This is a genomic window from Lentzea sp. NPDC051213, assembly GCF_044455585.1.
Taxonomy (GTDB): Bacteria; Actinomycetota; Actinomycetes; order Mycobacteriales; family Pseudonocardiaceae; genus Lentzea.
The window spans coordinates 1-55,733 of record NZ_JBITEX010000003.1; the positions used below are offsets into that span (position 1 = coordinate 1).

58 protein-coding genes are annotated in these 55,733 nt (G+C 68.1%); 15 read left to right on the plus strand and 43 right to left on the minus strand.

Features of this window, described 5'->3' with window-relative positions; genetic code table 11:
* Positions 1 to 120: 120 nt before the first annotated feature.
* Positions 121 to 525, minus strand: a complete 405-nt coding sequence (locus ACIA8G_RS13410) for a VOC family protein (protein ID WP_396418711.1) — start codon at positions 523 to 525, stop codon at positions 121 to 123.
* 51 nt (positions 526 to 576) lie between these two features.
* Entirely contained in the window at positions 577 to 1,764 is a 1,188-nt protein-coding gene (locus ACIA8G_RS13415) for an MFS transporter (protein WP_396418712.1), read from the minus strand.
* A gap of 105 nt (positions 1,765 to 1,869) precedes the next feature.
* Between ACIA8G_RS13415 and ACIA8G_RS13420 the strand changes: the two genes are divergently transcribed.
* From ACIA8G_RS13420 to ACIA8G_RS13435, 4 genes are all read left to right on the plus strand, one after another.
* Positions 1,870 to 2,541, plus strand: a complete 672-nt coding sequence (locus ACIA8G_RS13420; protein ID WP_396418713.1) for a FadR/GntR family transcriptional regulator — start codon at positions 1,870 to 1,872, stop codon at positions 2,539 to 2,541.
* A 45-nt stretch (positions 2,542 to 2,586) separates the two neighbouring features.
* The gene (locus ACIA8G_RS13425; protein ID WP_396418714.1) at positions 2,587 to 3,690 is read left to right on the plus strand and encodes an epoxide hydrolase family protein; all 1,104 of its coding nucleotides are present in this window, start codon (positions 2,587 to 2,589) and stop codon (positions 3,688 to 3,690) included.
* A complete protein-coding gene (locus tag ACIA8G_RS13430; protein WP_396418715.1) occupies positions 3,687 to 4,778 on the plus strand; it encodes a winged helix DNA-binding domain-containing protein in 1,092 nt (363 codons plus the stop codon). The genes ACIA8G_RS13425 and ACIA8G_RS13430 overlap by 4 nt, the downstream gene beginning before the upstream one ends.
* A gap of 72 nt (positions 4,779 to 4,850) precedes the next feature.
* Positions 4,851 to 8,681: a hypothetical protein gene (locus tag ACIA8G_RS13435; RefSeq protein WP_396418716.1), complete on the plus strand. Its 3,831-nt coding sequence runs from the start codon at positions 4,851 to 4,853 to the stop codon at positions 8,679 to 8,681.
* Here ACIA8G_RS13435 and ACIA8G_RS13440 read toward each other — a convergent pair whose 3' ends face one another.
* Positions 8,682 to 9,575 carry a LysR family transcriptional regulator gene (locus ACIA8G_RS13440; protein ID WP_396418717.1) on the minus strand — a complete coding sequence of 298 codons (894 nt, stop codon included), beginning with the start codon at positions 9,573 to 9,575 and terminating at the stop codon, positions 8,682 to 8,684.
* Between the two features lie 73 nt (positions 9,576 to 9,648).
* Here ACIA8G_RS13440 and ACIA8G_RS13445 point away from each other — a divergent pair, with 73 nt between their 5' ends.
* A complete protein-coding gene (locus tag ACIA8G_RS13445) occupies positions 9,649 to 10,542 on the plus strand; it encodes an EamA family transporter (RefSeq protein ID WP_396418718.1) in 894 nt (297 codons plus the stop codon).
* Here the strand turns inward: ACIA8G_RS13445 and ACIA8G_RS13450 are convergent.
* Positions 10,466 to 11,965 carry a cobyric acid synthase gene (locus ACIA8G_RS13450; protein WP_396419649.1) on the minus strand — a complete coding sequence of 500 codons (1,500 nt, stop codon included), beginning with the start codon at positions 11,963 to 11,965 and terminating at the stop codon, positions 10,466 to 10,468. The genes ACIA8G_RS13445 and ACIA8G_RS13450 overlap by 77 nt on opposite strands.
* Positions 11,966 to 11,993: 28 nt before the next feature.
* Here ACIA8G_RS13450 and ACIA8G_RS13455 point away from each other — a divergent pair, with 28 nt between their 5' ends.
* Entirely contained in the window at positions 11,994 to 12,674 is a 681-nt protein-coding gene (locus ACIA8G_RS13455; RefSeq protein WP_396418719.1) for a hypothetical protein, read from the plus strand.
* Here the strand turns inward: ACIA8G_RS13455 and map are convergent.
* The 10 genes from map to ACIA8G_RS13505 all read right to left on the minus strand — a co-directional run bounded on the left by map (position 12,661) and on the right by ACIA8G_RS13505 (position 22,707).
* Positions 12,661 to 13,518 (minus strand): type I methionyl aminopeptidase, encoded by an 858-nt coding sequence (map, locus tag ACIA8G_RS13460; RefSeq protein WP_396418720.1) that lies wholly within the window; start codon positions 13,516 to 13,518, stop codon positions 12,661 to 12,663. The two genes, ACIA8G_RS13455 and map, sit on opposite strands and share 14 nt — an antisense overlap.
* Positions 13,519 to 13,528: 10 nt before the next feature.
* A complete protein-coding gene (locus ACIA8G_RS13465) occupies positions 13,529 to 13,651 on the minus strand; it encodes a hypothetical protein (protein WP_396418721.1) in 123 nt (40 codons plus the stop codon).
* Positions 13,651 to 15,441: a penicillin-binding transpeptidase domain-containing protein gene (locus ACIA8G_RS13470; protein ID WP_396418722.1), complete on the minus strand. Its 1,791-nt coding sequence runs from the start codon at positions 15,439 to 15,441 to the stop codon at positions 13,651 to 13,653. The genes ACIA8G_RS13465 and ACIA8G_RS13470 overlap by 1 nt, the downstream gene beginning before the upstream one ends.
* Before the next feature lie 18 nt (positions 15,442 to 15,459).
* Positions 15,460 to 16,311 (minus strand): GNAT family N-acetyltransferase, encoded by an 852-nt coding sequence (locus tag ACIA8G_RS13475; protein ID WP_396418723.1) that lies wholly within the window; start codon positions 16,309 to 16,311, stop codon positions 15,460 to 15,462.
* Between the two features lie 151 nt (positions 16,312 to 16,462).
* On the minus strand, positions 16,463 to 17,593 hold the full coding sequence (gene ispG / locus ACIA8G_RS13480) for a flavodoxin-dependent (E)-4-hydroxy-3-methylbut-2-enyl-diphosphate synthase (RefSeq protein WP_036016096.1): 1,131 nt from the start codon (positions 17,591 to 17,593) through the stop codon (positions 16,463 to 16,465).
* Positions 17,594 to 17,642: 49 nt separating this feature from the next.
* Positions 17,643 to 18,851, minus strand: coding sequence for a M50 family metallopeptidase (locus ACIA8G_RS13485; RefSeq protein WP_396418725.1), 1,209 nt, complete (start codon positions 18,849 to 18,851; stop codon positions 17,643 to 17,645).
* Between the two features lie 6 nt (positions 18,852 to 18,857).
* On the minus strand, positions 18,858 to 19,991 hold the full coding sequence (dxr, locus tag ACIA8G_RS13490; protein WP_396418726.1) for a 1-deoxy-D-xylulose-5-phosphate reductoisomerase: 1,134 nt from the start codon (positions 19,989 to 19,991) through the stop codon (positions 18,858 to 18,860).
* Positions 19,992 to 20,269: 278 nt separating this feature from the next.
* On the minus strand, positions 20,270 to 20,920 hold the full coding sequence (locus ACIA8G_RS13495; protein ID WP_396418727.1) for a response regulator: 651 nt from the start codon (positions 20,918 to 20,920) through the stop codon (positions 20,270 to 20,272).
* Complete coding sequence (locus tag ACIA8G_RS13500; protein ID WP_396418728.1) at positions 20,917 to 22,527, minus strand: histidine kinase; 1,611 nt, start codon at positions 22,525 to 22,527, stop codon at positions 20,917 to 20,919. Before ACIA8G_RS13500 ends, ACIA8G_RS13495 begins: the two co-directional genes overlap by 4 nt.
* 9 nt (positions 22,528 to 22,536) lie before the next feature.
* Complete coding sequence (locus tag ACIA8G_RS13505; protein ID WP_396418729.1) at positions 22,537 to 22,707, minus strand: hypothetical protein; 171 nt, start codon at positions 22,705 to 22,707, stop codon at positions 22,537 to 22,539.
* A gap of 10 nt (positions 22,708 to 22,717) precedes the next feature.
* Here ACIA8G_RS13505 and ACIA8G_RS13510 point away from each other — a divergent pair, with 10 nt between their 5' ends.
* The gene (locus tag ACIA8G_RS13510) at positions 22,718 to 23,185 is read left to right on the plus strand and encodes a hypothetical protein (RefSeq protein WP_396418730.1); all 468 of its coding nucleotides are present in this window, start codon (positions 22,718 to 22,720) and stop codon (positions 23,183 to 23,185) included.
* A 62-nt stretch (positions 23,186 to 23,247) separates the two neighbouring features.
* Here ACIA8G_RS13510 and ACIA8G_RS13515 read toward each other — a convergent pair whose 3' ends face one another.
* The 3 genes from ACIA8G_RS13515 to ACIA8G_RS13525 all read right to left on the minus strand — a co-directional run bounded on the left by ACIA8G_RS13515 (position 23,248) and on the right by ACIA8G_RS13525 (position 25,870).
* Entirely contained in the window at positions 23,248 to 24,036 is a 789-nt protein-coding gene (locus ACIA8G_RS13515) for an ArsR/SmtB family transcription factor (protein WP_396419651.1), read from the minus strand.
* A gap of 191 nt (positions 24,037 to 24,227) precedes the next feature.
* A complete protein-coding gene (locus ACIA8G_RS13520; protein WP_396418731.1) occupies positions 24,228 to 25,034 on the minus strand; it encodes an ABC transporter permease in 807 nt (268 codons plus the stop codon).
* Positions 25,031 to 25,870: an ABC transporter permease gene (locus ACIA8G_RS13525; RefSeq protein WP_396418732.1), complete on the minus strand. Its 840-nt coding sequence runs from the start codon at positions 25,868 to 25,870 to the stop codon at positions 25,031 to 25,033. Before ACIA8G_RS13525 ends, ACIA8G_RS13520 begins: the two co-directional genes overlap by 4 nt.
* Positions 25,871 to 25,985: 115 nt before the next feature.
* On the opposite strand from ACIA8G_RS13525, the gene ACIA8G_RS13530 reads away from it, so the two are divergent.
* Positions 25,986 to 27,101, plus strand: coding sequence for a cytochrome P450 (locus ACIA8G_RS13530; RefSeq protein WP_396418733.1), 1,116 nt, complete (start codon positions 25,986 to 25,988; stop codon positions 27,099 to 27,101).
* On the opposite strand, the gene ACIA8G_RS13535 is transcribed toward ACIA8G_RS13530, so the two are convergent.
* Both ACIA8G_RS13535 and ACIA8G_RS13540 read right to left on the minus strand, forming a co-directional pair.
* The gene (locus ACIA8G_RS13535; RefSeq protein ID WP_396418734.1) at positions 27,088 to 28,221 is read right to left on the minus strand and encodes a spermidine/putrescine ABC transporter substrate-binding protein; all 1,134 of its coding nucleotides are present in this window, start codon (positions 28,219 to 28,221) and stop codon (positions 27,088 to 27,090) included. The two genes, ACIA8G_RS13530 and ACIA8G_RS13535, sit on opposite strands and share 14 nt — an antisense overlap.
* On the minus strand, positions 28,214 to 29,353 hold the full coding sequence (locus tag ACIA8G_RS13540) for an ABC transporter ATP-binding protein (RefSeq protein WP_396418735.1): 1,140 nt from the start codon (positions 29,351 to 29,353) through the stop codon (positions 28,214 to 28,216). The genes ACIA8G_RS13535 and ACIA8G_RS13540 overlap by 8 nt, the downstream gene beginning before the upstream one ends.
* A 156-nt stretch (positions 29,354 to 29,509) precedes the next feature.
* Between ACIA8G_RS13540 and ACIA8G_RS13545 the strand changes: the two genes are divergently transcribed.
* Positions 29,510 to 29,767: a DUF2631 domain-containing protein gene (locus ACIA8G_RS13545; RefSeq protein ID WP_396418736.1), complete on the plus strand. Its 258-nt coding sequence runs from the start codon at positions 29,510 to 29,512 to the stop codon at positions 29,765 to 29,767.
* Here the strand turns inward: ACIA8G_RS13545 and ACIA8G_RS13550 are convergent.
* The gene (locus ACIA8G_RS13550) at positions 29,764 to 30,666 is read right to left on the minus strand and encodes an NADP-dependent oxidoreductase (protein ID WP_396418737.1); all 903 of its coding nucleotides are present in this window, start codon (positions 30,664 to 30,666) and stop codon (positions 29,764 to 29,766) included. The genes ACIA8G_RS13545 and ACIA8G_RS13550 overlap by 4 nt on opposite strands.
* A 102-nt stretch (positions 30,667 to 30,768) precedes the next feature.
* Here ACIA8G_RS13550 and ACIA8G_RS13555 point away from each other — a divergent pair, with 102 nt between their 5' ends.
* Complete coding sequence (locus tag ACIA8G_RS13555) at positions 30,769 to 31,131, plus strand: winged helix-turn-helix transcriptional regulator (RefSeq protein ID WP_396419652.1); 363 nt, start codon at positions 30,769 to 30,771, stop codon at positions 31,129 to 31,131.
* Here the strand turns inward: ACIA8G_RS13555 and ACIA8G_RS13560 are convergent.
* Both ACIA8G_RS13560 and ACIA8G_RS13565 read right to left on the minus strand, forming a co-directional pair.
* Positions 31,118 to 32,596: a serine/threonine-protein kinase gene (locus ACIA8G_RS13560; RefSeq protein ID WP_396418738.1), complete on the minus strand. Its 1,479-nt coding sequence runs from the start codon at positions 32,594 to 32,596 to the stop codon at positions 31,118 to 31,120. The genes ACIA8G_RS13555 and ACIA8G_RS13560 overlap by 14 nt on opposite strands.
* Positions 32,593 to 34,161: a serine/threonine-protein kinase gene (locus ACIA8G_RS13565; RefSeq protein ID WP_396418739.1), complete on the minus strand. Its 1,569-nt coding sequence runs from the start codon at positions 34,159 to 34,161 to the stop codon at positions 32,593 to 32,595. Before ACIA8G_RS13565 ends, ACIA8G_RS13560 begins: the two co-directional genes overlap by 4 nt.
* 136 nt (positions 34,162 to 34,297) lie before the next feature.
* Between ACIA8G_RS13565 and ACIA8G_RS13570 the strand changes: the two genes are divergently transcribed.
* Entirely contained in the window at positions 34,298 to 35,491 is a 1,194-nt protein-coding gene (locus ACIA8G_RS13570) for a ricin-type beta-trefoil lectin domain protein (protein WP_396418740.1), read from the plus strand.
* A 49-nt stretch (positions 35,492 to 35,540) separates the two neighbouring features.
* Here the strand turns inward: ACIA8G_RS13570 and ACIA8G_RS13575 are convergent, their stop codons facing one another.
* The 4 genes from ACIA8G_RS13575 to rlmN form a co-directional block, all read right to left on the minus strand.
* The gene (locus ACIA8G_RS13575; protein WP_396418741.1) at positions 35,541 to 35,882 is read right to left on the minus strand and encodes a hypothetical protein; all 342 of its coding nucleotides are present in this window, start codon (positions 35,880 to 35,882) and stop codon (positions 35,541 to 35,543) included.
* A gap of 261 nt (positions 35,883 to 36,143) precedes the next feature.
* Positions 36,144 to 36,575 (minus strand): type II toxin-antitoxin system VapC family toxin, encoded by a 432-nt coding sequence (locus ACIA8G_RS13580; RefSeq protein WP_396418742.1) that lies wholly within the window; start codon positions 36,573 to 36,575, stop codon positions 36,144 to 36,146.
* Positions 36,572 to 36,817, minus strand: coding sequence for a FitA-like ribbon-helix-helix domain-containing protein (locus tag ACIA8G_RS13585; protein WP_396418743.1), 246 nt, complete (start codon positions 36,815 to 36,817; stop codon positions 36,572 to 36,574). The genes ACIA8G_RS13580 and ACIA8G_RS13585 overlap by 4 nt, the downstream gene beginning before the upstream one ends.
* 63 nt (positions 36,818 to 36,880) lie before the next feature.
* Positions 36,881 to 37,987: a 23S rRNA (adenine(2503)-C(2))-methyltransferase RlmN gene (gene rlmN, locus ACIA8G_RS13590; protein ID WP_396418744.1), complete on the minus strand. Its 1,107-nt coding sequence runs from the start codon at positions 37,985 to 37,987 to the stop codon at positions 36,881 to 36,883.
* 194 nt (positions 37,988 to 38,181) lie between these two features.
* Here rlmN and ACIA8G_RS13595 point away from each other — a divergent pair, with 194 nt between their 5' ends.
* Positions 38,182 to 38,568, plus strand: coding sequence for a PadR family transcriptional regulator (locus ACIA8G_RS13595; RefSeq protein ID WP_396418745.1), 387 nt, complete (start codon positions 38,182 to 38,184; stop codon positions 38,566 to 38,568).
* 1 nt (position 38,569) lies between these two features.
* On the opposite strand, the gene ACIA8G_RS13600 is transcribed toward ACIA8G_RS13595, so the two are convergent.
* The 7 genes from ACIA8G_RS13600 to ACIA8G_RS13630 form a co-directional block, all read right to left on the minus strand.
* Positions 38,570 to 39,544: an aldo/keto reductase gene (locus ACIA8G_RS13600; protein WP_396418746.1), complete on the minus strand. Its 975-nt coding sequence runs from the start codon at positions 39,542 to 39,544 to the stop codon at positions 38,570 to 38,572.
* A gap of 36 nt (positions 39,545 to 39,580) precedes the next feature.
* Entirely contained in the window at positions 39,581 to 39,787 is a 207-nt protein-coding gene (locus ACIA8G_RS13605) for a hypothetical protein (protein WP_396418747.1), read from the minus strand.
* A gap of 401 nt (positions 39,788 to 40,188) precedes the next feature.
* A complete protein-coding gene (locus ACIA8G_RS13610; protein WP_396418748.1) occupies positions 40,189 to 40,764 on the minus strand; it encodes a suppressor of fused domain protein in 576 nt (191 codons plus the stop codon).
* Positions 40,765 to 41,221: 457 nt separating this feature from the next.
* Complete coding sequence (locus tag ACIA8G_RS13615; protein WP_396418749.1) at positions 41,222 to 41,716, minus strand: hypothetical protein; 495 nt, start codon at positions 41,714 to 41,716, stop codon at positions 41,222 to 41,224.
* 76 nt (positions 41,717 to 41,792) lie between these two features.
* Positions 41,793 to 42,341 carry a hypothetical protein gene (locus ACIA8G_RS13620; RefSeq protein WP_396418750.1) on the minus strand — a complete coding sequence of 183 codons (549 nt, stop codon included), beginning with the start codon at positions 42,339 to 42,341 and terminating at the stop codon, positions 41,793 to 41,795.
* Positions 42,342 to 42,352: 11 nt separating this feature from the next.
* A complete protein-coding gene (locus ACIA8G_RS13625) occupies positions 42,353 to 43,144 on the minus strand; it encodes a GNAT family N-acetyltransferase (RefSeq protein ID WP_396418751.1) in 792 nt (263 codons plus the stop codon).
* Between the two features lie 8 nt (positions 43,145 to 43,152).
* Positions 43,153 to 43,896 carry a class I SAM-dependent methyltransferase gene (locus ACIA8G_RS13630; RefSeq protein ID WP_396418752.1) on the minus strand — a complete coding sequence of 248 codons (744 nt, stop codon included), beginning with the start codon at positions 43,894 to 43,896 and terminating at the stop codon, positions 43,153 to 43,155.
* Positions 43,897 to 43,989: 93 nt separating this feature from the next.
* On the opposite strand from ACIA8G_RS13630, the gene ACIA8G_RS13635 reads away from it, so the two are divergent.
* Complete coding sequence (locus ACIA8G_RS13635) at positions 43,990 to 44,808, plus strand: VOC family protein (RefSeq protein ID WP_396418753.1); 819 nt, start codon at positions 43,990 to 43,992, stop codon at positions 44,806 to 44,808.
* Here the strand turns inward: ACIA8G_RS13635 and ACIA8G_RS13640 are convergent.
* The 7 genes from ACIA8G_RS13640 to rpsB form a co-directional block, all read right to left on the minus strand.
* Positions 44,805 to 45,380: a hypothetical protein gene (locus ACIA8G_RS13640; protein ID WP_396418754.1), complete on the minus strand. Its 576-nt coding sequence runs from the start codon at positions 45,378 to 45,380 to the stop codon at positions 44,805 to 44,807. The genes ACIA8G_RS13635 and ACIA8G_RS13640 overlap by 4 nt on opposite strands.
* Positions 45,367 to 45,915 carry an RNA polymerase sigma factor gene (locus ACIA8G_RS13645; RefSeq protein ID WP_396418755.1) on the minus strand — a complete coding sequence of 183 codons (549 nt, stop codon included), beginning with the start codon at positions 45,913 to 45,915 and terminating at the stop codon, positions 45,367 to 45,369. The genes ACIA8G_RS13640 and ACIA8G_RS13645 overlap by 14 nt, the downstream gene beginning before the upstream one ends.
* Before the next feature lie 37 nt (positions 45,916 to 45,952).
* Positions 45,953 to 46,810, minus strand: coding sequence for a phosphatidate cytidylyltransferase (locus ACIA8G_RS13650; protein WP_396418756.1), 858 nt, complete (start codon positions 46,808 to 46,810; stop codon positions 45,953 to 45,955).
* A 69-nt stretch (positions 46,811 to 46,879) separates the two neighbouring features.
* A complete protein-coding gene (frr, locus tag ACIA8G_RS13655) occupies positions 46,880 to 47,437 on the minus strand; it encodes a ribosome recycling factor (protein ID WP_396418757.1) in 558 nt (185 codons plus the stop codon).
* Between the two features lie 56 nt (positions 47,438 to 47,493).
* The gene (gene pyrH / locus ACIA8G_RS13660) at positions 47,494 to 48,204 is read right to left on the minus strand and encodes a UMP kinase (RefSeq protein ID WP_396419653.1); all 711 of its coding nucleotides are present in this window, start codon (positions 48,202 to 48,204) and stop codon (positions 47,494 to 47,496) included.
* 160 nt (positions 48,205 to 48,364) lie between these two features.
* On the minus strand, positions 48,365 to 49,180 hold the full coding sequence (gene tsf, locus ACIA8G_RS13665; RefSeq protein ID WP_396418758.1) for a translation elongation factor Ts: 816 nt from the start codon (positions 49,178 to 49,180) through the stop codon (positions 48,365 to 48,367).
* 70 nt (positions 49,181 to 49,250) lie between these two features.
* The gene (gene rpsB, locus ACIA8G_RS13670) at positions 49,251 to 50,090 is read right to left on the minus strand and encodes a 30S ribosomal protein S2 (protein WP_396418759.1); all 840 of its coding nucleotides are present in this window, start codon (positions 50,088 to 50,090) and stop codon (positions 49,251 to 49,253) included.
* Between the two features lie 371 nt (positions 50,091 to 50,461).
* On the opposite strand from rpsB, the gene ACIA8G_RS13675 reads away from it, so the two are divergent.
* Positions 50,462 to 50,941 carry a M23 family metallopeptidase gene (locus ACIA8G_RS13675; RefSeq protein WP_396418760.1) on the plus strand — a complete coding sequence of 160 codons (480 nt, stop codon included), beginning with the start codon at positions 50,462 to 50,464 and terminating at the stop codon, positions 50,939 to 50,941.
* A gap of 338 nt (positions 50,942 to 51,279) precedes the next feature.
* Here ACIA8G_RS13675 and ACIA8G_RS13680 read toward each other — a convergent pair whose 3' ends face one another.
* Positions 51,280 to 52,275, minus strand: coding sequence for a FliA/WhiG family RNA polymerase sigma factor (locus ACIA8G_RS13680; RefSeq protein WP_396418761.1), 996 nt, complete (start codon positions 52,273 to 52,275; stop codon positions 51,280 to 51,282).
* Positions 52,250 to 53,233, minus strand: a complete 984-nt coding sequence (locus ACIA8G_RS13685) for a tyrosine recombinase XerC (protein ID WP_396418762.1) — start codon at positions 53,231 to 53,233, stop codon at positions 52,250 to 52,252. Before ACIA8G_RS13685 ends, ACIA8G_RS13680 begins: the two co-directional genes overlap by 26 nt.
* 157 nt (positions 53,234 to 53,390) lie before the next feature.
* Between ACIA8G_RS13685 and ACIA8G_RS13690 the strand changes: the two genes are divergently transcribed.
* Positions 53,391 to 53,927, plus strand: a complete 537-nt coding sequence (locus tag ACIA8G_RS13690; protein WP_396418763.1) for a hypothetical protein — start codon at positions 53,391 to 53,393, stop codon at positions 53,925 to 53,927.
* A gap of 183 nt (positions 53,928 to 54,110) precedes the next feature.
* On the opposite strand, the gene dprA is transcribed toward ACIA8G_RS13690, so the two are convergent.
* Positions 54,111 to 55,226, minus strand: a complete 1,116-nt coding sequence (gene dprA / locus ACIA8G_RS13695; protein ID WP_396419654.1) for a DNA-processing protein DprA — start codon at positions 55,224 to 55,226, stop codon at positions 54,111 to 54,113.
* Between the last annotated feature and the right edge of the window lie 507 nt (positions 55,227 to 55,733).

Consider the following 55,733-nt stretch of genomic DNA (forward strand, 5'->3'; position numbering starts at 1 on the left):
GGCTCGACTACTACAACACTGAACGCGGTCACACCGCCCTCGATGGTCACCCACCCATCAGCCGCACCCAGTCACCAACGTGACAGCCAGGTACAACTAGGCCTGGATGATGCGGACGTTCTAGGCCTGGATGATGCGGACGTTGTTGCCGGCCGGGTCGCGGAGAACGCAGTCGCGCGCGCCCCACGGCTGATCGGTCGGCTCCTGCACGACGTCGGCGCCACCCGCCTGCAGCTTGTCGAACGAGGCTTCGAGGTCGGGCGTGGACAGCTGGATGTACCCGTACGAGCCACCTTCGATCATCTCGGCGATGGCGGTCCGCTGCGCGTCCGTCAGACCATCGGCCATGGCCGGCGGTTCGAGCACGACGGACGAGCCGGAACCGGCAGGAGCGACGGTGATCCAGCGCATCGTGCCCTTGCCGACGTCGGCGCGGACCTCCCAGCCGAGCAGGTCGCGGTAGAAGGCCAGCGAGGCGTCGGGGTCCGTGTGCGGGAGGAACGTGGCGTGAATGTTGATGTCCATGCCGACAACGCTAGGACCAGCGCGAACGTCGTGCTTCTCGATTCCTGACCACTAGACGTAGCGGGGACGCCCGGCGATCAGGCCAAGACCGGTCAGCGCGGCGAGCAGCACCAGCTGCAGCGCCAGCGACGCGGACCACGAGCCGGTGACGTCGCGGAGCACACCGAACGCGAACGGCCCCGTCGCCGCGATCAGGTAGCCGATGCTCTGCGCCATGGCCGACAGCCGCGCGGTGTCCGAAGTGGACTTGGTGCGCAGCGACATGATCAGCAGCGCCAGCGGGAACATGCCCATGCCGAACCCGATCAGCACCACCCACAGGCCGGGGGCGGAGGCGGGCGCCACCAGCATGCCCAGGATGCCCGCGAACGACAGCACGCCGAGCGCCAGCACCATCGGGGCCTGACTGGAGAACCGCGCCGCGATCGGCGGCACGAACAGGCTGACCGGGACGCTGAGCAGCATCGACACCGCGAGCAGCATGCCGGCGGTGTTCCTGTCGACACCGGCGTCGACGAGCATCGCGGGCAGCCACCCCATGACGGTGTAGGCGAACAGCGACTGCAGGCCGAAGAACACGGTGATCACCCACGCCAGCGGGCTGCGCAGCAACGAGCGCTTCCTGGCAGGGGCGGCCGACCGGACGACCGAGGCCACCGCGCCGTGCCGTGCACCGGCGAGCCAGACGATGACCGCGCCCAGCGACAGCAGCGCCCACGCACCGACGGCGAGCCGCCACGAGCCGAGGAACTCCTCCAGCCGGGGCGTGAAAGCGGCGGCCAGCGCGGCGCCCGCGGAGAGCGCTCCCGTGTAGACACCGGTGATCAGGCCGACCCGGTCGGGGAAGGAAGCCTTCACCACCACCGGAATCAGGACGTTGGACACCGCGATGCCCGCACACGCGATGAAAGTGCCGCCCAGCACGACCCACGGACCGTCGATCACGCGCAGCACCAGGCCGAGCGTGAGCACCCCGAGTGAAAGTCCGATCGCACGGGCCATGCCGAGACGGCGGCCGAGCCACGGCGCCGCGAACGCCGCAAAGCCGAAGCAGAGCGCCGGAACGGCGGTCAGCGCACTGGTCCAAGCGGCCGAAACCCCAAGGGCGGCGCGGACATCGACGAGCACCGAGGCCAGACTGGTCACCGCAGGGCGGAGATTCGCCGCCGCGAGGGCGACCCCGATCGCGAGCAGCGTGGACCCGACCAGTGGAACGTGACGATTCTTGACGACCGTCACCCTGCGACCTGGATCGGTGGCAGTCTGTGCGGCAAGAGTCGTCTGCTGAATCGTCACGCGCTCCACTATCGCAGACGTAGGATGTTCGGATGAAAGGATGACGCTGTGCCGTTGGCCACTACCCGACGGGCGGGCCTCGTCGACCAGGTGATCGACCAGATGCGTGCTGCGATCACCAGCGGTGAATGGCCCGTCGGGCAGCGCATCCCGCCCGAACCCGAGCTGGTCACCGCGCTCGGGGTGGGCAGGAACACGGTCCGAGAGGCCGTGCGCGCTCTCTCCCACGCCGGACTGCTGGAGGTGCGGCAGGGCGACGGCACGTTCGTTCGCGCGACCAGCGAGATCTCCGGCGCGGTCCGCCGCATGTGCGGGACGGAACTGAAGGAGGTGCTGCAGGTCCGGCGCACCCTGGAGATGGAGGGCGCGCGCCTGGCAGCCAAGCACCGCACCGAGGCCGAGCTCACGCGCCTCACCGAGTTGCTGCACAAGCGCGACACGGCGATGGAGGCCCAGGAGTGGGCCCAGGTGGTCGAGCACGACACCGCGTTCCACGTGCTGCTCGTGCAGTGCTCGCACAACACGCTTCTAGCGGAGCTCTACCAGGGCTTGACCGAGGCCGTGAAGGCTTCGGTGGCGGCATCTGTCGACACCAGCCAGCCTGGACGCGACCAGGTGTCGCACTCCGGGCTGCTGCACGCGGTCCGCGACGGCGACCAGGAGAAGGCGGCGATCGAGGCGGGCGGGTTCTTCGAGGAGCTGATCGAGAAGTTCTGCTAGAGAAGCGGACCGGATGTGTCCGCATTAGCTCATAGCGTGGGGGCCATGGAGATCACGCCGTTCCGCATCGAGATCCCGCAGGCCGAGGTCGACGACCTCCGTTCCCGCCTGGCGAACACGCGCTGGCCGGAGGAGGACCTGCCCGGTGTGGGCTGGTCGTACGGCATCCCGCTGAGCTACCTGCGCCCGCTCGCCGAGTACTGGGCGGACGGGTTCGACTGGCGCGCGCAGGAAGAGCGGATCAACTCCTACCCGCAGTTCACGACGGAGATCAGCGGGCAGCGCATCCACTTCCTGCACATCCGTTCCAAGAACCCGGACGCGTTGCCGCTGCTGCTGATCCACGGCTGGCCCGGCTCGTTCGTCGAGTTCCTGGACGTGATCGAACCGCTGTCCGAGGACTTCCACCTGGTCATCCCGTCGATCCCGGGTTTCGGCTTCTCCGGGCCCGTGAAGAAGACCGGGTGGAACGTGCTCCGCATCTCGTGGGCGTTCGCGAAGCTGATGGAGGGCCTGGGTTACGACCGCTACGGCACGCAGGGCGGCGACTGGGGCTCCGGCATCGCGCAGGAGATCGGCCGGGTCTTCCCCGAGCAGGTCGTCGGCGTGCACGTGAACATGCTGCAGACGTTCCGGCCGTCCGGGGTCAACGACCTGCCGCCTGAGGAGATGCAGGCGCTGGAGTCGCTCGACCACTACCAGAAAGAGCTCTCCGGCTACATGCACCTGCAACGCAGCCGGCCCCGCACGCTCGGCTACGCGCTGACGGACTCGGCGGTCGGGCAGCTGGCGTGGATCGCGGAGAAGTTCCACGACTGGACGGACAACGAGGGCGTGCCCGAGGACGCGGTGCCGCGCGACCACATCCTGACGAACGTGTCCGTGTACTGGTTCACCGGCACGGCGGGCTCGTCCGCGGCGCTGTACAAGGAACAGTCCGCGTCGTGGGGCCAGCAGCAGCCTTCGACGGTGCCGACGGGCGTCGCGATCTTCCCGCACGACATCAGCCGGCCGGTGCGGTCGCTGGCGGAGAAGATGATCCCGACGATCGTGCACTGGACGGAGTTCGACCGCGGCGGCCACTTCGCCGCGTTGGAGGAACCGGACCTCTTGGTCCAAGACATCAGGAAGTTCTTCGAATCACTGTGACCACCACGCTCTCGAACCGCACTCTCAACCGGACACTCCTGGCGCGGCAGATGCTCCTGGAGCGGACGTCCATGCCGATCGTGGAGGCCGTCGAGCACCTCGGCGGCCTCCAGGCCCAGGCGCCGATCCCGCCGTACCTCGCGCTCTGGACCCGGCTGAAGCCGTACAAGGTCGACGCGCTGAGCAAGCTCATCACCGACCGCTCGCTGGTCAGGATGACGCTGTGGCGCGGCACGCTGCACCTGATCTCGGCCGACGACGTCTACCTGATGCGCACGGCGTTGCAGCCGGAGCTCAACAAGTGGGCGCGGATCGTGATGGCGCCCGCGCACCGGGTCGAGATCGACCTGGACAAGCTGGCCAGGATCACCCGCGAGTACATCGACACCGAGCCGCGCACGGTGGCGGAGATCGGCGCCTACCTGGAGGAGCAGTTCCCCGAGGCGAAGGCGCGCGATCTCTCGACGCAGGCGCAGATGCTGGTGCCGATGATCCAGGTGCCGCCGCGCGGGATCTGGGGCGTGGGCGGGGTGCCGCAGAACGTCGCGATGGCCCGCTGGCTCGGCCGCGAGCTGCCGGCCGAGGCCGCGGTGCCGGAGCTGATCAAGCGGTACCTGCGCGCGTTCGGCCCGGCGACGTTGGCGGACATGCAGGCGTGGTCGAGGTTGATCGGGCTGAAGGCGCACGCGGCCGACCTCGATCTGGTGCGGTACAAGAACGAGGACGGCAAGGAGCTGCTGGACGTGCCGGACGGCGTGATCGTGTCCGAGGACGTGCCGGCGCCCGCACGGTTGTTGCCGGCGTTCGACAACGTGTTGCTGGGGCACGCGGACCGGACCCGGATCATGAGCGAGGACGCACGGTCGCGGTGGGGCGCGGTGCGCAACGGCGTGTTCCCGCCGACGTTCCTCGTGGACGGGTTCCTGCGCGGCACCTGGTCGGTGGCGGAGACCAGGGACACGGCGACGCTGACGATCGAGCCGTACTTCAAGACCACCGTGAAGGACATGAAGGGCGTGGTCCGGGAGGCCAAGGCCGTGCTGAAGGTGCTGGCACCCAAGAAGGAGCACGTGGTCGCTGCCCCTTAGGGCGGATTTTCCTGCCCTCGGGTGTGTCTGGCGGCCATTCCTGGTGTCCGCGGGGTCAGCCAGGCTCGTCGCATGGTCGCCGCACGCCGGACGTCCGACGCTCAGTCCGAAGTCACGAGCGCGCTCGCGGACGGCAAACGCAGGGCGGGCCCCGCTGTCGGCCCGCAGGCACTGCTCGCGCTGCAACGCGACGCGGGCAACACTGCGGTGGGCGCCTTGATGGCGGCCAAGCAGAAGCAGCCGGACGGGGCCGCGCTCGGCCACATCGAGGCGGCGCTGAAGGAGGTCCGCCGCGACGAGCCCGAGATCGACACCGTCGAGAAGGGCCTCAAGGCGGCCCAGGCGACCGGCGTGCCCGTGACGCTGGAGGGCCCGAAACCGCCCGCGTCCGCCCTCGCCGTGACGACGACCGGTTTCGGCCCGAACGCCGTGGCCCCCAAGAAACCGACGCCACCCGCGAAGCCGGTGCCCGCGAAGTCCAAGCTCGCCAAGGCAGGCGCGAAGCCGGCTGCGAAAACCAGCTCTGCGCCGGCGAAACCCGCGGCAGCCGCTGCGGTTCCTGCTGTGGCCGCGGCGGATCCGGCGTTCATGCAGGTGACCGAGAAGGTCAAGGGCTTCGCGGCGGCCAAGAAGGCGCACCCACCGGCGGGCGCGAAGGCCAAGGAGGCGCAGGACGCCGCGCTGGCACCGGCCGACGACCTGGCCGGGCAGGCAAAGGCCTCGAAGGTCGACTCGATGGACGCGCAGCAGGCGGGTTCGTTCGACAAGAAGGCGTTCATCGCGGCCGTGAAGACCGCGATCGAGGCGAAGTCGCCCAAGACGTTGCAGGACGCGACATCACCGCGGGGCAAGGCCGACGGCGTCGGCGCCGAGGTGAAAGGCATGGTCTCCCAAGGCAAGGAGGGCCAGGCCAAGGACATCGAGGCGGCCACCGACGCACCGCCGGACCAGTCGAAGGCCGTGCCGAAGCCGGTCACCCCGATGGCACAGGAGAACCCCGGTGCCGCCGCGTCGATCCCGGCCGCAGGCGCCGTGCCGAAACCCGCGCCTGCATCACAAACCGACCTGAGCGCGGGCAAGCAGCAGGTCGCGCAGGAACAGGGCGACGTCACCGACGAGCAGCTGCGCAACTCGAACGAACCGCAGTTCCAGCAAGCATTGGACGCGAAGCAGACCGCAGCCGCGCACGCCGACACCGCACCGGGCCAGTTCCGCCAGCAGGAACAGCAGATGCTCGGCCAGGCAAAGGCCGACGCGGGCGCCGTGACGGCCTCCGGCGTAGCGTCGATGCAGGGCGCCAAGGGCTCCGCGCTGGCAAAACTGGTGGGGGACAAAGGAAAAACAAAGACCAAGGACGAGGCCAAACGCGCCGAGGTGACAACACGGGTCCAGGGCATCTTCACGGCCACTGAGGCCGAGGTGAAGAAGATCCTCGACGGCATCGACCCGAAGGTAGAGGCGGCGTTCGCCCAGGGCGAGGCAACGGCGCGGCAGGCGTTCGAGTCCTTCGTGGCCGCCAAGGTCGACGCCTACAAGCAGGACCGCTACAGCGGCTGGCTGGGCGGATACCGCTGGGCCAAGGACAAGCTGCTCGGCATGCCGGACAAGGTGAACGACTTCTACACCGCCGGCCGCGAGCTCTACCTGAAGCAGATGGACGGCGTGATCTCCCGCGTCGCCGACATCGTGGGCAACGACCTTTCCCTTGCCAAGACCCGAATCGCCTCCGGCAAGGCCGAGATCGCGGCCTACGTCCGCACTCTCTCGCCGGACCTGCAGAAGGTCGGCGCCGAGGCGACAGAAGAGATCAACTCCAGATTCGAGCAGCTGGAAAGCGACGTCACCGCCAAGCAAGACGCGGTCGTGGATACGTTGGCCAGCAAGTACGTCGAGGCCCGCCAAGGCCTGGACGAGCGCATCGAAACGTTGCAGGCGGAGAACAAGGGCTTCGTCGACGCCGCGATCGACGCCGTGAAGGGCGTCATCAACACCATCCGCGAACTGGCCGGAATGCTGCGCGACGTGCTGTCCCGCGCCGCCGGTGTCGTCGGCGACATCATCAAGAAGCCGGTGGAGTTCCTCGGCAACCTGATCGCCGGTGTGAAGGGCGGCATCCTCAAGTTCAAGGACAACATCGTCGATCACCTGCGCAAGGGCCTGATGAGCTGGCTCTTCGGCGCGCTGGCCGAAGCGGGCGTCGAGCTGCCGGAGAAGTTCGACGCGCGCGGCATCGTCAAGCTGCTGGCGTCGATCTTCGGCCTGACCTGGACCAACATCCGGGGCAGGCTCGTGCGCCAGATCGGCGAGAAGGCCATGAGCGCCGCCGAGAAGGGCGTCGAGATCTTCCAGGTCCTGACCACCCAGGGCGTCGCGGGCCTGTGGCAGATGCTGCTGGAGAAGCTCGGCGACATCAAGGAGATGATCCTCGAGCAGGTGAAGGACTTCGTGATCACGAAGATCATCACCGCCGGCATCACCTGGCTCATCGGCCTGCTGAACCCGGCCGCCGCGTTCATCAAGGCCTGCAAGCTGATCTACGACGTGGTGATGTTCTTCGTCAACAACGCCGGCCGCATCATGAAGTTCGTCAACACCGTCATCGACTCGGTGGCAGACATCGTGCGCGGCAACGTGAGCGGCGTGGTCAGCAAGATCAACGACGTGCTCGGTCAGATGGTGCCGATCATCATCGGGTTCCTCGCGAGCGCGATCGGGCTGGGTGGGATCGGGGCGAAGATCCGGTCGATCATCGAGTCGTTGCAGAAGCCGGTGAACAAGGCGCTGGACTTCGTCATCAAGAAGGGGCTGACGCTGGCTGGGCCGATCATCCGTGGGGTCAAGGGGATAAGCGGCAAGGTGAAGGCGAAGGTGGCGGCGGGCAAGGCGTGGGTGAAGGGGAAGGTCGACGCGGGCAAGAATTGGGTCAGGGGCAAGGCGGACGCCGTCAAGGCGAAAGTCACCGGCAAACCGGCCGACCCGAAGCAGGCGGCGATCGAAGACGCGGCGAAGGCCTTGCGCAGCAGCAAGTCCCACACCGACGCGGAAGATCGGCTCGCCAAGATCCGCAGCCGGTACCAGGTACCGCTCAGCCTCGTGGTGGAGCGCAAGGACGCGAAGTCCGAACACGTGCACGTCCAGACCGCGAAAACGGACAGCTACGACATCCCCGCCGAGCACGAGGAGGACGCGGAAGCCGCCGCCGGCCTGTTCGAGAGCGTGGCCGAAGAGACCATGAACGACTACCTGAACAACTTCGCCAACTGGCGGACCCCGCAGGCAGGCAAGGAACTGGGCCAGACGCGGGCCCTGCCGGCTCGCTTGAACATGCATGCCGTCAAACACAACAACAAGCACGTGAAGAAGTGGGCGAACGAGGCCCCTGGCACGTCACCGGCCCAGAGGAGCGCTGCCGTCATCAGAGCCAAGACCTACATCGAACGAGCGCGAGCTTCCCAGGAAGAGGCCTCGATCTACCGGTACCTGCGCGCGGCGGCCTCGACGATCCAGGACCTCCACGGCGGACGCAAGCAGTTCGGGCTGGACGTCGAGCACCTCACCGAGGTGGCGCAGCACCCCAACGTGTTCGTCCGCACGAAGATCAGCCGTACGTACGGCTCGATCGTCGAACGCATCCGCACGGGCAAGCCCAAGAGCAACAGCAGAGCGGAACTCGACCTGGTCAACCTGAAGGTCTCACTGGAACGCAAGCGCCAGATCGCCCGTCTGTACGCCGAACAGGTCGTCGACAAGCTGCTGGGGGACGTCGGCGCGGCGGCCGATCACCAGGGCGAGCCGGTCGAGATCGAGCTGCTCATCATCACGCAGGCGGCACACGCCGAGGTCACCGCACGGCGCGCCCGCGACCGCGCCGCCGGCACCTACGACGAGGGCGACGAGATCTGATCACTGCGCGACCTGTTTGATCACGTCGAGCGCCGCCGTGATCGCCGGCCGCCGCGACGCCTGCGTCCGCCACACCGCGTACAACCGCCGGGTCGGCGTGGGCCGCAACGGCACGGCCCGCACGTTGCCCGGCACCTCTCCCCTGCCCAGCCGCGGGATCAGCGCGACCCCGATCCCCTTGGCCAGCAACGCGATCTGCGTCCGGTACTCGCTGATCCGGTACGCCACCACGGGTTCGATGCCCGCGCCGTGGAACGTCCGCTCCAGCCAGTCGTGGCAGATCGACCCCTCCGTCTGGCAGATCCACCGTTCGCCGCCGAGGTCGGCGGGTTCGAGGAACTCCTTGCGGGACAGAGGGTTCATCACCGGGATGAGCACCTCGGCGACGTCGTCGCCGATGAAGACGCGCGACAGCGACTCCGGCACCGGGAGTGGCGTGTTCGCCCAGTCGTGCACGATCGCCATGTCGAGCTCGCCTCGCGCCACGGCCTCGGTGGCCTGGGGCGGATCGATCTCCGTCAGCCGCACGTCGAGCGCGGGGTGCCGGTCGATCAGCGCGACCAGGACGTCCGGCAGCAGACCGCGGGCGGCCGTGGCGAACGAGCCGATGCAGAGGCGGCCGATCGCGGCGCCGCGTTGCTCCTCCAACGCCACCTCGGCCTCTTCGACGAGCTTCAGCACCTGGCCCGCGGTGTCCGCCAGCAGCCGGGCGGCGTCGGTCAGGCGGACCCCGCGACCCTGGCGTTCCAGCAGCGTGGTGCGGGTCTCGCGTTCCAGCTTGGCGATCTGCTGCGAGACCGCCGACGGCGTGTAGCCGAGCACCTCGGCGGCAGCGCCGACCGTGCCGTGCGTGGCCACGGCGTGCAGTGCCTTCAGTCTTCCCAGGTCGAGCATGTAGCAATGCTAAACCCATAACCTTAGAAATAAGAACTGGTGCTAAATAGTCGGCGCGCGCAAGCTTAGAGCCATGAACCCCCGTCACGTCCTGCTAGCCGTGCTGGTCGCCGCCATCTGGGGCTTCAACTTCGTCGTGCTCAAGGTAGGCCTCGACGAGTTCCCGCCGATCCTGTTCTCCGCGCTCCGGTTCCTCGCCGCCGCAGTGCCCGCGATCTTCTTCGTGGGACGGCCGAGCGTGCCGTGGCGGTGGGTCATCGCGGTCGGCCTCGTGCTGGGCGTCGCGAAGTTCAGCTTCCTGTTCATCGGGCTCAACGCGGGCATGCCGGCCGGGCTGTCGAGCCTGGTGCTGCAGAGCCAGGTGATCTTCACGGCGGTGTTCGCCGCGGTCGTCCTGCGAGAACGGCCGAGGCCGGTGCAGATCACCGGGATCGCGCTCGCCATCGCCGGCATCGGGCTGATCGCGTGGGACTACGGGCTGAGCTCGCCGTTGATGGGGTTCCTGCTGGTGGTCGCGGCTGCGGCGTGCTGGGGCGTGTCGAACGTGCTCATGCGGTACGCGCGGCCGGCGGACACGTTGCGGTTCATGGTGTGGGTGAGTGCGGTGGCCGTGCTGCCGTTGTTCGGACTGGCTTTCCTGACCGAGGACGTGAGTGCGCTCGGCCGTCTCGACTGGGCGGGCGTCGGGGCAGTTGGGTACGTCGCGTGGATCTCGACGCTGCTCGGGTTCGGGATCTGGGGGTTCCTGCTGCGCAAGTACGAGTCGTCGGTCGTGGCGCCGTTCTCGTTGCTGGTGCCGATCTTCGGGATGTTCTCGGCGTGGGCGTTCCTCGGCGAGGACCTGACCGTGCTGCGGGCGGCGGCCGGTGGGCTGGTGCTGGCCGGGCTGGCTATCCCGCTGCTGGTGGGGCGCCGGGCGGCACGAACGGAAGTCCCGGCGGAGCTCCTCGTTCCAGCAGGTCGATGACGGCCTTGGTTTCCAGGTGATCGGCGACCAGGTCGCCCAGCAGGTCCAGCTGGGCCTCGCGGGCGGCCTGGAAGCTCACCTCGCCCGGTTCGAAGTCGCGGCCGGAACGCTCAGCCGCCCATCGCAGGAACTTGCGGCGGAACGCGTCGTTCTCAAGCAGGCCGTGCCAGTGGGTGCCGAGCACTCGGTCGGTCTCGGCGCCTTCGGAACCGATCAACGGCCGTTCGGTGCTGCGGACGACCTGGCCGTGGTGGATCTCGTAGCCGGTGACGGGCTCATCCCACGCGGTACCTTCAGGCGTGGCAAGGGTTTTCTGCGGCTGGAAGCGGATGTCGACGTCGAGCAGCCCCAGGCCGGGGACGACGCCATCGTGGGACTCCACGTCGTCCTCGATGCGCTTCGAGAGCATCTGGAAGCCGCCGCAGATCCCGAGAACCGGGCCGTCGAACCGCCCGATCGCCGCAGCCAGACCGGTTTCGCGCAGCCAGGCGAGGTCGGAGACGGTTGCCTTGGAACCGGGCAGCACCACCAGGTCCGCGTCCGCCAGCCGGGACGGTTCGGTCACGAACCGGACGGAGACGCCGGGCTCGCAGGCCAGCGCCTCCACGTCAGTGGCGTTGGAGATGCGCGGCAACCGGATCACCGCGACCCGCAACCAGTCCTTCAACGGCGGCCGCGGCCTGCCGATCACGCCATCCGCGTTGTAGGACAACGAATCCTCGGCGTCGAGCCAGAGCTCTTCCCGCCACGGCAGCACGCCGAGCACCGGACGTCCGGTGAGCGAACGGAGCTGGTGCAGGCCCGGCTCGAGCAGCCGGGCATCGCCGCGGAACTTGTTGATGACGAACCCGGCGACCAACTCCTGGTCGGCCGCGTCCAGCACCGCCACCGTGCCGAAGAGGTGCGCGAACACGCCACCGCGGTCGATGTCACCGACGACCAGCACCGGCAATTGAGCCCTGACGGCGAGGCCCATGTTCGCGATGTCGTTGGGGCGCAGGTTGATCTCGGCCGGCGAGCCCGCACCCTCGCAGATGACGACCTCGTGGTCGCGCCGCAGCCCGTCCAAAGTGGACAGCACGGTGTCGAGCAGGTGCTGCTTGCGTTCGCGGTAGCCGAGCGCGGAGACCTCGCCGACGGCCTGGCCGAGCACGACGACCTGCGAGGTGCGGTCGCTGCCCGGCTTGAGCAGCACGGGGTTGAACCGGACGCTGGGCTCCTTGAACGCCGCCCGCGCCTGCACGGCCTGGGCCCGCCCGATCTCACCGCCGTCGAGTGTGACGAACGAGTTGTTCGACATGTTCTGCGCCTTGAAAGGCACGACGTCAACGCCCTGGCGTGCCAGAAAGCGGCACAGCCCGGCGACCAGGACGCTCTTGCCCGCGTCCGAGGTCGTCCCACAGATCAACATCGCGCCCCGCATGGACGCCAATGCTGCCATCATCACCCCCATGGTCACCGTCGTCCTCATGCACAGCCCGTTCCTCGGCCCGTCGAGCATGCGTCCGCTCGCCGACGAACTGGCCTCCGACGGGGCCGCGGTGCTGCTGGTCGACCTGCAGATGACCATCAACGAGGCACCGGTGCACCAGCGCCTGATCGGCGCTTTCGCGGACGCGCTCGACGATTCCGGAGTCGCCGGACCGCTGGTGCTCGTGGGCCACAGCGGTGCCGGACCGCTGCTGCCGTGCTTCGCCGACGCCCTGGAAATGGACGTGGCCGGCCTGGTGTTCCTCGACTCCGACCTGCCGACGCCGGGCAGGGCGTGGCGCGAGACCGTCGATCCCGCCCTCGTGAGCAAGGTCAAGGCCTCGGTGCGGGACGGCAAGCTGCCGCGCTGGGACCGCTGGTTCCCCGAGGACCCGTTCCGGCTGATCCCGGCCGAACTGCGCGAGGAGATGCGCGACGAGGCACCCGAGGTGCCCTGGGAGTTCCTGAAGGAGCAGCGCCCGTCCGTCGAGTGGACCGGGCCGTGCGGGTACGTGCTGCTGTCCGCGCACTACGAGGACGCGGCGGCGAACGCGGACAAGCTGGGCTGGCCGGTCGAACGCGTGGAGTCGCACCACCTGGCGGCCGCGACGTCGCCCTCGGCGGTCGCGGCCGCGCTGACCTCGGTGATCAGCAGACTGTGAGGATCTCCGCGCCGTCGTTCGTCACGACGATGGTGTGCTCGAACTGAGCGGTCCAGCTCTTGTCCTTGGTGGTGACGGTCCAATCGTCGTCCCAGATGTCGTGCTCGAAGTCGCCGAGCGTGATCATCGGTTCGATCGTGAACGTCATGCCCGGTTCGAGCACGGTCTTCACCGACGGCTCGTCGTAGTGCAGCACCACCAGGCCGCTGTGGAACGCGCGGCCGATGCCGTGGCCGGTGAAGTCGCGCACCACGCCGTAGCCGAAGCGCTTGGCGTACGCCTCGATGACGCGGCCGATGACGTTGATCTCACGGCCGGGCTTCACGGCCTTGATCGCGCGCATGGTCGCCTCGAGCGTGCGCTCGACCAGCAGGCGGTTCTCCTCGGCGACGTTGCCCGCGAGGAATGTGGCGTTCGTGTCGCCGTGCACGCCGCCGATGAACGCCGTGACGTCGATGTTGACGATGTCGCCGTCCTCGACGACGGTGCTGTCCGGGATGCCGTGGCAGATGACCTCGTTCAGCGAGGTGCAGCACGACTTCGGGAAGCCGCGGTAGCCGAGCGTCGACGGGTACGCGCCGTTGTCGCACAGGAACTCGTGCGCCACCGCGTCGATCTCGTCGGTCGTCACGCCGGGCACGACGACCTTGCCGGCCTCCTGCAACGCCTGCGCGGCGAGGCGGCCGGCGATCCGCATGGCCTCGATGATCTCCGGCGTCTGCACCCACGGGTCGGTGCCGCGCTGCGGCGCGGGCTTGTCCACGTACTCGGGACGCACGATGCGCGAGGGCACCTGACGACGCGGCGATTGCACGCCTGGTTGCAGCGGAGAACGAACAGCCATGCGTTCCAGATTAGCTGCCCGGTCGCGTGGTACCCCGAGCCTGGTCCTCCGCCCGCGGCTCCGGCACGCGTGGCGCCGGGAGCAGGACGCCGGCCCGGATCAGCCGCTCACGCAACATCAGTACATCGGTCATCACGGCACCGCCTTCAGGAACCTCGCCGCCACCTCCACGGCTGGTGTCGAAGTCTCCGCGCTGAGGACGAGCGTCGCGAACGCGAGATCGCCTCGGTAGCCCATGAACCACCCGTGTGAGTGCACGCCGTCGCCGAACTGTGCGGTACCAGTCTTGCCGCGCACGTCACCGAACGGCTTGAGTTGCGGTGCAGTGCCGTAGTCGATGACCTCGCGCATCATCTGGCGCACTGGGTCGAGCGCGGTGGCCGGTGGCGGTGTGGGCTGTTTGTCCGTCTTGGTCTCCTTGCCGCGGACCAGCTGCGGCACCGGCATGGAGCCCTTCGCGATCGACGCGCCCACCAGGGCCATGCCGAACGGCGAGGCCAGCACCTTGCCCTGGCCGAACGCGTCCTCGGCCCGTTCGACCACGTCGGCAGCGGGCGGCACCGAGCCGGTGATCGTGGTCAGGCCCGGGATGTCGAAGTCGGCGCCGAGGCCGACCGACTGCGAGGTGTTCGTGAGCAGGTCGGCCGGCATGTCGACGGCGAGCTGGGCGAACGTGGTGTTGCAGGAGAACGCGAAGGCCGATCGGAAGGGGATCGTGCCCTTGTCGAACTCGCTGGAGTTCGGCACGATGCGGCGGCCGTCGATGGTGGTCTTGCCGGGGCACGGCACCGGGGTCTCGGCGTTGACCTTGCCGGACTGCAGCGCGGCCAGTGCCGAGACGGACTTCATCGTGGAGCCCGGCGGGAAGCGGCCGGTCAGCGCGAGCGCGCCCTGGGCGTCGGCGGCGTCGTTCTGCGCGACGGCCAGGATGTCGCCGGTGGAGGGCTGGATGGCCACCAGCATCGTGGCCTGCTGCACCGGCTCGACGGCGTCCTCGGCGGCCGTCTGGATCGCCCGTGACAGGGCGACGTTCACGGCCTTCGCCGGTTCGGGCGACTTCGAGTGCAGCTCGTCGACCTCGGTGCCCTGCGCGTCGACGGTGGCGACGCGGAAGCCGGACTGGCCGGCGATGTCGTTCTCGACCAGCTTGCGCACCGCGGGCAGCACCTGCGAGCCGAACGTGCGGCTGGGCGCCAGCAGGGACGTCTGCGCGGTGAACCGGACGCCGGGCAGCTCGTAGATCTTCGGCTTCACGGACTGGTAGTCCGGGTCCCGCAGCGCCGCCACCTGGTAGGCCTGGCCATCGGGGGTCTTGCCCACGCCGTCGGCGATGGTCTGCTGGGTGATCGCCTTGTCCAGCGGGTTCAGCGCGTCCGCGAGCGCTTTGCTGACGGCCGCGACGTCACCGGCCTCCTTCGCGACGAGCAGCACCGACACCACGCGTTCCGGCGCGAGCAACGGCGTGCCGTCGCGGTCGAGCACCGGTGCCGGGTCGGGTTTGAGCTCGGTGACCTGCACGGACTGCTGCGGCGAGAGCTTGGGGTGCGCCACCGCGGACGACCAGTGCACCTTCCAGGTGTCGCCCTCCTGGCGGACGTCGAACTTCGTCGGGTACACCCAGTGCCGGTTCTTGCCGAGGTCCCAGTCGAGCGTGACCGACGCTTCGGACGCCGTCTCGCCGTTCTTGCGGATCTGGTCGACCTTCGACGTCAGCCCCTCCGGCTTCACCGCGCCCCGGAACTTGTCCAGCGTCTCCTTGGCCTCGTTCGGGTTGTCGGTCATCCCGGCCGCGCCCTGCACGTCACCGGACGCGAGCTTCGCCAGGAAGTCGTTGGTGATCTCTGGCGCTCCGGGTTCCGACCTGAACAGCCCACAGCCGCTCACCGTCACCAGCACCACCGTGATCGTCGCGAGAAGTCGCACCCGCGCGAGTATGCCGGTTCAGAAGAGGACAGTGGCGTATTGGCCGACCTGTTCGAACCCGATTCGCCGGTACGCGGCCTGCGCGACGTGGTTGTACCCGTTCACGTAGAGGCTGGCGGTCCGGTTGAGCACGCGCACGAGCCTGTCCGCCACCGCGGCCGTGCCCGCCGTGCCGATGCCCTCACCGCGGCGGTCCGGGCGCACCCACACGCCCTGGATCTGGCCGACCCGCGACGACATGGCGCCGATCTCGGCCTTGAACACGACCTCGCCGTGCTCGAACCGCGCGAACGCCCTGCCGGCGGCGATGAGCTCGCTGACCCTGGCCCGGTAGCCCGCGCCGCCGTCCTCGGCGCACGGGTCGATGCCGACCTCTTCGATGAACATGGCGATCGCGGCCGGCAGGTACCGGTTCAGCTCACTCGGCCGGACCTGGCGGACCAGCGGGTCCGGGGAGATCCTGGGGCTCGTGGAGATCGCCATCAGCGGCTGGTCGCCACGCACCTCGCGGGCAGGGCCCCAGTCCGGCTGGAGCTCCTCCCAGAGCGTTAAGACCTGGTCTGCGGGACCGACCAGCGACGAGCACATGCGGCCGCGGCGCCGGGCCCGGTCCGCGAACATCCGCATGGCGCTGGGGCTGCCTCTGAGCGGGATGAGGTTCGGGCCGGAGAAGCAGAGGCCGTCGACACGGCCGCGCATGGGCCGGGAGTCCGAGCCCCACATCTCGCCGCCGAGCCGCCACGGGTCGAGGCCCGCGGTGTCCACCCTCGCCGCGACCATGCACGCGGCTACGGGGTCGCTGTCGAGCACCCCGCGTACGTCGATCAGGTCGCGCTCGTCGAGCACGCGCGCTCCGGCCAGCCTCAACACGTCATCTAGCGTGCCAGATGAAACGTGAGTGTGGCATCAGCCAACAGTGCGCACCGACCGTGACGGTCCGCACCCGCGAGAAACGCCATGAGGGTGACCTTCATGGACCTGAGGTTCATGAAGGTCACCCTCATGGCACTTGATCTTGGGGTTAGCCGACCGTGACGGCGGGGGTGCCGCCCTCGACCGGTTCCATCTCCTCGGCGAGGCGCATGGCCTCCTCGATCAGGGTCTCCACGATCGCGTGCTCGGGCACGGTCTTGATGACCTTGCCCTTCACGAAGATCTGGCCCTTGCCGTTGCCGGACGCGACACCCAGGTCGGCCTCGCGGGCCTCACCGGGGCCGTTGACGACGCAGCCCATGACCGCCACGCGCAGCGGCACCTCCATGCCCTCCAGACCGGCGGTGACCTGCTCGGCCAGCGTGTACACGTCGACCTGCGCACGACCGCAGGACGGGCAGGACACGATCTCCAGCTTCCGCGGCCGCAGGTTCAGCGACTGCAGGATCTGGTGGCCGACCTTGATCTCCTCGACCGGCGGGGCCGACAGCGACACCCGGATGGTGTCGCCGATGCCCTGGCGGAGCAGCGCACCGAAGGCCACCGCGGACTTGATGGTGCCCTGGAACGCGGGACCGGCCTCGGTGACACCGAGGTGCAGCGGGTAGTCGCACTGCTCGGCGAGCAGCTCGTACGCCCGCACCATGACCACCGGGTCGTTGTGCTTGACGGAGATCTTGATGTCGTGGAAGTCGTGCTCCGCGAACAGGGACGCTTCCCACATCGCCGACTCGGCCAGCGCCTCGGGCGTCGCCTTGCCGTACTTCTTCAGCAGACGCGGGTCCAGCGACCCGGCGTTGACGCCGATCCGGATCGGGGTGCCGTGGTCCTTCGCGGCGGCCGCGATCTCCTTCACCTGGTCGTCGAACTTGCGGATGTTGCCGGGGTTCACCCGGACCGCCGCGCAGCCCGCCTCGATCGCCGCGAACACGTACTTCGGCTGGAAGTGGATGTCCGCGATCACCGGGATCTGCGACTTGCGCGCGATCGCCGGCAGGGCGTCCGCGTCGTCCTGCGACGGGCAGGCGACCCGCACGATGTCACAGCCGGACGCCGTCAGCTCCGCGATCTGCTGCAGAGTCGCGTTGACGTCGGACGTCAACGTGGTCGTCATCGACTGGACGGAGACGGGGAACTCGCTGCCGACACCGACATTGCCCACCATCAGCTGCCGCGTCTTGCGACGCTCCGACAGCACCGGCGGCGGCAGTGCCGGCATTCCGAGCATCACGCCGTCACTCATGGGTTGTGCACCTTTCCGTAAATCACTACTGCAACCTGATCGGGTTGACGATGTCGGCGGTCACGGTCAGCAGCGTGATGGCGCCACCGATGAAGATGACCACGTAGGTGAGCGGCAACAGGCGCAAGTAGTCGACTGGCGCGCCGGCGGGCTTGCCGCGGAGCTTCCTGATCCAGTTTCGCACCCGTTCGTACAGGTTGACGGCGATGTGACCACCGTCAAGCGGGAGCAACGGCAGGAGGTTGAACACACCGACGAAGAAGTTCAGGCCCGCCAGCATGAGGATGAAGATCTCCCACAGCCCGCGCTCCGCGGCGTCACCACCCAGGCGCGACGCACCCACGACGGAGATCGGCGTGTCCAGGTCGCGCTCGCCGCCACCGATGGCCTTGACCACGGCCGGGATGCGCTCGGGGAAGCGCATGAGGCCCTTCCACGTGTTCACGAACGTCTCGCCGGTGTAGACCACCGTGGCGGGGATCGCGTCGATCAGCCCGTACGTGAACGCCCGCTTGGGCATGACGCCGATCGCGCCGATCTGCTTCGTCTCCTTGCCGCCCTTGCCGTCGGCCAGCTCGCGGGTGACCTTCGCCACGTCGACGCTGAGGGTCATCTCCTTGCCGTCACGCAGGATCTTGAACTCGGTGGGGCCGCTGAGCTCGCGCGTCACCTTCTGCATGTCCGGCCACGTCGGCGTGGGCTTGCCGGCGATCGAGACGATCTCGTCGCCGGGCCGCAGTCCCGCGTTCTTCGCCGGGCTCGGCGAACCGGCCGGGCAGGACCCGTCGGTGACGTTCGCGATCGGCACGCAGTCGGTGACCTCGGAGAGCACCGGCAGGTCCCTCGAGTTCGGCAGGCCGAACGTCATCGCGAGGATCAGCAGGATGATGAAGCCGAGGATGAAGTGCGTGATCGAACCGGCGGCGAGCACGATGACGCGCTTCCAGATGCTCTGGTTGTAGAACGCGCGCTTGCGGTCGTCCGGGTGCACCTCCTCGAGCGCGGTCATGCCGGTGATCTCGCAGAAACCACCGGCCGGGATCGCCTTGAGGCCGTACTCGGTCTCACCCTTGCGGAACGAGAAGATCCGCGGGCCGAAGCCGATGAAGTAACGGGTGACCTTCATGCCGAAGGCCTTCGCGGTCAGCAGGTGCCCGAACTCGTGCAGCGCGATGGACACCGCGATGCCCAGCGCGAACAGCACCACCCCGACGACGTTGATGAATGTGTCCACGAAAGCTCAGTTCCTTCCAACCAGCTCGCGGGCACGTGCGCGTGCCCAGTCCTCGGCGGCGAGCACCTCCGCGACGTCCGCGGGGTCCTTCTGCCAGTCACCTGCCTCGCCGAGAACCTGGCCGATGGTGTCCACAATCGACAGGAACGACGTCGTGCCCGCGACGAAGGCGGCGAGAGCCTCTTCGTTCGCGGCGTTGTAGATCGCGGGAAGGCAGCCGCCCGCGCTGCCGGCCTGCCGCGCCAGCTCGACCGCCGGGAACGTGCCGCTGTCCAACGGTTCGAACGTCCACGAGGTGGCGGTGTCGAAGGTACAGGCGGGTGCGGCCCCGGCCACACGCTCGGGCCAGCCGAGGCCCAAGGATATCGGAAGCCGCATGTCGGGCGGCGACGCCTGCGCGAGCGTCGAGCCGTCCGTGAAAGTCACCATCGAGTGAATGATGGATTGTGGGTGCACGACCACGTCGATGCGGTCGTACGGCACGCCGAACAGCAGGTGGGCCTCGATCAGCTCGAGGCCCTTGTTCACCAGGTTCGCCGAGTTGATCGTGACGACCTGGCCCATCGACCACGTCGGGTGCGCCATGGCCTGCTGCACCGTGACGTCGGCCAGCTCGGCGCGGGTCTTGCCGCGGAACGGCCCGCCGGACGCGGTCAGCACCAGCTTGTGCACCTCGTGCGGCGACCCGCCGCGCAGGCACTGCGCCAGCGCCGAGTGCTCGGAGTCGACGGCCACGATCTGGTCGGGCTTCGCCGCCTTCAGCACCAGCGGCCCGCCCGCGATGAGCGACTCCTTGTTCGCGAGGGCGAGCGTGGCGCCGGTCTCCAGCACCTTGAGCGACGGTTCCAGCCCGCGCGAGCCGTCCATGCCGTTGAGGACGACGTCCGCGGGGCACGCCTCGATCAGGTCGACCATGCTGGTCAGCACGCGGACGCCGGGGATGTCCGGCTTGCCGTTCGCCACCGCGACGACGGGCACGTCGAACTCGGCTGCCTGCTCTTTGAGCAGATCCAGCTGACGTCCACCCGCGCCGAGGCCGACGACCTGGAATCGGTCACGGTTGCGCCGGATGACGTCGAGCGCCTGGGTACCGATCGAACCGGTCGATCCCAGGATCAGGACAGTGCGTGGAGTACTCATCGCCCCTCATTGTTCCGGAGAGTGCCTGAGAGCCCGGCACAGCCCGTAACTTTGATAACGGACCGGTTTCGCAGGCGTGAAGTCCCCTCTTCGGGCCCAATCGATTCGGGACCGAAACTCTCCGTGGGCGTTACACGCCAATCCACGCGCCCGTGGCCGTTCAACACCTGCTCACACCCCCGCGTCCGCAGGGCCATCCGGGTGTCACCCAAGTGCACGCGGGGAGCTTTCGTCCACTCTGACGACACGAAAGGGCCCCGCGTGCAGTCCGAAACAGGTCAGGTGGCGATGCCGGCGTCGCGGGCCAGCAGTGCGGCCTGGACGCGGTTCGTGAGCCCGAGCTTGGCGAGCAACCGCGACACGTACGTCTTCACGGTCGCCTCGGACATGTGCAGCTTCGTGCCGACGTCCGCGTTCGACATGCCCTGCCCGAGCAGTGCGAGCACCTCGACCTCGCGGTCGGTCAGCTGCGCGACGGCCTTCTGCGCCTCCTGCCGCTTCGGCTGCCCGGACGTCGCCACCATGCCGACCACCCGTGACGTCACCATCGGCGACAGGTACGCCTCACCGGTGTGCACCGCGCGCACGGCACGCAGCAGCTCCTCGGGCGCGGAGTCCTTCAGCAGGAACCCGGCGGCGCCGTCCGACAGCGCCCGCACGATGTTCTCGTCCTCGCCGAACGTCGTCAGCATCACGACCCGCACCGACGGCGCGACGACCTTGAGCTCCTTGGCGCACGCCAGCCCGTCCATCCTGGGCATGCGGATGTCCAGCACGGCCACGTCGACGCGGCGTTCCCGCACGATCTGCAGCGCCTCGCGGCCGTCGCCCGCCTCCGCGACCAGCTCGATGTCGTCGGCGGTGCTGAGAATGGCCTTGATGCCCGCCCGCATCAGCGGTTCGTCGTCGGCGATGAGCACGCGGATCATGGACTGTCCTTCTGCACGTGGATCTTCTTCTCGACCAGCTTGCCGTCCCGGAAGCAGAAACGCACCACCCGCGTGCCTTTGTCGAGATATGACTGCTCATCCGTGATGTGGTAGACGCAGCGCGAGCCTTGCGGTTCCGGCTCGGCCTGCGACTTGCGCTCACCTTCGCCCACCAGCGGTTCGTCACCCGCCGGCAGCTGGGCCATCACCTCGGACTCCGGCTGTCCCACGTAGATCTGGCCGTACTCCTCCTGCGGCACGACCTTGGTCACGGGCTGCGAACCGAGCCAGGTGAAACCGCCGAAGATGATGGCGAGCACGATCGACATGCCCGCGATCGAGCCGACACCGGCCCACTTGCGGATGCTGCGCGGCGACTCCACCTCCTCCTGCTCGTCCTCCGGCTCGTCCGGCAGGGCGCTCTCCTCGTAGGGCAGCACCGCCGCCAGCCGGAAACCGCCAGAGGGCAACGCACCGACGTGCAAGATGCCGCCCGCGACGCGCACGCGCTCCGTCAGTCCGATGAGGCCCACACCCGGATCACCGTCCGCCATGCCGTTGCGCGACGGGTTGTTGCGCACCTCCACGACCAGCGCGTCCGGCTCGTACTTCACCGTGACCTGCACCGCCGCCCCCGGCGCGTGCTTCGACGCGTTCGTGAGGCCTTCCTGGGCGACCCGGTACGCCGCGTGCGACACCTTCGACGGCAACGGGTGAGCCTGGCCGCCGCGGACCAGACTCACCAGGACACCGGCCTTGCGCGCGTCGCTCACCAACGAGTCGATGGACTCCACGGTTCGTGTCGCGGGGTCGTCGTCGGGGCCGTCTTCAGCGCGCAGCACGCCGATGATGGCGCGCAACTCCTCCATGCCGGTCAACGCCGCCGAGCGCAGCACCCCGATCGCCTCGCGCTGCTTCTCCCCCAGCGTCGGGTCCATGGACAACGCGCCGGCGTGCACGGAGATCAGCGAGAGCCGGTGGCCGAGGCTGTCGTGCATGTCCTGGGCGATGCGGCTGCGCTCCCGCAGGCGCACCTGCCTGGACAGCATCTTGTGCTCGGTCCGCATCCGCGACTCGCGCTCCTGCATGGCCTGCACCAGTGCCTCGCGCTGGGCCAGGTACCGGCCCACGAGGAACGGCAGCGCCACCCCCACGCCGAACACGGTGATCAGGATGAGCATCCCGTAGACCGGCTCGACCATGATCGGGTCTTCGTCCCAGAACACGACCACCGCGATGAACGCGATCGAGGCGGTGATCACCGCTTTGACCCAGGACTCGATCCGGCGTCCCGCGGTGTAGCTCAGCACGACCATCAGCGCGGGCCCGCCGAACGGGGTCATCATCGCCAGCGCGACACCCGCGATCATGGCTGTCGCCGGCAGCGCGTGCCGCAGCTGCAGCATCACGACGAACGCGGCGATGAGCCCGGCGAGCGCCCAGCCCGACGCGTGCTTGGTCGCCCACAGACCAGGCCACAGGTCGAGCACCAGCACGGCGACGAGGACGAGCACCTCACCCGCGAAGCGCAACGGCGTCAGCGCCCTCAACCGGGCCAGGGTGTCCTCGCGGAACCCTTCCGCCCTGGTCCGCACAGCAGTAATCACGGTTTCAACCTACGAGACGTCCCACGTCTCGCGCGGCACGCTGGAGTATCGAATCCGCGCGACGAAAGTTGACGCCGCACGGTTGATCCACGTCACGTGGAACGCTTCGACCAGGTTCGAAGGAGGCTCCCGGCGGGTGATCACCTCGGCATAGTCCGCGTCCTGCACATCAATTCTCACAGGGGGAAACATGAGGAAATTGTCTGTGCTGGTCGTCGCCGTCATGGCGCTGTTGTCGTTGGTGGTGGGCACCGCATCAGCGAGTTCCGACCTGTCGTCGGGACCGAACGTGCTGATCAACCCCGCCATCGCCGCCGAGGGCGCGGTGAAGACCTACGCCATTTCGCCGCAGGCTTTGTCGTGCGGAGCCGGGAACATGTGCGCGTGGCCGGTCTCCGACGGCAGCAGCAGCCGCTGCAGCTGGGGCAGCGCCGACCCCGACTGGCAATTGGGGTCGATCAGGTGCTCGTGGTCGTCGTCGCGTGCGGTGTGGGCTGTCGCCAACAACGGACAAAGCACGGCCTACGCCGGTGTGTGCCTGTACGCCGGCGCGAACTACGGCAACTGGCAGATCTGGGTCCGCCGGGGCTTCGGAGTCGAGGGAGCGCCTGGCGTGAGGATTCGGTCCCACAGGTGGGTCTCCGGCACCACGTGCTGATCTGACACCACAGGCCGCCGCTACGAGTGTCCATTCCAGACACTCGTGGCGGCGGCCCTGGTTCAGCGACCCGAGGTGAGCACCTGCAGTCCCAGCGGCGTGATCTGATGCCGGGCGAAGTTCTCGTCGCGCTCGGTGGCGATGAGCCCCGCCTCGCGCAGGACTCCGGTGTGGTGGCTCACGGTGGCGGGGGCGACCCCCACCAGCCTCGCCAGCCTCGTGGTGGTGCTCCCGCCGATCACCGACCGCAGGATCGCGGCCCTGGTGGCACCCAGCAGCGCGGTCACCGGGTCACCGCCCGCCCGCACACCGGCAAGGAGCCGGGACTCGGACCGGATCGGGAACGCAAGCCCTGGGCGCAGCCGGGAATTCGCCAGAGCCACCTGGTGGTGCTGGGCGAAGTAGCACGGGATCAGCACGAGACCCCGTCCGTCGAGACGCAGGTCCCGATCGAGCGGGTGGTCGACGGTCAGCACGGGCGGATCCCAGCGGGCGGCAGGCCCGAGCGTGCCCAGCAGTCCCTCCGGGCCGCGGTGCAGGTACTGCTGGATCCCGGCCGCCACCTCGGTGCGCAGCCCGTCCTCGATCATCGGCAGGTGCGGCTCGATCACGGACCTGAAGTAGACCCAGATCGCCCAGCGCAGCCGCCGAAGCCCGGTGGGTCTGACTCTCGCGAGGTCGTCGCGCAGGAAGCAGGCCTCGTGCGGCGCCGCCGACACCATGGTGTGCAACGCCATCCGGAGCTTCGGGTCATGACCGACGAGGTCGCGCACGTGGCGGCGCCACGGACCAAAGGACAGGTCACCGTCTCCGTGCTGCAGGATCTGGGCGCTGCTGACGATCTCCCACATCACGTCGGTTTCCAGTTTGATCCGGGTGCGCGCGATGTCTGAATCGGTAAAGTGTATGCGCAACTGTGGCACGTCATCCCCCCAGTGATGAGCTTCCCCTCCTGCCAAGATCTCGCCTTCACGCGGGTGGAGACGAGCTCCCTGCCGAGGAATAACCGATGGGAGCAGTGCCCTCGTTTCGCCCGAACGAGTTAGGCCAGCCTCGCGGTGGAACCGGCTTTGCGCGCACGCCACGACGCGATCACCACACCGATGATCAACAGCACCGCGGTCGCCGCCACCATCAACGTCGACAGCGCCACGATCTCCGGCGAGATGCCGCGCTTGGACGCCTGCGCGTAGACGAACACCGGCAACGTCGTCGACCCGACACCGGTGAGGTACGAGGAGATCACCACGTCGTCGAACGACAGCAGAAACGCGAACGCCGCACCGGCCACCACCGCGGGCAGCACCAGCGGCAGCGTCACGGTCCGGAAGGCGACGAACGGCGAGGCCCCGAGATCCGCGGCGGCTTCCTCCATCCGCGCGTCCATTCCGGACACCCGCGACCGCACCACGACGACCACGAAGCTCAGCGAGAACGCCACGTGCGCGAACAGCAGCGCCCCGAACCCGAGCGGGATGCCGGCGAGCTTCACGAAGAACCCCAGCATCGCCACGCCCATGACGACCTCGGGCACGACGAGCGGCAGCGACAGCAGGACCGTCCACAGGCCACGGCCGGGAAACGCCCTGCGCAGCCCGAACGCCGCCAGCGTCCCGATCACCGTGGAGATCACCGCGGACGCCAGCGCGAGCTGCAGGGTCAGCTGCAACGACGCCAGCACCCGCGAGTCCTCGAACAGCTCGGCGTACCACTGCGTCGAAAAGCCGCTGATGCGCGACAACGAGCGCGAGGAGTTGAACGACGCGATCGCCAGCCACGCGATCGGCGTGTAGAGGAACACGAACACAAAGGCGACAACGGTCCCGAGGGCCCACGGTCGACGGTTCACAGCACGTCCTCCCCGCGCCGCCCGCGCAACACGAGCACCAGCACCACCAGCACGAGCAGCAGCACGGCCATCGCCGAGCCCAGCGGCCAGTTGTTGCCGCCGCGGAACTGGTCGTCGATCACCGAACCGAACGTCGACTGGCCGACGCCGCCGAGCAGCTTCGGCGTCACGAAGTCACCGGCCGCGGGCACCAGCACGAGCAGCGATCCGGCCAGCACACCGGTGAACACGCCGGGCAGCACGATCCGGAAGAACGTCGACACCCGCCCGTGGCCGAGGTCGAACGACGCCTCCACGAGCCGGAAGTCGAAGCGCTCGCACGCCACGTACAGCGGCAGCACCATGAACGGCAGAAAGCCGTACGTCAGGCCGAGGATCACCGCTCCGTGCGTGAGCAGGAAACCGCCGTCACGGCCGAGGCCGACCCACCCGAGCATCGTGTTGACGAGGCCCTCGCCGTCGAGCAGCGCCTTCCACGCGTAGATCCGCGCGAGATAGCTCGACCAGAACGGGATCAGCACCGCCGCGAGCAGCACGGTCCGGTACTTGCCGCCGTGCCGCGCGATGAACCACGCCAGTGGAAAGCCGAGCAGTAGACACGCGACCGTGGTCGCCACCGCGTAGACCAGCGTCCGGCCGAAGATCGGCAGGAACGCCGGATCGAGCGCCCTCAGATAGGCCTGCGTCGTCCACGGCAGCACCGCGCGGGCGACACCGGTGTCCCGCGTGGCGAAGCTGAACTGGACGACGACCACCAGCGGCGCGATCAGGAAGATCCCCAGCCACAGCCCGGTGGGCGTGAGCAGGGCGTTTGCCTTCAGCCACCGTCGCAACACAGGTGCAGATCATGCCACGAACGGCTTTGCGGGAATGGAACAGGACGTGGAACTGCCCGCCCGCGTCCTTACGCTGGATCAGGGAGTGCTCGATCTTTGTTCGAGGGGGTTCGCAATGACATTCGAGCAGTTGAGCGGCAGTGAAGACCCACACAGGATCTACGAGCAGGTGCGCGCGCTAGGACCGTTGGTGCGCGAAGGCGGTGACTGGGTCACGACGAGCCACACGTTGTCGAACAAGATCCTTCGCGACCGGCGGTTCGGCATGCGGTTCACCGACGGCACCTATCCGGGCTTCGCCGGGCTGCTGCCGCAGTCGTTCCTGGAACTGGACCCGCCGGACCACACCAGGCTGCGCAGGCTCGCGATGCCCGCGTTCAGCCCGAAGAAGATCGACGAGTACCGGACCCGCGTCGAGAAGGTCGCGGAGTCGTTGCTGGACGCCGGCGAGTTCGACCTGATCAAGGACTTCGCCGCGCCGCTGCCGATCGCGGTGATCAGCGACCTGCTCGGCGTCCCCGACGCGGACACCGCCGAGTTCGCCGGCTACGGCGCGCTCGTCGCCACGTCGTTCGACACCGGCGTCACCCCGGAAATGACGCACGCCAACGACAAGATCCTCGAGCTCTTCGAGCGGCTCATCGCCGAACGCCGCACCCGGCCGGGCGACGACGTGATCAGCTCGCTGGTGGCGGCCGAGGCCGAGCAGAAGCTCACCGCCCAGGAGCTGATGGGCACGCTCGTGCTGTTGCTCGTCGCCGGGTTCGAGACCACGGTGAACCTGATCGGCAACGGTGCCCAGGCACTGCTCGGCCACCCGGCGCAGTGGGCGTTGTTCAAGGCCAATCCCGAGCTCGCGCCCGACGTCGTCGAGGAGACGCTGCGCTGGGCGCCGCCGGTGCAGCTGACCGGTCGCATCGCGCAGGAGCAGGTCGACGAGATCGGCACCGACGAGATGGTCCACATCATCATCGGGGCGGCGAACCGCGACCCGGAGGTCTATCCCGAGCCACACCGGTTCGACGTCATGCGCGTGCAGAAGCCGGAGCATCTCGCGTTCTCCAGCGGCATCCACTACTGCTTGGGCGCGACGCTCGCCCGCATGGAGGGCGAGGTGGCGTTCCGCGCGCTGGCACGCCGAATGCCGGACCTGCGCCCGGCCGGTCCGGTGAGGTTCCGCGATTCCGTGACGATCCGAGGCCTGGCGAGCTTTCCCGTCAGCCGGTCTTGACCTTCGTCCAGGCGTCGGCGTAGCGCGCCTCGACGTCGCCGCCGAGGTCCTTGGTGAACGGGAGCTTCTTCAGCTGTTCCTCCGGCGGGTAGACCACCGGGTCGTTCAGCAGCTCCTTGTCGATCAACGGCTTCGCGGCGGCGTTGGGGCTGCCGTACCGCACCGCGTTGGACAGGGCCGCACCTGCCTCCGCACCAAGGATGTAGTCGATGAACCGGTGCGCGTTTCCGGCGTGCGGCGCGTCCTTCGGGATGACGAGCAGGTCCACGTAGGACAGTCCGCCCTCGGCCGGGATGGCGTAACCGATGTCGTCGTTGGTCCCTCGCGCCTGGAACGCGTCACCGGAGTACGACTGCGCCAGCCGGACCTGTCCCGAGGTCAGCGGTTCGATCACGTCCGAGGTGATCTGGCCGAGCTTCTTCTTCAACGACAGCAGGAAGTTCGCCGCGTCGTCGATCTGCCTCGCGTCGGTGGTGTTCGGGTCGTGGCCGAGCTTGAGCAGGCCGATCGCCATGCCGTCGCGCGCCTCGTCGAGGATCGAGCTGCGGCCCTGCGCGTTCGGCAGGTCGTAGGCGTCGAAACCGGTGACCTCGCCGCCGATCTGCGACTTCGAGTACGCCAGACCCGTTGTGCCCCAGGCCCACGGCACGGAGTAGGTGTTGCCGGGGTCGTACTCGGCCTCGGCGAACCGCTGCTCCAGGTTCGCGAGGTTCGGGATCGCGTCGTGGTCCAGTGGCTGCAGCAGCCCGGACCGCAGGAACCGGCGCAGGAAGTTGTCGCTCGGCACGACCAGGTCGTAGCCCGCCTGGCCGGATGCGATCTTGGCTTCCATCTCGTCGTTGGTGGAGAAGTTGTCGTAGGTGACTTCGATGCCCGTGATGGTCTGGAATCCCGGCAACGTCTCCGGCGCGATGTAGTCGGTCCAGTTGTAGAAGTTGAGCCTGGGCTCGTCCTGCAGGTTCGTGGCCTTGGCCGCGCTGGTGCCGCTGCTGCCGGTCGGCGCAGGACCGACGGCGCAGGCCGCGAGCGCGAAGTACGCCATCGAGCCCAGCATCGCGCGCCGGGTCACCCGCGGGCTGTCGACGTCCCACAGCCGGGCGATCCGAACCCGCTCAGTCATCCGAGGGGTCCAGCAGCACGGTGAACTCGGGGTCCCACGCCATCCTCACCGGCTGACCCGGTGCGCCCGCGTCGTCGATGCGCTGGGCGTTCTGCACGAACGCCACCAGCTCGCCACCAGGCGTGTCGACCAGGAACTGGGTGGACACGCCCGTGTAGACGACGTCGTGCACGACGCCCTGCAGCACGCACCAGCCCGTCGGCGGTTCGGCGGTCTCGTTGAAGAGGTGCACCTTCTCCGGGCGCACGGTCGCGGCGACCTTCTGGCCGTGGCTGACGCTGCCGGAGAGCTTGGCGCGCAGGTTCGTGGCACCGGGTGCGGTGAGGGCGACCAGGTCACCGTCCACACCGGACACCTCGGCGCCGAGGATGTTGGAGGTGCCGATGAAGCCGGCGACGAACCGGGTGGCGGGGCGTTCGTAGACGTCCTCGGGGTAGCCGACCTGTTCGATCTTGCCCGCGTTCATCACGGCGATGCGGTGCGAGAGGACCAGTGCCTCTTCCTGGTCGTGGGTGACGTAGAGGAACGTCGTGCCGACCTCGCGCTGGATGCGCATCAGCTCGATCTGCAGCTCCTTGCGGAGCTTGGCGTCGAGTGCGCCGAGCGGTTCGTCCAGCAGAAGCAGCTGGGGTCCGGCGGCGAGCGCACGGGCGATGGCGACGCGTTGCTGCTGGCCACCGGACAGCTGAGCCGGCCTGCGCTTGGCGAACTGCGACAGCCGCACGAGTTCGAGGTGCTCGCCGACGCGCTTCTTCAGCTCTTCGCCGCGGATCTTCTTGCGCTTGAGGCCGTAGGCGACGTTGTCCCACACCGACATGTGCGGGAACAGCGCGTACGACTGGAAGACGGTGTTGACGTCCCGCCGGTACGGAGGGACGCCCACCATGTCGTTGCCGTCGAGCTCGATGCGGCCCTCGTCCGGGTCGACGAACCCGGCGATCATGCGCAGGACCGTCGTCTTGCCGCAGCCGGACGGGCCGAGGACCGAGAAGAACTCGCCTTCGTGGACGTTCAGCGAGACACCGTCGACCGCCACCTGGTCGGAGAAGCGTTTGCGCACCCCGTGCAGTCCGATCTCGACGGGGGCGAACGTGTCCGGGGTGGAGGCCTCAGCGGGCGAGAAGCCGGTCAAGTCGGGGCGCCTTCAGAGATCGGACGGGTGTGGCCGCGCTGAGCGTAGACGGCGCACGACCTCGCAGGTAAGTCGTGCGCGCGCGACCTCACACCTCCGTGGTCATCATCGTGTGCGACGATGACCGGGTAATCCGGATGAGCAGTGGAGGAAACCGTGGCTTCGTCCTCGGAACTGGACAAGCGTCCTGCCGTCGACCCTCACGAGGAGCCGTCGCACGAGTGGGGCTGGCACGGCACGTTCCCCAAGGGCACCCGCATCGCGGGCTGGCTCTCGGCGGGCTTCTGCTTCCTGATGCTGATCGGCAACCACCACGGTCAGACCGAGAACGTCTTCCTCGTCGGCACCGGGGTCACGATCATCGCTTTCCTCGTGTGGGACACGGCCCGCCGCCGGACGTCCTGGCGCCGTTAGACCTCCAGCACGATCTTGCCCTGGGTGCGGCCGGTCTCGCCCAGGGTGTGCGCCTTTCCGGCGTCTTCCAGCGGGAACGTCGCGTCGACGTGCACCTTGAGCGCGCCGCGTTCGACCAGCGCGGCGATCGCCTCGAGCCCCGCGCGGTCCGGTTCGACCAGGATGGGGCTGGTCCTGAGCTCTTCGCAGCTCGGCCTGTCCACACCGGACGGCACGCCGACGAACAACCCGCCACGTCGCACCGGCTCGGGTGAGGCTCCGCCGACCAGGTCGACCAGCACGTCGACGTCGTTGCGGTCGTACTCCGCCTTCGTGTAGTCGATCACCTCGTCGACGCCGAGGCTCTTGAGGAACGCGTGCTTGGGCTCCCGGGCCGTTCCGATGACGTACGCGCCACGCGCCTTCGCGATCTGCACGGCGAGGTGGCCGACGCCGCCTGCCGCGGCCGTGACCAGCACCCTCTGCCCCGGCTGCACGTCGGCCGTGTCGATGATGACCTGCCACGCGGTGAGCGCGGCCAGCGGCAGTGCGGCCGCCTCGACGTGACTGAGGTTCTTGGGCTTGAGGGCGAAGTGGCGCGAAGGTGCGGTGACGTACTCGGCGTAGGCGTTCGCGGCGTGCGGGAAGCGCGGCATGCCGTAGACCTCGTCGCCGGGCTTGAGGGTCGTGACGCCGAAGCCGACCTCCTCGACCACGCCGGAGACGTCCCAGCCCAGCACCAGCGGCAGCGTCTGCAGACCGGCCATGCCGCCACCGCCGCGGGTCTTCCAGTCGACCGGGTTGACGCCGGCCGCGTGGACCCTGACCAGCACCTCCGTCGGGATGGGCGTGGGCTTGGGCAGGTCGGTGAGGGTGAGAACGTCCGGGCCGCCGAACTCGTTCTGGGTAATCGCTCGCATGCGTTCATCTTGGGAGAGTTGGTCACATCACGCAATTAGGCACTAGTTTGTGCACTAGGTACCTGATAGAAACTAGGGGTGATCTGGGACGTTTACCGCAAGATGTGCCCGTGCCGCGACCTGCTGGACATGGTCGCATCAAAGTGGACGGCGTTGGCAATAGGCGCGCTGGAAGACGGACCCAAGCGGTTCGGTGAGCTGAAGCGCCGGTTGGACGGTGTCAGCCAAAAGATGCTGACGCAGACGTTGCGCACGTTGGAGCGCGATGGGCTCGTCACGCGCACGGTCTACCCCTCCGTACCGTTGCGCGTCGAGTACGAGCTGACTGAACTCGGGTACAGCGTCACCGAACCGCTTGCCGCGCTGCGGTTGTGGGCGCAGAAGAACTACGAGTCCGTCGCCGAGGCGCGGGAGTCGTTCGACAGCGCCGAACCGCTGGGGCTGGAGCCCGCTACGGTCCGGTGAGGACCCAGCCGAGCTGAAGGTCGCGGGCCTCGTTCTCGCAGCCGGCCTCGATCGCGTCGAAGTGGCGGCTGCCCTGGTCCCGGTGGCAGCGGTAGAGCGGGATGGCCTGCCCCTCGGCCGGTGGCCTGGTGAAGATGTGGCCGAGCTGGCCGTACCTGGTGTGGCCCTCGCACGCGGCGTCGACCGAGGTGAACCAGTCGCCGGCGAAGCCGTTGTGCTTGCACGCCAGCAGCGGGCGGGTGCCGTCCTCCGGGATCTCCGCGATCCAGCCTTCCGGGCCGTCCAGCGACTTGAAGCCCGGTGGCAACGTGACGGCGGGCGAGGTCGTGAAGTACCACTTGCCGTCGTTCCACCGGCTCAGCGCCAACGTCTTGCGCTTCGGCGGCGGACCGTTCGGCGGCTGGGGCTGGGTCGACTGCGGCGTGCTCAACGGTGCCTGGCTCGACGAGGGCGGGGCGCTGCTGCTCGGGGCGGCCGAGCTGGGGCTGCTGCTCGGGCTCGCGCTGGGCGGTGTCGTGGTGGTGGCCGGGTTCTGCTGGGCGACGGCCGTGCCGGGTTCGCCGTTCGGCCGCACGACGAGGAACGTGACCAGCGCGATCACCGCGACGGCGGCCACCGCGGCGCTCGCGATCACGCCGGCGCGGCGCTTGCGTGCCGGTTGGGGCGTCACCGAGGTCGTGACGGGCTCGATGACGATCGTGCGTTCGGACGGCGACCCGAGCAGGGCGCGGACCTGGGCCGCGGTGAGGCGCTGGTCCGGGTTCTGGGTGAGCAGCCCCATGATCACGGTCGCGAGCGGGCCGCGGGCGCGCCGGACGACCGGCTCCTCGTACATGATCGCGTGCATGGTGGCCGCGGTCGTCTCGCGCAGGAACGGCGAACGGCCCTCGACGGCGTGGAACATGGTGGCGCCCAACGCCCACAGGTCACTCGCGGGCGACGGAGGCTTGCCGGAGAAGAGTTCCGGCGCCATGTAACCGGGCGAACCCATGATGCCGCCGGTGGCCGTGAGACCGGGGTCGTCCATCGCGCGGGCGATGCCGAAGTCGGCCAGCTTCACCGTGCCGTCCGGCGCGACCATGATGTTGCTGGGCTTGACGTCCCGATGAACGATGCCTGCCGCGTGCGCCGCCTCGAGCGCGTTGAGCGTCTGCAGGCCGATGCCCGCGACCTCGTCCTCGGTGAACGTCCGCCGGGCCATCAGGTCGGTCAGCGTCGGCGCCTCGACCAGCTCCATCACGATGTACGTGGCGCCGTCGTCGCTGATCACGTCGTGGATGGCGACCACGTTCGGACTGTTCAGGCGGCCGGCCGTGCGAGCCTCGCGCAACACCCGCTCGGTCTCGGTGGTCCGCAACTCCTTCAGCGCTACGCGGCGGCCGATGACCTGGTCCTCGGCCAGCCAGACGACGCCCATGCCACCCCGGCCGAGCTCGCGGATCGTCCGGTAGCGACCAGCGATCACGCGACCACCCACCCGTGCTGGAACTCCTTGGTGTACTGGGCGCCCTCGCAGTTGCTGTGCACCGAGTCGAAGTGGTGGCCGCCCGCGTTGCAGCGGAACAGCGGCAGCACGTTCACGTCCGCGGGCTTCGCCGTGAAGATGTAGCCGAGCGGCTTGGCGTCGTAGACGATCTGGCCCTCGCAGTTGGACGACGACGAGGTCATCCGGTCTTCCGAGTTGGTGATTTTGCAGCTGTACAACGGCTTCGTGTTCGGTTCCTGGTTCGCGAGCAGTTTGCCGAGACCGCCGGTGTTCTCCTGGTTGAAGCCCGCGGGGACCGGCACGCGCGAGGTGCCGCTGTAGTGCCAGCCGGCGCCGCTGAGGTAGCGGGCCAGCGGGAGCGTCTCGAGCGGTGGCTTCTGCGGCGCGCCGGTCGGCTGAGGTGGTTGTGGCGCCTGGCTCTGCGTCGGCTTCGCACCCGCCTGGCTGGACGACGGTGCCGCACTGCTGCTCGGCGCCGCACTGCTGCTCGAGGGCGCACTGGAAGCGGTGCTGCTCGTCGACGTCGGCTGGCTGGAGCTCGGGCCTTGCTGGGCCGACGCGGTCCCCGGCGTCTGGGGCCGCAGGACGAAGATGGCGGCGAGCGCGATCACCACGACCACGGCCGCCGCGCCGGCGAACACGGCGATCTTCTTGCGGGACTTGGGCTTCTCGTCCCAGTCGTCGCGGGTCGTCTGGGGTGTCACGTAGGTCGTGACGGGTTCGATGAAGACGGTCTGCTCGGGCTCGGGATGCGTCTTGACGACCTTGGTGCGGTCGCCGAGCCGTTCGCGCAGCTGGGCCGCGGTGAGGCGCTGCGCGTCGTCGTGCGTGAGCAGCGCCATGATCGTGGCGGCGAGCGGTCCACTGGTGCGCTGAAGGACCGGCTCCTCGTACATGATCGCGTGCATGGTGGCCGCGGTCGTGTCCCGCTGGAACGGGGCGCGGCCCTCGATCGCGTGGAACATGGTGGCGCCCAACGCCCACAGGTCGCTGGCGGGCGACGGAGGCTTGCCCGAGAACAGTTCCGGCGCCATGTAGCCGGGCGAGCCCATGATGCCGCCGGTGGCCGTGAGCCCCGGATCGTCCATCGCCCGGGCGATACCGAAGTCGGCGAGCTTCACGCGTCCGTCGGACAGCACCATGATGTTGCTGGGCTTGACGTCCCGGTGCACGATGCCCGCCGCATGCGCCGCTTCGAGCGCGTTGAGCGTCTGCAGGGCGATGTCGGCGACCTCGTCCTCGGTGAGACTGCGCCTGGTCATGACGTCGGAAAGCGTTGGTGCCTCGACCAGTTCCATCACGAGGTACGTGACGCCGTGCTCGACGATGACGTCGTAGATGCCGACGACGTTGGGACTGTTCAGCCTGCCCGCCGTACGAGCTTCCCGCAGCACGCGCTCGGTCTCGGTGGTCCGCAACTCCTTGAGCGCGACCTGCCGCCCGATGACCTGGTCCTCGGCCAGCCAGACGACCCCCATGCCGCCCCGGCCGAGTTCCCTGATCGTCGCGTATCTGCCCGCGACCAGCCTCGTCGGTTCCCCCACGACGGGGCATGGTATCCGCACGCCCGTCTCCGCCGGTTTCCTGTCCGGTCCTGTCCGCTGACAGAGCGTTCACGAGCCACTACCGTTTTATGTGGTCTAGACCGCTACCCTGTCTTCGCTTTAAAGGCGGTCAGTCATGTCTTTTGGCGTATTCATCGCGGCGTTATCCCTGCTCAGCCCCATCGTGGACGACCTACCGGACGAATTCCGGCAGCCTTCTTCCGACGTCTCCATTCGGTCCGTCGTGTGTGACGGCGACGGCGTGAGCGGAAAGCGCGTCCAGGCGGTCTACGTGCGCGGCGACCAGTCCCCGGACCGCTATCCCCAGCTGGTGGGCCAGTTCCAGACGTTCGCCGACCAGATCGACAACACGTTCGTAGAAGCGGCCTCCCGCCTGGGCGGCGGCGTGCGGCACGTCCGCTTCGTGACCACCCCGGCCTGCCGCGCGGCCGTGGACAACGTCGTAGTGCCGCAGTCCGCGATGTCCTCGCCGTCCGCCATCGCCGACCAGCTCTCCGCCCGCGGTTACAACCGCACGGACCGCAAGTACCTGTTCTGGCACGACTCCGGCGGCTGCGGCGTGGCGTGGGGCGCACCGGGCGACGACCGCCCCGGCGCCGACAACGGCTACAACTCCGGCCCGTCCTACGCGGCGGTGGGCACGGGTTGCTGGACGTGGCAGGCCAGCGCGCACGAACTGCTGCACACACTGGGCGCCGTGCAGCGTTCGGCGCCGCACTCCACCGCGTTCGGTCACTGCTGGGACGACCAGGACATCATGTGCTACAACGACGGCGGCATCCCGAACCCGCCCGGCGGCCTGGTTCTCCGGTGCCCCGGGGCACCAGAGAACCAGATCGACTGCGGTGGCGACGACTACTTCCACACCAACCCGGCAGCAGGCTCATACCTGGCGACGCGCTGGAACGTCGCGCGCAGCCAGTACCTGATCTCTTCAGTTGGCTCGATCGTTGGGATCGGCGGGAAGTGCGTTGATGTCAACGGATCCTCGGCTGTTGACGGCACCGCGATCCAGCTGTGGGGCTGCAACAACACGGGCGCCCAGGAGTGGTCGCGCGTCGGCGACACGTTGCGCGCCTTGGGAAAGTGCATGGACGTCGCCTCCAGCGGCACGGCTGACGGGACGGTCGTGCAGCTGTGGGGCTGCAACGGAACCGGTGCGCAGGTGTGGTCGCGCGTGGGCGACACGTTGCGGAACCCGCAGTCGGGTAAGTGTCTTGACGCTTCCGGTGGCTCTTCTGCCGACGGCACACGGCTGATCATCTGGACTTGTTCCGGTGGGGCGAACCAACTCTGGCGCATGTCCTGACTTGGTGCCGGCCCCCGCTTGTGGCTGAGTGGGGGCCATTTTCGCCTGGCTACAAGGGTTCGCCCGTTACGGGATCGACCACGATGTCCACGCTTTCGTCCTCCAACGTCTCAGCCACGCAGCGGATGCCATCGGCCTGGGCGAGCGACACCCGCAGCCCGTCCAATGCCAGGCGAGGAGACCGCCAGGCAATGCCTTCGGGCGCGATCGCCACGATGTCGAAGTAGCTGACGAGCAGGAGAAGCGGCACACCGATCACAGGTACGACCTGGCACACCTGGTCTTGGGCAACAACTGCCGCGGCAGGTGCGTCGACGTCCAGCAAGAACGCCAACCCGTCCACGACAACGCACAGCTGCGCAGGGGCCGGGCAAGCGAACACGTCGGTCACCCCGCCGGGCCCTCCGCCGGGAAAGAGGCCCCACCCACTCCGCCTCACCGCTCGGCTTCACGCGAACCGCGAGCGGCGCACCCCACCGCGACACGAACTCGTCGACCACCCGGCCATCGTGGTCGAAGGCGAACACCGGGCAGGACCAGTCGCCGTTGGGCGGGAACTCCGGGCCTACCTCGACTTCGTAGGACCCGCGGGTGTGGAGTGGCTCGTCCATGCCGCGATCATGCCGACCGCGCCGCCGTTCCTCCAGCGAGTTCAGCCCTCGGCCGCGTCGCCCCACGGGTTGAGCAAGGCGATGCCCGTGTCGACGAAATCCTTGGTGTTGCGAGTGGCCAAGCAGGCCACGAATCGTCGGCAGATCGCCGCGATCTGCGCATCGGCCATGCTGATCGGCGAGCCCTGCTCCTCGCGTGCCGCCGCGATCTCGCCGTAGTACGCGGCGGCTACACCGTCGAACGGCAGGATCTGCCCTTGGAAGTCCTCGGTCAGGAGTTCCGAGACCTTGACCGCGAGCACGGTCTTGCGCTGGCCGTCCGGCATCCGCTCGACCCCGTAGGCGAGCTCGGCTGCCGTCACGGCGGTGATGAAGACCTCATCGGCCGGGTACCGATCGACCCAGCGAACGACCTCGTCGTTCGGAACTCGCCTCATCAGTTCGGAAACGACGTTGGTGTCAAGAACAATCACTCAGGAAACTCCGCTGCCCGTGCCCGCTCTGTGCGCTGCGGTGGTTCGAACGAGATGTCATCGACGTCAGCGAAACGGTGCTGGATCCTCGTCCCCATACCGGGACCTGAGTCGGCCTTGGTCAACACCGCGGCGAGGATCGCCCGCACCTCGGCTTCCATCGATCGGCCGTGCTCAGCAGCACGAATCCTCAGCTTGGCCTTCAGATTCTCGTCGAAGTCGCGGATCGTCAGGACGGCCATGATCCACCTCCGATGCTGTCATTGCAGTCAATGCTAGCACTGTAGGTGGCGCCGGCGGGATTGTCAGCCCTCGGCCGCGAGCTGCCCACAGGCCGCCGCGATCTCCTGCCCACGCGTGTCCCGCACGGTGCACTCGACACCCTGCTCACGCACGCGACGCACGAACTCCCGCTCCACAGGCTTCGGCGACGCATCCCACTTCGACCCCGGAGTCGGGTTCAACGGGATCAGGTTCACGTGCACCAACTGCCCAAGATGCTTGCGCAGCTTCTTCCCGAGCAGATCCGCCCGCCACCCCTGGTCGTTGATGTCACGGATCAATGCGTACTCAATAGACACCCGGCGCCCGGTCTTGTCCGCGTAGCCGCGGGCAGCCTCCAACACCTCGGCAACGTTCCACCGAGTGTTCACCGGCACCAACGTGTCACGCAGCTCGTCGTCCGGCGTGTGCAGCGACACAGCCAACCGAACCTGCAGGTTCTCCTCGGTCAGCTTCTTGATCGCCGGCACCAGCCCGACCGTCGACACGGTCACGTGGCGCTGCGAGATGCCCAGCCCGTCCGGCGCCGGGTCGCAGATGCGGTGGACCGCCTCGAGGATCCGCTTGTAGTTCGCGAGCGGCTCGCCCATACCCATGAAGACGATGTTCGACAACCGGCCCGGCCCGCCCGGCAGCTCGCCGTCACGCATCGCGGCCGCGCCCAGGCGCACCTGGTCCACGATCTCCGCGGTCGACAGGTTGCGCTGCAGGCCTCCCTGGCCGGTCGCGCAGAACGGGCACGCCATGCCGCAGCCGGCCTGTGACGAGATGCACAGCGTCGCGCGGTCCGGGTAGCGCATGAGGACCGACTCGATGAGCGTGCCGTCGTGCGCGCGCAGCAGCGTCTTGGCGGTCGTGCCTTCGTCGGCGGTGACCTTGCGCACGACCGTGAACAGCGGCGGCATCAGGTCGGCGACCAGCTTGTCGCGCGTGTCGGCCGGGATGTCGGTCATCTCGGCCGGGTCGACGGTCAGGCGGCTGAAGTAGTGGTTCGACAGCTGCTTGGCGCGGAACGGCTTCTCGCCGAGCGCGGCCACCGCCTCAGCGCGCTGAACAGGCGTGAGGTCGACCAGATGGCGCGGCGGGAGGCCGCGCTTGGGCGCGTCGAAGACAAGGGGAAGGGAGGTCATAGCACATCTAGTGTCCCACGAACTTCGCCGGCATTTGACCGTTGCATCGCGATAGATTCCGATATATCGTTAGCGGCATGATGATGAACCCACACCACAGGAACCACTTGCACAGGCATCGCCACGGACCCTTCGGGGGCGGTGGCAGGGGCGGCCGCCAGAGGCGCGGCAACGTCCGGGCGGCGGTTCTGTCCTTGCTGGCAGAACGGCCGATGCACGGCTACGAGATCATTCAGGAGATCGCCAAGCGCACCGGCGGCGTGTGGAGCCCGAGCCCCGGCTCGGTCTACCCGACGCTGCAGATGCTCGCTGACGAAGGCTTCATCTCCGCGGTGGAGGAAGGAGGAAAGAAGCTGTTCACGCTCACCGAGCACGGCAGGACGGAGCACACGGCCCCGCCCTGGCGCGACATCGAGATCCAGCTCGACCCGGTCGACGGCGAACTGCGGTCGGCGGTCCGGCTGCTGGGCAGCGCGATGGAGCAGATCTCCCACGCGGGCACGCCCGAGCAGAAGACCCGCGCCGGCGAGCTCTACAACGAGCTGCGGCGCAAGCTCTACGCCATCCTCGCCGAGGAGTGATCTACCACCGGTCGTGCACGTGCGGCCGGATCAACTCGTCGTAAACAGCCGCGACGGCCGCGTGGTCGACCGGCTGGAGACCAGCGGCCTGTGAGTTCGCCCGCGCCTGCTCCACGTTGCGCGCACCGGGGATCACGACCGTGACACCAGGCCGGTCGGCGATCCACCGCAGGGCGAACTGCGCCATCGTGGCGCCCGCGGGCACGAGCGCCCGGAGCCGTTCGACGGCTTCCAGGCCGACCTCGTACGGGACCCCGGAGAAGGTCTCGCCGACGTCGAACGCCTCACCGTTGCGGTTGTAGTTGCGATGATCATCAGCGCCGAAAGTCGTTGCCCTGTCGTACTTCCCGGACAACAACCCGGACGCGAGCGGCACCCGCGCGATGATCGCCACCCCGGCCTCCTGCGCCGCGGGCAGCACCTCCTCGAGAGGCTTGAGCCGGAACGCGTTCAGGATGATCTGCACGCTGGCCACGTGCGGACGCCTGATCGCAGCCAGCGCCTCCTCGACCTTCTCCACCGACACGCCATAGGCAGCGATCCGTTGCTGCTCAACCATTTCGTCCAAGGTGTCGAACACCTCGTCCCGGTCGTACACCGGCGTGGGCGGACAGTGCAGCTGCACCAGGTCCAGCGTGTCGACACCCAGATTGCGGCGGCTCCGGTCGTTCCACGCGAGGAAGTTCTCCCGGTTGTACCCCTCCGTGGTCTGCGCCGGCAGCCGCCGCCCCATCTTCGTAGCGACGAACACGTCGCCCTGACGCTCCTTGAGGAACCGTCCGACGAGCGTCTCGCTACGCCCGTCGCCGTACACGTCGGCGGTGTCGAAGAAGTCGACGCCCGTGTCGGCCGCGGCGTGAAGCAACGCGAGCGCCTCGCTCTCGTCCACCTCACCCCAGTCGGCGCCGAGCTGCCAGCAGCCCAGCCCCACGACGCCGACCTGGCGGTTCAACCTGCCCGCGATTCGCTTCTCCACGAACCAGAGCCTAGTGCGAGCGTGTCCGAGCAGCCATCACGCTTCCTCTCGCGACCTGGCCACCGCTGACGGCCGAGCAGAAAGCCTCAGCTCACCGGTCGGCATGAAGTCGATGTTGATTGCGTCCAGCACACTCCCCACGGGCGGGAACGCATCTGGCGCAACGAGCTCATCATCAGCGAGGTGCACGAAATCTATGAAGGCGTCTGGATACTTCACCGGCGAGGTGACCTCCACGTCCACCCCAAAACGACCTCGGTGTGCCGTGACCACGCACTGGACGATTTGGAACTGACGCAGGCCAGTGCGCCTCCAAAGATCTTCGCTTCCCTGCACTTGTCCCCGTTCCACGAAAGCCTAGCCGCTGCTATTCCTGGGAGTTGGCATGAAGGGCCGATTCACGAAGAAAAATGCCCTTAGCAACCACGGCGTAGTTGAAATCCGACTAACCACCGAGCACTGATCGGATTCCTCTATATCCAGAACCTTCCCCGATAGCAACTGGAGTTGCACCGCAACACCCCAGCGGCCTGAATTCCAGTTTCTGCGCACGCTAGTCGCCACCGAGCCGCCGGCAGTCCACCCCCACGCCACCGAACTGGCAGGCCGACGTACCGATGATTCATTTTCCACGAAACCAGAGCCTAGTGCGCCTGCACCACCGACTCACGGGACGGATCGAAGCGATCCCACTCCAGATTCCACAACGCGTCAAACCCTCGCGAGTAGACGAACTCACGCTCGGCAGCATGGATGGGGTATACGCCCGCTATTTCGACCAAATCGCCCCCTCTTTCGTCATCACCCAAATCGACAACGCCCTCAGCTGGAACTGCAGGCCCAGCCAGAACAATACTGCTCATCTGAGAATCCGAGACATACGGCCCGACGTGCCCCAATACATGCCCCAGACCGAACGATCCAAGCCCACGCAGTCCAGCAATTATCCTGGCTGGCACACTGGCCCACTCCACATTGTCAGAACGCACAGTTATGGACAGCTCACGACCTGCCTGACCCCAATCCGCGTGGCGCACCAGAGAAAGCCCATAGGTGAAGCCCGTCACATACCCGGGCTCCGGCACGCCGATGTATGCGAGCGCAAGAACGAGGCCATCCGCAGCCTCGCGCGGGTCAAAACTACTAACAACGGGCTCAGCACCGGTCAGCGAGTCAAGCCGCTCGCGATATCGCGAGAGTCGGTCAGACGCATCGCTCACACCGCAATCAACCACGGTTCCTCCGGACACTCACGTCTACCCATCACATCATCTGGCCACCGGCTCAACCTACCTATGATTCGCTTTCCCGCGAACCAGAGCCTAGCGCAAGCGTCTACGTGCCACAGCTGACGGCTGAGCCGACAACCGCAACTCACCAGATGGCATGAAATCGATAGCAATTGCGTCCAAGATACTTCCCACTGCCGGGAACTCGTCAGCAGAGGGATGCTCGTCGCCATCAGTCAGCAGCACGAAGTCGATGAATGCTTCGAAATTCGCCACCGGCGACGTGATTTCTACCTCCACTCCAAAACGACCGCGGGGCCCTGTTACCACACACTGGACAACCTGGAACTCGACGCCTCTCCAACGACAACGGGGCCGAACTGCGACAGACACACCGCGAGCGCTGTCACGCGACGTCACTGGAATGCCACAATGTCATCGCGTCAAATCAACTGGCGGACGCACCGATATCACCTAGCCGCAGGAGCATCATCGCCTCACTCTTGAACCTCTCCAGATCATCGAACCAATCCGGATAGTTACCTCGCATTGTAAAGAATTTGACGGTCGCGCCATTCGATAGGTAGTCGTCATCAATGCCTACACTCACCACCGCGACAAGGTCGGCGGACCCTTGACTGCCAGCAGCCATCTGCAATGCAGTTCCAGCAAAGCCACTCGCGCGACAAGCAAGGGCGAGCAGGAACGTCTCACGGTCTTCGTCGAGATCCAGATCCGGAATGCGAATATCGTTGACCTCATACTCCCGCTGGGCGATCTCCGCAGCCTCACACGGCCAGGAACGCGCGTGCCCACCGGCGCGAACGAGCAGCAAGGCGCCGCAGTCTGCCGTGTACCAGCCGTCACGGAGGATGCCCGCCAGTTCCTCCGGCATCTCAGTCGTCGCACAATCTGCGCCAGCGTCCGACATCAATGACTGCATTAGTGAATTCTGCCGCATCATTGGCCCAATCCGAGATACTCGAGCGCCTTGTCAACGTACTTAGAATCAATCTGCTTTAGATTGCGGCCTCCGAGAGAAGTACCACTCTCAGAAATCCATTCCCGCGTCTGAGGGTATCGGTGACGCTCGCGACGGTCAGTCCTGGCAGCGCGAACGCGACGAGCGTGGTCCCGACGCGCTGGAACCCGAGTGGTCCGCTTCCGGCGTTCTTGTACCGCCCGTACAACGCCTTCAGCGCGTTGCCCTGCACCATCGCCGCCCCGACCCAGTGGAACTCGTCGGGGTTGCTGCCGGTCACGAGCGTCGTGGGGTTCTGCGCGGTACCACCGTGCACCGTCTGCACGAGCTGGTTGCCCTGCTGCACCACGATGGAGTTGCGGATGAACGGCGCCGTTCGCGGCCGGCTGAAGTCCGGGTTCACCGTGCCGAGGAACGTGTCCGAGAACAGCCACGCCGTGCGCCCGTCCGGCAATGGAACCGACACGGTGCTGTCGCCCCCGGTCCAGTGCCCGCCCTGGTTGCCGTAGGCGTTGAACATGGCGTTCAGGTCGGCCGCGGGCGGTGCCGCCGTCGCCGGGGGCACCACGATCAGGCCGGACAACATCAACGAACGGCCTAGCCCCTGGCGAATGTCAGAGTGCGCGCGTAAGGCTGAAAACCCAGCTGCTCATAGAACTTCAGGGCCGGCTTGTCGTGAACCGGGTACACGATCGCCTGCTCCGCCCCCAGCTCCCGCAGCGCGCGCATCGCACCGAAGCAGGCGGCACGAGCCAGGCCCATCCGGCGGAAATCCGGATGTGTGCCAACGGGTTCCAGCTCACCGACGCGGTTCTGCTCGTCAGGCCACATCAGGCAGTACGCGGCGAACCTGCCGTCCGGCGCCTCCACCACCCAGTCGAGATCCGGGCGGTACGGCCAGGCCGCCATCACGTTGCGGTAGCTCTCCTCCGTCACCCGTGACGGGTGCCAGACCTTCTGGTGGACCTCGACCCGTTGCGCCAGATCAGCTTCCGTGATCGAGCGGACGGTGAAGCCCTCGGGCACCACAGGGTCGGGCAGATCGCGCAGGTCGTGCGTCATGAAGATCTGGTGCCAGCCGTCCTTGGGCGCGTAGCCCTGGCGTTCCAGCGCGGCGATCAGGTGCTGTTCGGCATCGAGGATCATGACCTGCCGGTCGGGGAAGCGCTTCAGCACCTCGTCGGCCAGGTCCGGGTGCGCGGGGTCGACCAGCAGGAAGAGGTCGGAGTCCTGCTGAGCCCAGGCCCAGGCGGCGACCTCGCCGTCGCGTTCCCACACCTCGAACTGCCACTCGTGCTCGCGGCCGACGTGCTCGTAGCGCTGCCAGGCCAGGTCGCCGATGTGCCAGTTGCTGCGCTGCGACCAGATCCGTTGCGTGAGACGTTGCATCTCGCGGATCACAAGATCAGTCCCTTCGGCTTGCGCCGCACGTGCAGGCGGTAGCCGACCTGGAAGCTCAGCCCGGCCACGGAAACGATCGCACGTTCGGCGACTTTCGCGGAGAACTCTATGCGCAGCACGGACTCCAGGTCCTCCCGATTTTCGAAGCGCCACTCGGCGGTGATCCGCGTGAGCGAGAAACCGTTGTCCGCGAAGAACTTCTCGACCACGGCCGGGTCGTAGCGCGGTTCGTCGGCGCACAGCCATTGCCCGTACGGCTCCGCCGCGCCGTCCAGGTCCACGATCGCCAGCGCGCCGCCGGGCCGCAGCACCCGGTCCGCCTCGCGCAGCCCCGGCTCACATCCCGGCCCGAAGAAGTACGCCGTGCGGGCGTGCACGAGGTCGGCGGAGGCGTCGTCGAGCGGGAGGCGTTGCGCGGGACCGGAAACGACTCGGACGTTGGTCAGCTGCGCGACGCGGTTCTTGGCGCGCACGACGAGCGGTGGATGCGGCTCTACTCCCGTGACCGATTTCGCGCTCTTGGCGAACAGCGGCAGGTGGAATCCGTCGCCGCAGCCGACGTCCACGACGTCCTGCCCGCCAAACGGACATTCTTCGCTTAACGCCACCCAAATCGCGCCGTTCACGTCCTGCGCGCGGTTCTCGACCTCGTAGATGTCGGGCCAGTGCCAGATGTTCGGACTGGGTACGACGTCAACCGGGCGCACCGCGTTCAACGCGGCCCGAACGAATCCCCTCACGACGACACTGTAGGGCTTCGATTTCCCGGTGACAGTTCGAATTCGTCCAATCACGGCGTAGCGTGGCCGCATCTCTCCCTGCAGGAGGCGGCAGTGTCGATCGCGCCCAACACGCCCCAGCTCGCGCCGTTGCTCGGAGGAAGCCCGTGCTGGGCCGAGCGCACCGTCGACGACCTCAAGGCCGCGATCGAGTTCTACACCGGCCTCTTCGGCTGGCATTACGCCGACGACGCCGGCTACACCGTGGCGATGGTCGACGGCGTCCCGGTCGCCGGACTACCGCAGGGTGAACCGGAGCCGTGGCGGTTGTACCTGGTCACACCGCACGCGCGAGCCACCGCGGAAAAGGCCTTCCACCTCGGCGGATCGGTGCTGCGCAACCCGGAGGACTCCACCGACCACACGCAGACCACCGTGATCAGCGACCCGACCGGCGCCGTCGTCGGGTTCCGGCACGTGCCGCCGGACTGGCGGTTCGGCACCGGCGGGCACGGCGCCTACGCGTGGGCGGAGCTGAACACCAGGGACGGCGCGGCGGCCGACGAGTTCTTCGGCGAGCTGTGCCACTACGACATCACGCAGATCGGCGACGGCCACCGGCTGGACTACGCGACGTGGTCCGTCGAGGGCACCGAGGTGATCGGCCGGCAGAAGATGGGCCGCGAGTTCCCGTACGGGGAGCGGTCGCACTGGATGGTGTACTTCAACGCCGCGCCCGAGATCGGCACCGACTCGGTCGCCTACCGGGTGCTGGAGCTCGGCGGCCGGGTGACCGTCGAGCCCTACGACACCCCGTACGGGCGCATCACCGTGGTCGAGGACCACGCGGGCGCGGCGTTCTCGGTGATCGACCAGTCCCGGGCGATCGAGGACGAGCCGCGCACCGAGGTGGACGACCCGTACGACGACTAGCGGGTCGGTTCAGGTTTCGCGACGCCCAGGCCCGATTGCCTGATCAGCTGATCGGGCAGACACTTCGGCACCTCTCGGCCCCCGTCGATCCCGACCCGCAGGACGCTCCTGGCCTCCAGATCCGCAGCGAGCACCGACGTGGTGCCCGCGTGATTCCAGTCGCGCTCGAAGATCATCTTGAGACCGTCGGCCGTTGAATCTGCCCGTGCCGGCAAGAAAGCGGCACCCTCGATCCGGTATGGCCCCTCGTCCGGGCAGTCCTTCCGCAGCGGCACAACGACCACGAAGATGCCGTGCTCACGCAGCCGTTCCGTGGCTTCCTCGAACCGGGTCAGATCCCGCAGGGTCAGCGTCACCGAACCGTCCGGGTTGTCGACCACGGCGTACGCGGGTGGTGTGCCGCCGAAGTACGTGAGTCCAACGACCGTCGCACCGCCCAGTACGGCTACTCCTGCTGCTGCAGACAGCCATCGAGCCGTGCTCCGGCGTCGTCGCGTGGCCACGCTCTGCCGCAACGCCGGAGCATGGTCGCGTTCCAGCTCTGCCCAGAGGTTGTCCTCAAACCTGCTCATCGGCTCGTGCCTCCAGTTCGTCGTCGACGACCGCACGCAGGCGAGCCGTGGCGCGATACAGACGGGTCCGCATCGCCCCTTTCGGCACGCCGAGCGCGACAGCCGCTTCCTTGGGCGCGAGACCAGCGAGGTGGACGAGTTCGACGGCTTCCCGTTCGAGCTCCGGCAACGAGGCGAGCCGTTCCAGCAGCGCCCGACCTGGCCGTTCGGCGTCGATGCGGGCTTCCAGCTCGGCCAGTTCGTCCCGGTCGAGCTCACGCCTGCCGCCCGCCAGGCGCACCAGTTCGACGCCACGCCTCGACTGCTCCAGGTGCGCGGCGAACGTGCGCCTGGCGATGCCGAAGAGCCAGCTCACCGCCGGGCCCTTGGCCTCGTCGAAGGTGGGGAACGACGTGATCGCGCGGACGAACGTGTCCGCGGTCAAGTCCGCGACGACCTGCGGTTCCGTGCACCGGCGCGCGAAGAACCGGGTGATCGCGCCGACGTGGGCGCGGTAGATCCGCTCGAACGCCGCCAGTGCCTCGTGGTCTCTCACAACCACTACTTGCGGCGTTGCGCGGAAAACGTCACGGCTACTGGATGAAGAGGTGCAGCAGCAGCCAGGAGGCGACGGCGGACGGGAGGAGCGAGTCCATCCGGTCCATGATGCCGCCGTGGCCGGGCAGCAGCGTGCCCATGTCCTTGATGCCGAGGTCGCGCTTGATCAGCGACTCGACCAGGTCGCCCGCGGTGGCCGTGACGACGAGCGCGGCACCGAAGAGCGCGCCCTGCCACCACTGGCCGTCGAGCAGCAGCGTCAGCGTGAGCGCGCCGCCCGCCATGCCCGCGACCAGCGAGCCGGCGAAGCCCTCCCAGGACTTCTTCGGGCTGATCGTGGGCGCCATCGGGTGCTTGCCGAGGAAGACACCGGCCGCGTAGCCGCCGACGTCGGACAGCACGACCCCGATGAGGAACGCGAACGCACGACCTGCGCCGTCCTTCTCGGGAACGACGAGCATGGCCGCGAACGCCGCCATCATCGGCACGTACGCGACCGTGAACACGGACGCGCTGAGGTCGCGCAGGTAGCCGTCCGAACCGGCGCGGAACCGCCAGGCCATGCACACCAGGATGGTGATCACGAAGGCGGTCATCATGCCCGAGCGTTCGTACGGCCAGGAGAGCCAGATGATCGCCTGGCCGCCGATCAGCGCCGGCCACAGGGCGACGTTGATACCGCGCTTCTTCAGCTCGGTCGCGAGCTCCCACGTCGCCACCGCCGCGGCTGCCGCGACGATGGCGATGAAGGTCTGCCGGACGGTCAGCAGCGACAGGATGATGACGGCACCGAGCCCCACGCCGACCAGGATCGCCGCCCGCAGGTCACGTCCCGCGCGCGAAGGCTTCGACGCCGGCACGTCCGAGGGACTGCCTGCCACCTGTGCTCCCATCACGTCCTCCGCCCGGCCAGGGCACTCACGCCTGCGGCGCGACTCGGCCGGGCGAAACCAACAGGAACATCAGACTTCGAGAAGCTCGGCTTCCTTGTGCTTCACGAGCTCGTCGACCTGCGCGGTGTACTTGTGGGTCAGAGCGTCGAGCTCCTTCTCACCACGCGCGCCGTCGTCCTCGCCGACCTCGCCGTCCTTGACGAGGCGGTCGATCTCTTCCTTGGCCTTGCGACGGACACCGCGGACGGAGACGCGCGCGTCCTCGCCCTTGGACTTCGCGACCTTCACCATGTCCCGGCGGCGCTCCTCGGAGAGCTGCGGGATGACGACGCGGATCACGGCACCGTCGTTGCCGGGGTTGACGCCCAGGTCGGAGTCCCGGATCGCCTTCTCGATCGCGTTCAGCTGGCCCGCGTCGTACGGCTTCACGACCGCCATGCGCGCCTCGGGAACCGTGATGCTGGCCATCTGGTTGATCGGCGTGAGCGAACCGTAGTAGTCGACGTGGATGCGGTTGAACATCGAGGGAGTCGCACGACCGGTCCGTACGGAGGCGAGGTTCTCCTTCGCCACCGAAACCGCCTTTTCCATCTTCTCCTCGGCGTCGAGGAGGGTCTCGTCGATCACGACTACTCCTTGCTCTGCGTGTGTTTCTTCCCGGTTCCGGTCAAATCCCAGCAGGTCTAGAAGGCCGGGCGTCCACCGGGGGTGTGGACCAGGGTTCCGATCTTCTCACCACGCACCGCGCGCGCGATGTTCCCCTCGGTGAGGAGGTTGAAGACGAGGATCGGCATGTTGTTGTCCATGCAGAGGCTGAAGGCCGTGGCATCGGCGACGTTGAGGCCGCGCTCCAGCACCTCGCGGTGGGTGATGTTGTCGAACATCAACGCGTCGGGGTCGATCTTGGGGTCGGCCGTGTAGACACCGTCGACGGCCTTGGCCATCAGGACGATCTCGCAGCCGATCTCCAGGGCGCGCTGGGCGGCGGTGGTGTCCGTCGAGAAGTACGGCAGGCCGGCGCCGCCACCGAAGATCACGACGCGTTCCTTCTCGAGGTGACGCATCGCGCGGCGGGGGATGTACGACTCGGCGACCTGCGTCATCTGGATGGAGGTCTGCACGCGCGTGTCGATGCCGTGCTCGCGCTCGAGGAAGTCCTGCAGCGCCAGGCAGTTCATGACCGTGCCGAGCATGCCCATGTAGTCGGCACGCGAGCGGTCCATGCCGCGCTGCTGGAGCTCGGACCCGCGGAAGAAGTTGCCACCACCGATCACGACGGCCACCTGCACGCCGGACTTGTGGACGGCCGCGATCTGCCGGGCGACTGTCTGGACGACATCGGGATCGACACCGACGCCACCGCCGCCGAACATCTCGCCACCGAGCTTGAGCATCACCCGGTTGTAGCCGTGGCTACCTTCTTCGCTCACAGGTCCTCTCCTCGCGTGCCTTTGGGAGCCTGGGGTGTGGGTTCTCTCTGGGCTCGCCAGAGTGAAGTCTGTGGACATGCAGAAGGCGGGGTCGCATGTCTGCGCAACCCCGCCCTCACTGCAATCAGCTCTGGCCGACCTCGAACCGAGCGAAACGGGTAACCGTCACGCCGGCCTCGTCCAGAAGAGCCTTGACCGTCTTCTTGCTGTCCGTCACGGAAGCCTGCTCCAGGAGCACGACGTCCTTGAAGAAGCCGTTGACGCGACCCTCGACGATCTTGGGCAGCGCGCCTTCCGGCTTGCCCTCCTCGCGAGCGGTCTCCTCGGCGATGCGGCGCTCGTTCGCGACGAGCTCCTCGGGCACCTCGTCACGGGTGACGAACTTCGGGCGCATCGCGGCGATCTGCATGGCAGCGCCCTTCGCGACCTCGGCGTTGTCACCGGTGTACTCGACCAGCACGCCGACGGCGGGCGGCAGGTCGGCGGCACGCTTGTGCAGGTAGACGGAGACGGTGCCGTCGAAGTCGACGGCCTTCGCCAGCTCCAGCTTCTCGCCGATCTTGGCGGAGAACTCCTGGACCAGCGCGTCCACGGTCTTGCCGTCGACCTCGACGGCCTTGAGGGCGTCGGCGTCGGCGACCTTGTTGGCCTTGGCGAGCGCGACGATGTCGTCGGCCAGCGCGATGAAGTCCGCGTTCTTGGCGACGAAGTCGGTCTCGCAGCGCAGCTCGACCATCGCGCCGTCCTTGACCGCCACGAGGCCGTTGGACGTGGTGCGCTCGGCGCGCTTGCCGACGTCCTTGGCGCCCTTGATGCGCAGGATCTCGACGGCCTTGTCGAAGTCGCCGTCAGCCTCGTCCAGCGCCTTCTTGCAGTCCATCATGCCGGCGGCGGTCAGCTCGCGGAGCTTCTTGACGTCCGCGGTGGTGTAGTTCGCCATCGTTTTCCTTCTGCGATGTACGCGCTTGAGTCACGCGGCGCCCGCTGTTGCGGGCGCCGCGTGGGGGAAATCAGGACTGGACGGGCTGCTCGGCCGGAGCCGCCTCGGCGGGGGCCGCCGCGGCCGAGGTGTTCGTCAGGAGCTCCTGCTCCCACTCCGCCAGCGGCTCGTCGCTCGCGACCTCGGGCTTGTCCTGGCCGTCGGCGGCGTCGCGGCGGGCGCCGGAGCGCTGCATGAGACCGGCGGCAGCGGCCTCGGCCACCACCTTGGTCAGCAGCGCGGCCGAGCGGATCGCGTCGTCGTTACCCGGAATCGGGTAGTCGACCTCGTCCGGGTCGCAGTTGGTGTCGAGGATCGCGACGATCGGGATGTTCAGCTTGCGAGCCTCGCCGACCGCGATGTGCTCCTTCTTGGTGTCCACGATCCACACGGCGCTGGGCACCTTGGACATGTCGCGGATACCGCCGAGCGTGCGCTCCAGCTTGTCCTTCTCACGGTTCATCATCAGGATTTCCTTCTTGGTGAAACCCTGGAAACCGCCGGTCTGCTCCATCGACTCCAGCTCCTTGAGGCGCTGAAGCCTCTTGTGGACCGTGGAGAAGTTGGTGAGCATGCCGCCCAGCCAGCGCTGGTTCACGTAAGGCATGCCGACGCGGAGGGCCTCGTTGGCGATGGCCTCCTGCGCCTGCTTCTTCGTGCCGATGAACAGAATCGACCCGCCGTGCGCGACCGTCTCCTTGACGAACTCGAAAGCCCGGTCGATGTAGGTCAGCGTCTGCTGCAGGTCGATGATGTAGATGCCGTTGCGCTCGGTGAAGATGTAACGCTTCATCTTCGGGTTCCAGCGCCGGGTCTGATGCCCGAAGTGCACGCCGCTGTCAAGCAGCTGCCTCATGGTTACGACGGCCATGGCCGGTTCGCACCTCATCTGTCGGACGCGCCAGGTCTCATCTGCACGCGTCGGGTCGGTTGACGCCTCAGGCCGGGTGGCCTTCAGCCCTGGTGCCATAGCCGTCGTCCGCACCCGCGGAGGATCTCTCCACCGTCAGGACCCGTCGGACGCCGTGACTCGACCCAGCTGCGATCAGCCGGTCGGATCTGCGTTGGCACGCGAAGTCGTCCCGCATATAGACGGGACGCGCCCGACAGTCTACGCCCAACCCCCGACAAACCCCGAATCGCCCCCTGCGCCCATCGGGTAGTTATCCACAACCGCCGAGTTGTCCACAGTTCCCAGCTCCCCGCTGGTCCCCGAGGTGCCCTTTCACCCACGGTGGACCCATGCCCCTCCTCCCCACCGCCCTGGTGCTCACCACCCTCCTGGCCCCGGCCCCCGCCCGCTTCACCTGGCCTCTGCCGCCGCCACACCCGGTGGTCCGCACCTTCCACGCCCCCGCGACGCCGTTCGGCCCTGGCCATCGCGGCGTCGACCTCGCCGGGGCCGAGGGCACGCCGGTGCTCGCCGCCGGTGACGGTGTCGTGGTCTACGCGGGCGCTGTCGCCGCCCGCACGCTGGTCTCGGTCGAACACCGCGGCGGCCTGCGGACGACGTACGAGCCGGTCGCGCCGGCGGTGGCGGCCGGTCGCCCGGTGCGGCGGGGTGAGGTGCTCGGGCACCTGCAGCCGGGCCACTGCGCTTCGCCGTGCCTGCACTGGGGCGTCCGGCGCGGCGCCGAGTACCTGGATCCCTTGCGGCTCGTCTCGCCGGGCCGGGTCCGGCTGCTGCCCTTGGACGCCGAAATTCCGGCCCGGGGCGGTTAGGCGTGTCGCTTCCGCTGCGCGGCGACCCGTCACGCCCGCAGCGGCCCGATCGGGCGCTCTCCCGCCGCTTCCCCCGGCGCGGTTGAGGTCGACGGCGGCGCGTCCCCGTTGCGCGTCTGCCGGGCGCCCGGCAGGTGCCGGGAGGCGGCTGGTCGCTGCCCTCCTGCCCGCCTCCCGGCACACCTGTCCGAGATCAGCGGCTCGACGAGTGCGCGCACGCGGCGTGCTTGGAGTCGCTCCAAGTACCACCCGTTCGAGTGAATTCGGGCTGAAAGGGCCCGGAAAGCGGTCTGAAAGCCCGGCGCGGGCAGGATTCGGGCGAGAAAGGAGGGTGCCGGTCAGGCCTCGGACTGCTCGTTGAGCTTGGTGCGAAGGCGCAGGACGGCGCGGGTGTGGAGCTGGCAGACCCTGGACTCGGTGACACCGAGAACCTTGCCGATCTCGGCGAGGGTCAGGTTCTCGAAGTAGTACAGGGTCACGACCACGCGGTCGCGTTCGGCCAGCTGGGCTATCGCGTCGGCCAGCTGCCGGCGGCTGTCCTGGTCGACGAGGCTCGCGACCGGGTCTTCCGCGGCATCGTCCGGCAGCGATTCGGCCAGCGAGGAGCCGCCCTTGTTCGGGGCGATCAGCTCGTCGAGGGCGACGACGCTGGTCAGCTGGAGCTGGCCGTACAGCTCGCGCAGCTCCGCCAGGCCGATCTTGAGCTCTGCGGCGAGCTCGCGGTCGGTGGGCGTGCGCTGCAGCTTGGCGCCGAGCCGTTCCAGGGCGCGCTCGACGTCGCGGGCACGGCTGCGGACCGAGCGCGGCACCCAGTCCTGGGAGCGCAGGTCGTCGAGGATCGCGCCGCGGATGCGCTGCATGGCGTAGGTCTCGAACTTGAGGCCGCGTTCCGGCTCGAACTTCTCGATCGCGTCGACCAGGCCGAAGATGCCGGACTGGATCAGATCGGCCACGTCCACGTGGGCTGGCAGGCCGGTGCCGACGCGGCCGGCGACGTACTTGACCAGCGGCGCGTAGTGCAGCACCAGGCGGTCGCGCTGGCTCTGCTCGCGGGACTGGCCGTAGCTGCGCCACAGCGCGACGATGCCGGCCTCGACGTCGTCACCAGACCGGGCGTCCGCGCGCGTCACGGCAGTCGGGACGGCCGCGGGCGTGCCGTTGACATGCGTGTTGGCACCAGGCTCGGAGGTCGCCTCGGTGCGCGGCGCGCCGTTCTGACGGTGCCCGTTGCTCGCCTGCTTCGCAGCTGGCGCGGGCACGATGGGTTCAGGGGGCACGGTCGCCGTACGCGATCCTCCCCCTGCGGCGTCAGGAACGGGGGTGGGTTCGGTCATGGATCGCCTTCAGCCGTTCGACAGTGACGTGTGTGTAAAGCTGAGTCGTTGCGAGCGTAGCGTGACCAAGCAGTTCTTGGACGGTGCGCAGGTCCGCTCCTCCTTCCAGCAAATGGGTCGCAGCGGAGTGGCGCAACCCGTGCGGCCCGATGTCCGGCGCATCGGGTACCACGGCGACGACCTCGTGCACCAGCGTGCGAACGGCACGCTGGTTCAACCGGCCACCACGGGCACCGAGGAACAACGCCGGTGGCGAATCCGGTGCTACCAGGGCGTTTCGCCCCTCGTCCAGCCACCGCCGCACCGCTCGCTCGGCCGGCACGCCGAACGGCGTGCTGCGCTCGCGTCCACCTTTGCCCAGAACTCGAATCACCCTTAGGGAGTAGTCCACGTCGTCGAGATCAAGACCACAGAGTTCGGCCACGCGGATACCTGTGGCGTACAGCAACTCCACCACGGCCTGATCACGCAGCGCAACCGGATCACCCTCGGACGCGCCAGAGGATACGGCCTCCATCGCCTCCTTCGCCTGGTCCGCGCGCAGCACGGACGGCAATGTCCGATGTGGTCGCGGGGCGGCCAGTCGAGGGCCCGGGTCTGCGGCCAAATGGCCCGCACGATGCGCCCATGCGCTGAACGTGCGCGCTGCGGCGGCCCGTCGCGCGAGCGTGGTGCGGCTGGCACCCGACGCGCGTTGCGCGGCAAGCCATGACCGCAATGCCGTGAGCGTGAGGTCGACGCGCCCGACATCGGCGTTTTCCGGGATATTCCCCGCGACATGTCCCAACAATGCCACCGCATCCCCGATGTACGCGCGCACGGTGTGCGGCGAAAGGTCACGCTCCAACGTGAGGTGCCGTTCGTACTGTCGCAACACGTCTGCAACGCCCGCCGGCAGTTTTTCGCGCAGGCGAACGAGATCGACACGACGTGTCCGACCATGCGGCGGCGAGGACATAGGCCAAGACGCTGCGCCAGTCGGGGCGTTTGGTCAAGTATCGCCACACCCCCGCGCCAGTTGAGAGCGCTCTCATGATCGGGAACACGATAACGTTTCAACTCCCTGTGACGACGAGGGGTTTGGCGGCAAGTACAGATCACCTTTCGGAGTAGCGATGGTAGCCAGCACCACCGTCCGAACAGCCGATGAGCTAGCTCGCCGAGTCGTACGCAAGATCGCTCCCGAGGAGCTGTCTTCGTTCGACATCGTCGCCGCTCCGTACTTGGAGAACCCCAGGCAGGCCGAGCGCAGGCTGCGCCAGGCCCACGACGACCCGCTGGCCTTCGGACCAGGCGACATCGTCGCGCTGGCGACGCCCGTGATCGCCCTCGTGTCCGCCAGCGTGATCACCGCGGTCTCCGACAGCGTCGGCCAGGCGGTGCGCGACAGCACCGCGGGAGCCCTGCGCAAGGCGTGGCGCAAGATCCGCCGCAAGCCCCTCGAACCACTTGAGCTGCCGTCCACCCCGCTGACCACCGCACAACTAGCCGAAATACGCGAGATCGCCCTGCAGCGCGCCCTAGCGCTCGGCATGAAACGCCAGAAGGCCGAAGCCCTGGCCGACGCGGTGGTCGCCGCCCTCGTGCTGGGCGACAACGCCCAGGAACCCGACCCGGACCTGGGCCGCGAGGCCGGTGGCGCCGCCAGATGACGGAAGTGAAGCCGCAGGTCAACCCCAGGGCGTGGCGAGCGCCTGGCGTTCCTGGTCAACGACGAAGTGCTCGCCGCACCAGAGATCCTCCAGCCCCTGACCAGTGACACGGTGCAGCTACCGGGCCAGTTCACCAGCCTCGACCAGGCGGAGGAGGTCGCGGCCTCCATCCGCGGAACCTGATCACCGCACCTCCAGCTTCTGCCAGCCGCCGTCGACCTGCAGGGCGAGCCCGGCCAACTCCAGTTCGGGCAACAACGCCCGCACCCGCTCCAGCGGCACCCCGGACTCAACCGACACGAGCTCGTCGCTGACCCCGCACCGCTTCCCCATCGCCTCGTACACCCGCATCGCCTCGCCCTGCGGCGCCCCGAGCTCACTCGCCTTCTCCGCGGGCTCGGTGGCGAGGTCGTCCCCGAACCGCCCCACCGACTCCACGATCTCCGCGACCGACCCAACAGCCTCGGCCTGCTTGTCCCGCAACAACTCGTGACACCCGACCGAACTGGCCGATGTCACCGGCCCGGGCACAGCCATCAACGGCCGCCCAAGCGCAACCGTGATCGCAGCAGTGTTCTTGGCTCCACTACGCCGCCCGGCCTCCACAACGACAGTGCCGCCACCCAACGCCGCGATAAGGCGGTTGCGCGTAAGAAACCGGTGCCGCGCAGGCATAACCCCAGGCGGGTACTCGCTGACGATCAGCCCTTCCCGAGCGATCTTGCCCAGCAATCCCTGATGCCCAGCCGGATAAGCCGTCTCGGCCCCGCACGCCAACACCGCGATCGTCACGCCACCGGCCCCCAGCGCACCCCGATGGGCGGCGCCATCAATCCCATACGCCGCACCGGAAACGACGGTCACTCCCGCCTGCGCCAACCCGTAAGCGAACTCAGCCGCAACATGCTCCCCGTACCCACTGGCCGCCCGCGACCCAACGACCGCGACAGCCTTCTCCGTCACCTCCGCAAGGTCGTGCGGCCCACGCACCCACAACGCAAGCGGCTCGCCGCCGGCCCGATGCCCACGACCAGCCGTGTTCGCCAGCGCCACGAAAGGCCACCGCGGCCACTCGTCGTCTTCCGGGATGACCAGGCGACCTCCGAGCTTGGTGATGCGCTCGATGTCTTCGTGCGCCCGCTCTTCGGCTCTGCGGGCCGAGGTCTGGCTGGCGACGGTCGGGGTGACTTCGCCGGAGCGGACCAGTTCCGCGGCCTCTACCGGGCCTACCTGGGAGACCAGGGCGGAGAGTGCGGAGGCGTAGGGCTCGGCTACTCGGGAGAGGTACGCCCTCGCCAGCCGGACCGCGTCGGGCGGCGCAGCTGGTGACGCGGCGGGCGGCGCGGCCGGCGGTTGGACGGTCGGCGGCGTGGCCGACGGGGTGGCCGACGGGGTGGTCGGCGGGGTGGTCGCCGGGGTGGTCGGCGGGGTGGTCGCCGGGGTGGTCGGCGGGGCAGGCGGTTGAACGTGCGGCGGGCTGGTCGGCGAGACGGTCCGCTGGACGGTTGGCGGGGCGGCGGCCGGGGTGGCTGGCGCGGCGGGCGGCGCAGTGGTCACCGGAACCACCACCAGGGCAGCCATCGGTGCCATGGGTGGGGGCGCCATGGGTGCGGAGGGCTGCTGTCGGAGGAGCGTCGGCGGACTGTGCACGGGAGCCGAAGCAGGGTGGGAACGGCTGCGGCGGCGGAGAGTTCGGGGATGAGGAGTGCGGTCATGGTCGGGCTCCTGTTCGTGCGGGGGCTTCGGCTGGCTGGGCGGCAAGAGAAGCGGGCTGGGCTCCGGGCTCCGGGCTCCGGGGCAAGGTTG

Bases quoted from the DNA above. Each gene is read 5' to 3' on its own strand.
- ACIA8G_RS13410 (WP_396418711.1), bottom strand. From the start codon at position 525: ATGGACATCAACATTCACGCCACGTTCCTCCCGCACACGGACCCCGAC.
- ACIA8G_RS13425 (WP_396418714.1), top strand. From the start codon at position 2,587: ATGGAGATCACGCCGTTCCGCATCGAGATCCCGCAGGCCGAGGTCGAC.
- ACIA8G_RS13435 (WP_396418716.1), top strand. From the start codon at position 4,851: ATGGTCGCCGCACGCCGGACGTCCGACGCTCAGTCCGAAGTCACGAGC.
- ACIA8G_RS13440 (WP_396418717.1), bottom strand. From the start codon at position 9,575: ATGCTCGACCTGGGAAGACTGAAGGCACTGCACGCCGTGGCCACGCAC.
- ACIA8G_RS13445 (WP_396418718.1), top strand. From the start codon at position 9,649: ATGAACCCCCGTCACGTCCTGCTAGCCGTGCTGGTCGCCGCCATCTGG.
- ACIA8G_RS13450 (WP_396419649.1), bottom strand. From the start codon at position 11,965: ATGCGGGGCGCGATGTTGATCTGTGGGACGACCTCGGACGCGGGCAAG.
- ACIA8G_RS13455 (WP_396418719.1), top strand. From the start codon at position 11,994: ATGGTCACCGTCGTCCTCATGCACAGCCCGTTCCTCGGCCCGTCGAGC.
- map (WP_396418720.1), bottom strand. From the start codon at position 13,518: ATGGCTGTTCGTTCTCCGCTGCAACCAGGCGTGCAATCGCCGCGTCGT.
- ACIA8G_RS13465 (WP_396418721.1), bottom strand. From the start codon at position 13,651: ATGACCGATGTACTGATGTTGCGTGAGCGGCTGATCCGGGCCGGCGTC.
- ispG (WP_036016096.1), bottom strand. From the start codon at position 17,593: ATGCCGGCACTGCCGCCGCCGGTGCTGTCGGAGCGTCGCAAGACGCGG.
- dxr (WP_396418726.1), bottom strand. From the start codon at position 19,991: ATGAGTACTCCACGCACTGTCCTGATCCTGGGATCGACCGGTTCGATC.
- ACIA8G_RS13495 (WP_396418727.1), bottom strand. From the start codon at position 20,920: ATGATCCGCGTGCTCATCGCCGACGACGAACCGCTGATGCGGGCGGGC.
- ACIA8G_RS13510 (WP_396418730.1), top strand. From the start codon at position 22,718: ATGAGGAAATTGTCTGTGCTGGTCGTCGCCGTCATGGCGCTGTTGTCG.
- ACIA8G_RS13515 (WP_396419651.1), bottom strand. From the start codon at position 24,036: ATGTGGGAGATCGTCAGCAGCGCCCAGATCCTGCAGCACGGAGACGGT.
- ACIA8G_RS13530 (WP_396418733.1), top strand. From the start codon at position 25,986: ATGACATTCGAGCAGTTGAGCGGCAGTGAAGACCCACACAGGATCTAC.
- ACIA8G_RS13535 (WP_396418734.1), bottom strand. From the start codon at position 28,221: ATGACTGAGCGGGTTCGGATCGCCCGGCTGTGGGACGTCGACAGCCCG.
- ACIA8G_RS13550 (WP_396418737.1), bottom strand. From the start codon at position 30,666: ATGCGAGCGATTACCCAGAACGAGTTCGGCGGCCCGGACGTTCTCACC.
- ACIA8G_RS13555 (WP_396419652.1), top strand. From the start codon at position 30,769: ATGTGCCCGTGCCGCGACCTGCTGGACATGGTCGCATCAAAGTGGACG.
- ACIA8G_RS13570 (WP_396418740.1), top strand. From the start codon at position 34,298: ATGTCTTTTGGCGTATTCATCGCGGCGTTATCCCTGCTCAGCCCCATC.
- ACIA8G_RS13585 (WP_396418743.1), bottom strand. From the start codon at position 36,817: ATGGCCGTCCTGACGATCCGCGACTTCGACGAGAATCTGAAGGCCAAG.
- rlmN (WP_396418744.1), bottom strand. From the start codon at position 37,987: ATGACCTCCCTTCCCCTTGTCTTCGACGCGCCCAAGCGCGGCCTCCCG.
- ACIA8G_RS13615 (WP_396418749.1), bottom strand. From the start codon at position 41,716: ATGCAGTCATTGATGTCGGACGCTGGCGCAGATTGTGCGACGACTGAG.
- ACIA8G_RS13620 (WP_396418750.1), bottom strand. From the start codon at position 42,341: ATGTTGTCCGGCCTGATCGTGGTGCCCCCGGCGACGGCGGCACCGCCC.
- ACIA8G_RS13625 (WP_396418751.1), bottom strand. From the start codon at position 43,144: ATGCAACGTCTCACGCAACGGATCTGGTCGCAGCGCAGCAACTGGCAC.
- ACIA8G_RS13640 (WP_396418754.1), bottom strand. From the start codon at position 45,380: ATGAGCAGGTTTGAGGACAACCTCTGGGCAGAGCTGGAACGCGACCAT.
- ACIA8G_RS13650 (WP_396418756.1), bottom strand. From the start codon at position 46,810: ATGGGAGCACAGGTGGCAGGCAGTCCCTCGGACGTGCCGGCGTCGAAG.
- pyrH (WP_396419653.1), bottom strand. From the start codon at position 48,204: ATGCTCAAGCTCGGTGGCGAGATGTTCGGCGGCGGTGGCGTCGGTGTC.
- tsf (WP_396418758.1), bottom strand. From the start codon at position 49,180: ATGGCGAACTACACCACCGCGGACGTCAAGAAGCTCCGCGAGCTGACC.
- rpsB (WP_396418759.1), bottom strand. From the start codon at position 50,090: ATGGCCGTCGTAACCATGAGGCAGCTGCTTGACAGCGGCGTGCACTTC.
- ACIA8G_RS13675 (WP_396418760.1), top strand. From the start codon at position 50,462: ATGCCCCTCCTCCCCACCGCCCTGGTGCTCACCACCCTCCTGGCCCCG.
- ACIA8G_RS13680 (WP_396418761.1), bottom strand. From the start codon at position 52,275: ATGACCGAACCCACCCCCGTTCCTGACGCCGCAGGGGGAGGATCGCGT.
- ACIA8G_RS13685 (WP_396418762.1), bottom strand. From the start codon at position 53,233: ATGTCCTCGCCGCCGCATGGTCGGACACGTCGTGTCGATCTCGTTCGC.
- ACIA8G_RS13690 (WP_396418763.1), top strand. From the start codon at position 53,391: ATGGTAGCCAGCACCACCGTCCGAACAGCCGATGAGCTAGCTCGCCGA.